Here is a 40843-nt window from a genome sequence, read left to right as displayed (position 1 = left end):
TAGCGTTTGAAAGGTGTAAAAACTAATTCCTACTGGTAAAATAATATGTAAGGTATTAGGTTGTATTTCACTTCCAAAAAAGGAAAAAGCAGCCGTGAAATTATCTACAAAAAAATTATAGTATTTAAAAAATCCTAAAAGCCCGATATTAACAAAAATACTAGTGTATAACAACAGTTTTCTTTTGGTAACATTTGTAGTCTTTTTTAAATAATTACCTATCCAAAAATCAACAAGGGTACTAAATACAATAAGTGCCAAAAAGCGATAATCCCACCAGCCGTAAAATACGTAACTAGCAACTACAATTAATAAATTCTGAAACTTAACTGCTTGTTTATTTAATACCCAATAGAGCATAAAAACTATTGGTAAAAAAATCGCAAAATCTATGGAGTTGAATAGCATATGTTTGGCCTAATTTTTAAACCATTTAGAATAAACTTCTTTTTTCAGAATATTATCCAAATCTTTAAATTCTGCTTTAAAAAAATCATCTAATAATGTTACAGTAGCCTTGGATGCTTTAAATTTAATAGTACTTTTTAAGGGATTTAGTTTTTTATGTAACCTATCTATTATACGATATTGCAATGGTATTTTACTTTGAAAAACGGGAGATACCGGTATAAAACTAGAATATCTATAATTACCGCTTTTACGTAACAACCGATTTCTAAGAAGCTGTAATTTTATATGCTTTGGTGTTTTTGTTTTATTAGAATGTGTATTTAATACACCGGTATCAAACTTAGAAAAATCTACCTCTAAAAAATCACATACTTCTTGTATGCATTTTTCTTTATTTTCTAATAAATCTTCAAACAAAACCACTTTAATCCTTTCCATGGGAATATGTTTATAATAGGCCTCTAACTGCTCCATATACATACTTCGTCTAATAATACTATTTGGATTAAAACGTAGTGTATCTTCAAGCGTATAAATAGCTCTTCCCGATTTTAAAAGGTGCAAATAATTTGAAATCGTTCTTTTGGTAGGATGTCTTAATATAAACAGAAGCTTAATAGGTTTGTCTTGTAAAGCAATTCGCTTTGCTGCAATTTCAGAAGTTAAATAGGTTGTAGAATCTTCGCCAATACAGCTTGCTTTTTTTTCAATACTTTTAAATTGCTTGGTATACCAATCCCATAATGCTTCTGGATTTTCTTGCATGTTCTGACTGGTCCATACTTCTTTTTTAGCATCATAAAAATGATAATCTGGATGCTGTAAAATGCTATCGATATCAAAAAAACCCAATTCGTTATGCGCTATGGCAATATCTGGATGCGCGTGCAAAATAGCATGCAATGTAGTTGTTCCAGATTTCATAGCACCTCCAATAATAAAATCGGGTAGATGTTCTGGGGTTTTAGATTTCCATAAGTTTGCATCTTGCTTTGTCATTCCTTTTTATTTAACAATACTTAAATATAATGCTTCATGATTATTTAGAAACTCTTCTATTGAAAATTCTTTGATCACTTGTTCTCGCATTGCCATAGCTAAAGAACTTCTTTCGGTTTCTTGCATATTTTTTACTGCCAGTAATTTTTCTGCTAAAGCATCTACATTACTTGCTTCAAACAAGTATTCGGGAAATTCCTTTAATATATCTTTTACTCCAGAAACATTAGAGCCAACCACTACACAACCGGATGCCATGGCTTCTAATGGTGCATTGGGTATGCCTTCTCGCCTACCTTCATCTTTTGTAGGAATAACAAATACATCTGCTAAAGCTAAATAAGGGCGTACTTCCAGCTGTTTTCCAGCAAATACAATATTTTTATTAGTACTATAATGCGCTTTCAATTCTTGCCCATACGTATTGGTATCGTTTCCTACTATTAATACTTTTATACTAGGATCATTAAGTTGTTGTACGGCTTCAAAAAGAACTTCTACTCCTTTTACAGGAACAAGATTTGCAATAGATAATATAATAAAATCCTCTTTTTGAAAAGCGTATTTTTCTAATAATGAGGTGTTAATTGCTTCTGGCTGGTATTTTTGAGTATCTATAGCTAAAGGAAATTTTGCCACTTTAGGAAGCATTTTAGAAAAATACTGTGTTATCATATCTTCATTAACCACAATAACTTTGGTACTTAGTTTCGAGCGCCAAGTCCAATACCTATTTCCCCAACCCATTGCTTTTTTTGTATACACATAGGGTATACCTGCAAATCTGGCTGCTAAAGGTTCTGAAATATCTGAACTCCAATGCCAAGAATGAATCAAATCAAACTGGTTTTCTTTAAAAAATTTTCTAATTTTTAAAACTCTAGAAAGAAAAGTAATTCTAGGTCTATAACTTGTTGTAAAAGGAAAAAGATGCATCTTAACCCCTAGTTTTTCTACTTCTTTATAATAGGCTCCTTTGTTGTGAAAACAACATATTTCAGGTTCAAAAACATCTCGATCTAGTCGTTTAACCAAATCATAAACAGACCTACCACTACCTGCGGTATTAAAATTGGGTATGGTATATAAAACTCTTATTTTTTTAGACATATAAAGCCTTGCTTTATTTAATTATTTTAGCAGGATTCCCAGCTATTACACAATTAGAGGGCACGTCTTTTACCACTACAGCCCCTGCACCTATAACCACATCATTACCAATAGTAATATTTCCAATAATAACCACATTGGCGCCTACCGTTACATTATCTCCTATAATAGGTACTAAAGTGTTATCATTATTTTTATTCCCTATGGTTAAACCATTACGAAACTGAAAATTCTTACCAATAGATTTTGCGTTTATCACCGTTGCAAACGGATGATAACACATTAATCCTCCTGCTATTTTAGTGCTTCTAAATATTTTACAAGGCACCTCATTAGTAAAGCTTTTTTTCCATCGGTAATTATTGCGTTTTATTCGCCAGAAGAAAATAAAAGCAAAATCTGGATAATAAATCATCAAGTGCGTAAACTTTTTCTTCAATGTATCTGGTTGCACGCTACAACCTCTTACTTTTATAGTCTGATTAATATCTTCTTGAATCGTTTTATTATTCAACACGTAGTTAGTAAACAACCTTGCTATAAGGAGTTTTTTTAATACGTGTTTTATTAGAAAAAAGAAACGTTTCATGATTAGTATTAAAGGTTTTTTATAAAATGTTTCATATAAAAAGGAACAAGGTAATAAACATAAAATTTAAGTATATATGAAAAAGGAAATAAAATAAGAAACCAAAGATAACTTTGTAAATAAAAAGGAATCTCTAATGGTTTAATATCTAACATTATCTCTTTATATTTCGCTTTCCTTTTCGAATAACCTTTTGTATAAAAAATCAACTTACCCATACTGCTACATATCTGGCCTACAAGTATTTTATCAAACGCTTTAGGAGTCTTGTGCTTTGCATAAAATGGTAAATGTTCCTTTACTAAACGAACCCATGTATAGAATATCATGTTTTCATTTTTTTTAGTTTGCTGAATTGTTGAGGCATGATGCTTAAAGTACAAATATACATACGTATCTAAAAATGCTACATTGCTTGTCATCCCTAATTTAATATCTAAAGCAGTATCTTGGCCTATACGCAACTCTTCATTATAGAGACCAATTTCTTTAAATATTTTCTTTCTATATAAAAAAGCTGGAGGTCCAACTACATTTTTTAAACTAGTAAACCAATGAACACCCCAAAATGGTTTTTCTTTAAAAATAACATTATGTGTTTCATCTTCAGGCTTAATTGTTTCCACTATACCTTTGTATGATTTCACCATTTTACCAAATACAGCATCCACCTGTGGATTAGCATCTAAAACGGCAATCATTTTATGTAATGCTTCCGGATAAATTTCATCATCTACATCAAAGACATACACATAAGTTCCTTTGGCTTTTTCAATTCCTAAATTTCTAGCTGGTGCAGCGCCTTGTTTCGGTTGCTTAAAAAGCTTTACTCTAGTGTCTGTTTCTATTAGTTTTTGTATGTTTTGTACGGAAGCATCTGTAGAGTTATTATCTACATATATAATCTCAAAATCGTTTACTTCTTGATTTAATATAGAACCATAGGATTTCGCAATAAAATCGGCGCCATTATAAACAGGAATAACTACAGATAATTTCATAAATTAGATATTGTAAAAGTGTTTTTTCCAAAGCGAAAAAGTTAATAACATACTAACAGGTGTCGAATAAAATACTGCATTTTCATTTTTAAACTTGTTATAAAATTCGCTAACCACTTCTTTGGGTATAAATTCTAAAAACGAAGGATCAAATAAGTGTTTTTGCAATTGAGCATCATTTGCTGCACCATAAAACTGTAGTTCAAAATTACGCTGTATATAAGGTTTCCCCATAGCAGCAGCAAACTCGCGTTTTAATTTATGAAATATACGATAAGGTAAATTATATGGCGTTTTATTATAGTGGTAATTATTAAGGTTAAATGGTTTTTGTTCGTGCCAGGTAATATTTGCTAAAGCTTTGTCTTGTTGCAAGTGTGCTATTTGCATGCGTCTATCGGCTAAATACGCCTCTGGAATAGTACAAATAAACTGCAGCATTCTATCGTCATAATACGGCAAGCTAATTGGGTGTGCTTTGGCAAATATGCTCAAATTTGTAGTGGTCCAACGATGTGCCCATTGCGACGTTTTAAAAGCGCGAACTCGTGCGCTTATATTTTCAATTTTAATGGTAGACAAGCTCTTTTCTATTCTAGAAATTAAATAAGATTTAAAAGTGCCTTCTAAATTCCACGACTTCCAAAGTGCTTCTGCAAATTCTAATCCGCCAGGCTTTAGCATTTTCTTTAATAACAAAGGCACAACATCTTTTTCTTCCAATCCTTCTGGCGCACCCCTATCAAAAAGCACATCGCCCCAATGCCCCAGTGAAAAAACACCTTCTTTCTGTTGCAATGCTGGCAATACTGCCATTTGTCTTGCATGGGTAAACTCCGAATAACATCCATTCATTTGCGCTAGCGTATCTATATCCTTCCATAAATACCCTTTAGGAATACTATAAGCATCAAATGCAAATCCGCAAACTTTGGCTATCTGTGCACTTATTTTATGCTCTGGATACCCACCTGGAAAAGAATAACTATAGGCCTGTACTTTATTTTTTAGTCCTTTAAAAATAAGTGCTTGACTCCTACTATCTAAACCTCCAGACAATGGTAAAATCACTGGGCTATCGCCTACTTGCTCTTTGGTTATAGTAGTTAACAAATCTACATATTCATCTAAAGCTTGATCAAAAGAGATGTCTCTTGGTGTATAATGCCAATGAAACCAAGGTTCGCTATTTACAAGAAATCCTTCCGCATCTAGGGTATGCTCATGTGCAGGTAATAAACAAACAGCATTTTTATAATAGGTATCTCCATCCATAAAAAAACCAGTAGCTGCATATATGCAAATAGCCTCTTTATATAATTCATGAGGTACATTTCGTTTTGCAAATGCTTGTTTAGTAGGTAATATAGGGGTTTTAATATTCATAAAATTCTTATTGGCATAAAAATATTATAAATCTATCTGTTTAACAGTAGGTTTATTGTAATAAATATTTAAATTTTCTAAAATCTTAAACAAGTATCTTTCCTTATAAGAAACATAATTCAATGCTTTTTCTGTCCATAAATCATTTACATCAGTTGTTTGATACTTGGCTTTATTTAATTTTTTAGAATTATTCACAATTTCTACTTCATCTTCAGAAAAGCCTTGTTCTTTTAGAAACTTGATTAAGTCTTGATTTAAATTTTCCTGCTTTAAAAATTTTACATTAGCCATATCATTTTGGTAATCTTTTGTTTGAATATATTCATCACTAATTAAATTCAATACCGTTACTGGTTCTTTAAAAAACATTTGAACGAACTGAATAGTCTGAGTTCCCAGATCTTTCAAGTTAGAAATATCCCTAACTCCAATTTGATTTAACCTTGTCTTTTCTGCATAAATATTCAAATCTACAAATTCATCAATAGTCAAATTTGGAAAATTTGGAAAATACTTTTCGATTATATCTTTTGAAACTTCCATATATTTAGGATTTGCCCAAGCTTTAAATTTATAACTAGATAAAAACCTACTATACGGATTTCTAATAATCGATATTATTTCTTTACCGCTATGTTTATCTGGTATTTGAGCATATGTACCATGTTTATCAGGAAAGCGGTTAGGCATTTTTATGTTCGGTAATATTAACTCTTCCATTTTGGGAGAAATAACACCCAACTTATATAATACTTTTACAATCCATGTTTTATTGTTGTACTGATATAGTTCCTTTAATATGCTAACTGTAAATGTCGTTCCTGTTTTTGGTAGGTTTAACATTACAAATTTTTTTGTTATAATCATTTTTTACCTAGTATTTAATTTCATATTATAGAAAAACAATAAACAATATTAATTTCTTTCGTATATAAATAAGTGATTCATTATTTTTAATAAAATAAAATCCAACCCTTTCCATAAAGTTATAAAAGGTATAGAAATTAAAAAAAAGCTAACCCAGATTTTTAAATGTAATGCAAAAGTAAATGCACTACTATTACTTCTATACGCTTTATACACTTTTTTCCTATTAACATTAAAAAGGTTGCTATTTAAATAACGTAAAGCGATAAGTGATTTAAATATTTTCCCATAATATTTAGAAAATAAATCTTGAGGTATTAATTGCAACGAAATGATTTGTGTTTGAAGCGCATGTGCTTTTTTAGCAGCATCACTTTTAGCACTATACACACCACCTTCATGTAAACGATAGGCAGCGGTTACTTCATTTATCAATTTAATTTTCCCAAATCTAGATTGCCATAACAACATAACGCTATCTAAACCTGGTGCAGAAGGCAAACTACTAAAATCTCTATTTTTAAATACGCGTGTTAGTGTTGGTGCCCAATTAGGTAAGTTATTTATAGTAAAAACATCGGTTAGGCTTGGTTTAAAAAGTGCTTCTTTGGTTACCTGACTTAAGTTATCTACTATTTTAATATTGGTAAAACACACTTCGTAGTCTGGATTGGCTTCTAAAAAATCTACTTGCTTTTGCAGTTTTAATGGGTCTACCCAATAATCATCCCCTTCACATAACGCTATATATTTAGCTTTACATGCATCTAATACAAACATAAAATTAGCATACATCCCTTTGTTTTTGCTATGCGAATAATAGGTAATAAGATTCCCTTTTTCATGATTTTTTATTAGATTTTCTACCACAGTATCTGTAGCATCAGGAGAGCAATCGTTAGTTATTATTACTTCAAAATCGAAGGAAGTTTGCTGCATTAAAACACTTTCTATAGTCTGCTGAATAAATTTTTCATGACCATAAGTAATCATACAAATACTTACTAGTGCTTTAGCCATACTAAAATATCAAAGGTTCTAATTGTTTTTTTACTACTGCGGGTACTCCTGCAACCATACAATTATCTGGAACATCTTTAGTTACCACTGCTCCTGCTGCAACAATTACATTTTGTCCTATATGTATATTTGGTAATATAACGGCATTAGTACCAATAGTCGTGTAATTCCCAATAGTACAATTTCCAGAAACATTAACATCTGGAGATAATTCTACAAAATCACCAAGCACACAATCATGACCAATAGTACAACTAAGATTAATTAAACTACCTTTTCCAATAGTTACATCATTCGTTATTATCACTCCTGTCATTATATTACAACCTTCATGGATGGTATTTCCATAATGGCCAATTTCTGCTTTTGGACTTATTACAGATTCCAACTCCCCTCCTAATTGCAAGAATTTAGTATATAGAACCTGTCTTAATCTTGGGGTACCAATACCAATTGTAAATTTTTTATTCTTTTTAAAATACGTTTTTACTTCATCATCCTTTTTAAGGACTTTAAATTTTTGGTAGAGATGATTTGTAATATCAGGATTTACATTATCAAAAAAAACAACATCTTCTAATTGCTCTAATTGGTACAATATTTCTAAAACTTCTTTAGCAAAACCTTTAGCTCCAACAATTAGCATAGATTCGTTTTTATTATATTAATAATTCTTTCTACATCTTTAGCTGCAAGACCTACATATAGTGGCAAACATAAAACGGATGCTGCTATTTTTCGGGATATTACACAAGCTTCAGCCTTTACATAAGGTAAGGTGTCTAAACTAGGGTGAAAATAGCGTCTTGGGTATATATTTTCTGTTTCTAAAGCTTGTTTTACTTTTAATAATTGGGCTTCATTTTTAAAAATCACAGGATAATAGCAAGAATTCCATTGCGTGTGTTCTCTAATTTTTAACACTTGCAAATCGCTTTTAGCAAATGCATCATTATAGGTATCTACTACTTTTTTTCTTTCCTTTAATATGGTTTCAAAATAAGGAAAAACAGCTAAACCCATAGCGGCCTGCGGCTCACTCATCTTTGCATTAATACCTATACCTTGAAAAGCCTCTGGCCCATCATGCCCAAAGTTATGGTGGTAAAATAATTTATCATGTACTGCCTTATTATTCGCAAACATAGCACCACCTTCTCCAGTATGAAAAAGCTTCGTAGCATGAAAACTGCAGGTACTTACATCGCCATAGTTAAACATACTTTTCCCTTTATATTCTACACCAAAGGAATGGGCTGCATCATAGATTACTTTTAAATTGTGCTTTATTGCAATAGCTTCAATAGCTTCCACATGACAAGGGTTTCCAAAAACGTGTGTTGCTAAAATTGCGGATGTATTTGGAGTTATTGCAGCTTCTATTTTGGTTTCATCTATGGTTAAATATTTATCATGTATATCAACAAAAACGGGTATACAACCTTCCCAAACAATACTACTTGTAGTGGCTACATAGCTAAAAGGTGTAGTAATAATTTCTCCAGATAAAGCTAACCCTTTAATGGCTATTTGTATAGGTAAAGTACCATTGGTAGTTGCTATTATATTTTTCACCCCCAAATAGGATATTAATGTTGCTTCTAATTCCTGTACTAAAACCCCTCTATTTGTCATCCATCCAGTTTCCCAAGCACGTTGTAAAACAGCTTGATACGCTTCTTGTGGAGGCAAAAAGGTTTTGGTTACGTTAATCATCTTAATAGTACTTAGGTCTTATTTTCCCAAGGAAAATTATTTCCCTTAGGGGTTTGATTTAAAAATGTACACAATTTAATATAATCATCTGCTTTCGCAACATTTATAACTAACAATTTTTCTGGCCTACTTTTAAAATATTCTTTTACGGTTTGGTTATAATTTATGTAATGTGCTTTTAATATAATCTCGTTATAGATATCTGCTTCTGGCGTGCTATACAAATAGGTATTAAATCGATAGGCATACCCTAAGCCTCTATATTTAGCAGCTTTTAAATCTGTTGCAGTAGGAATACGTTTTCCATCTGCCCATAATTTAGAATGAAACTTAGTGATAGATTGATACCACTGCTCTGCAGAATCTCGTTCTGTTAAAATAAATCTTGCATTTGGGAAAGCTACGTCTAGGTGTTGATACGTATACGATAATGAAAATGGTATATCTTGAAAAGCTTCTGCGGTTTTACAAAACTTAATAATTTGTTTAAAATCTCTGGCATGCCAAGCTTCTAAAAGTAATTCTCCTTGTACTTGGTTTCCTAAACGGTAACCAAATCCTTTTAAAACAGCTTCAATAGTAGTCGTTCCTGTTTTATTTTGGCCAATACAGAATACTTTTGGTTTTTGTTTTAGAAATTGCATACTAAGGTTTTAAATGTATTAGAATTTAATGAGAACAATATAGCGAAACATATTGTGAAGTTTCGTTTTCTTGTGTTTGTAATACGGTTTCCATGGCATTTTTTTGAAGCATTAATCTTAGGTCCGCATTGTCAATAACACTTTTTGTTTTTTCTGCCAATGCATTAAAATCATACGCCGAAAACAACAAACCATTATGTCTATCTTTCACTATTTCTGGAATACCGTCTGTATTGCAAGCTATAACCGGAAAGCCACACTTTAAAGCTAAATATAAGGTATTAGGTATTCCTTCGTTAATAGAAGGCAACCAAAAAATATACATATCTAATAATATCCTTTTGTACTCCGATTCGTTTAAATAACCATGTATATATACATTTTTAGTTAATCCTAACTTTTTTATTAAGTATACTATTTTGTCATACTCACCTTGCTTTGGAAATCCTCCTATTATATGATAACGGACATTGTATCCAGAATTTACGAGGTTTTTAACAGCTATTAGCGACTCTGGTATACATTTTTTCCAATGTACTCTTGAAATCGTTACAATATTTATTTCTTTTTTAATTATAGTTACCTCCTTACTTTGTATAACATCTTTTAAATTTGGTGTTCTGTAAATAACATGTATTTTTTCTGCTTCAATTCCTGCCAAATCAATAGCCTCATCTTTTAAACTTTGACAAACCGAATGTATTCTCCAAGCATGTTTTAATACCATTATAGCATGTGCTTTTATCGCTTCGCTTAACAATGGTTTGATAGCGATATCATTACCACGTAACGACACTACATATTTTATTTTTTTCTGTATTAAGATTGGCAACAATACTTGATCTATAGCATGCAAATCGTGAAAATGAAACACAGCATCTTTGTTCTTAAAGATAAAAGCATATTTACCATATAACTTAGCCGATTTACTTATTTTAGAGAATAAAAAAGTAAACTTTTCATTTTTAAGATATAAAAGAACACCTATAAAAAAGGCTTTTAATTTTTGTGTTTTTGTGTCTTGTTTTAGACAAATAACATCCTTTTTTGGACTAGCAGAAATGGCTTCATTTAACGAAACAACAAAAACCTCTAATTCTTTACATTGCTCTAAACTAGATATTAACCGTTTATTATAAGGCTGATACTTATTGGAAAAAGTAGGAAATATGTGAAAAATCTTCATGAATACATTTAACTATTAGAATACATTTTTTTTATTCTTTGTTCATAAGAAAACAAACCTTTATTGAACATAAAATGGAATACATATAATGTAGTTAGATACAAATAGTCATACCATTTTATATAGGTAAACTTTAATAGATATGTGTTAAAAATACCTGTACGTTTATTTACAAAAGCTATTTTTAATTTATCTAAAAAATGAAACTTGAGTTTCTCTAAAACTTCTACAGGTTGATTTTCAGGAAACTCATCTACCAAAAGAAGTTTGACATCTAAAATAGATTTTAAAGTTTCTAATGTGTAGCTAGTTGTAATCGAGCTACCATGTCTTCTTATTTTCACTAACGCTTTATTTAACAAGTAAATATCAGCTTCCTGCTCTCTAAATATACGCTGTAAAAATTCTACTTCTTGACTTTTTTTTAAATGCTCATTAAAAGTATAATTGGTTAAAACATCACGTTTAAAAAAAGTGTTGGGTAAATGTGCTTTAAGAGTTCTTAATACAAAATCACAATAAATAGAATGTTTTATAGCATGCTTTTTAGCAGGTTTTAATAATTTAGAAAAATCTTCATTATAACGATCTAATAAACAAATAGAAATACTTTTATTATTAGCTAATAAATGATGTATCTGTGTTGCAATTAAAGTTGGACACATAATATCATCACTATCAAACCACTGTACAAAATCTCCTTTTGAAACCTTAAACCCATAATTTCTTGCGCCATTACCTCCCGGTAAATGTGCATCTGGGCGTTTATAAAATAAAAATCTAGCATCTTTTTTTTGGTAAGTATCCATTAATGCTGCTGTACCATCGGTAGAGCCATCGTCTACTACAATACACTCCCAATTGGTATAGGTTTGCGACAATACACTATCTAAGGTCTCCCCTATTAAATGTGCTCGGTTAAAAATAGGTATTATTATAGAAACTAATGGTTGGTCTGGCATGGTTAGTATTTACTCGACTAATATACAAAGTACGAAGAAAATTAGCACTAAAAACGAGAAAAAGGAGCCTTTTATAAAGAAGATCATAACTTAAAATGACCGATTAAAAACGAAACATAATTAATATCAATAAGAAATTAAAGATTTTATATATTAGCAATCATATCCTTATTCCAATAAAACTATAATTTGACGAGAGTAAATGCTTTTTAATTCTTTAGATTTTGCTTTTTTCTTACCTGTAGTATTCCTTTTATACTGGTTTTTAACAAACAGGAATTTAAAGCTTCAAAACTTCCTTATTCTAATTTCAAGCTATATCTTTTACGGATGGTGGGATTGGCGGTTTTTATCATTAATACTGTTTAGCACAATAATTGATTATACTATTGGTATAGCGTTATCAAAACAAAAAAACGAAACCAACCGAAAAATTCTATTATGGACTAGCGTATTAGTGAACATTGGCTTTCTAGGCTTTTTTAAATACTATAACTTTTTCTTAGACAACTTTAAAACTGCATTTTCATTTTTTGGAAGTGAAATAAATACAAATTCGCTTAACATTATATTACCTGTAGGGATAAGTTTTTACACATTCCAAACCTTAAGCTACACCATTGATGTTTATAAACAGAAGCTAAAACCAACTACCAACTTTATTGCTTTTTCTGCCTTTATAAGTTTCTTTCCACAACTGGTTGCCGGCCCTATTGAGCGCGCTTCTAATTTATTACCACAATTCTATTCTAAACGCCATTTTGAATATTCAAAAGCGGTAGATGGCATGCGACAAATACTTTGGGGTTTATTTAAAAAAATAGTTATAGCCGACAATTGTGCTCACTACGCTAATTTAATTTTTAATAATTCTGAGGAATACACAGGAAGCACATTAGTATTGGGAGCAGTTTTTTTTACATTTCAAATTTATGGCGATTTTTCTGGATATTCTGATATAGCCATTGGAACCTCTCGCCTTTTTGGTTTTAATTTAAAACAAAACTTTGCTTTCCCTTACTTTTCAAGAGATATAGCCGAATTTTGGAGACGTTGGCATATATCACTTTCTACTTGGTTTAGAGACTACCTATACATTCCTTTAGGTGGTAGTCGCGGTAGCACTTGGTTAAAAGTAAGAAATGTATTTATAATTTTTCTTGTAAGCGGATTTTGGCATGGTGCTAATTGGACCTTTATAATTTGGGGAGCCTTAAATGCCTTGTTTTTTCTACCCATTCTCTTAACTAAAAACAATAGAAAGTACTTAAATACTGTTGCCGAAGGAAAGCACTTACCAAGTATTAAAGAATTATTGTTAATGCTACTAACATTTGGGTTAACCGTTTTTGCTTGGATATTTTTTAGAGCGGAAAGTGTAACACATGCAATTAGTTATATTTCTGAAATACTATCCCCTTCACTTTTTTCTATTCCTAAAACGCGACCTACTTACTTATTTATTTTAATTATTGTTTTTATGATTTTGGAATGGCTAGGAAGAAATGACCAGTTTGCAATAGAAAAAATCCATAAAAAATACCCTAAACCAATTAGGTACTTTATATATATATCATTGGCTACCACTATACTATTATTAAGCGGTGGTAAATCACAAGAATTTATTTATTTTCAATTTTAATTACTAATGAAAAAATTTATATTCAAAACATTTATATTTTCTTTTATCGTATTAACGATATTTGTTTTGGTGTGCTCAAAAGCAGACGGATATACAGATCCTTTTTATGTTAGATTTACAACTCCAAAACAAAATTCATTAATTATAGGAACCTCAAGAGCTGCACAAGGATTACAACCCGAAGTAATTAATGGCATTTTAAAAAAAGATGTTTTTAATTATGCTTTTACTGTTGCCCATAGCCCATTTGGTGAAACATATTTAAACAGCATTCAAAAGAAATTAAATTCAAAATCAAAGCATGGCATCTTCATAGTTACCGTAGACCCTTGGAGTTTATCAAGTCTTTCAGATTCTCCTGATGATTCACTTTCATTTAGGGAAAGGAAATTAGCTTTAGCAAACACATCCTATGTTAATTTAAATCCTAATATTTTTTATATACTCAACAACTATAGCACAAAATATTATAAGTTATTAAATACTAAAAAAACAAAAATGTTTTTACATAAAGATGGATGGTTGGAAGTTAATATAGATTTAGACTCTATTGATGTAACGAGTAAAATTGAACAAAAAGCAAAAACTTACAAAGAAAAACATTTACCACGAGCTCAGTTTTCAAAAAACAGATTTGAATATTTAAAGAAAACTATCTCTTTTTTAAAAAATCATGGTGAAGTATATTTGGTAAGATTACCTATACACCCCATATTAATGGAAATAGAGAACGAGTTAATGCCTAGATTTGATAATGATATAGAAGAAGCGTTAGATTTAAGCGATGGATATTTAGATTTAACCGAAAAAAACAGCGACTTTAGTTATACAGATGGTAATCATTTGCATAAATCATCTGGAAAAATAGTTTCAAAAATTGTTGCAACCTGGATCGATACAAAAAAATCACTCATAGAGTTTAAAAAAAATGGAAGCCAATACATCCATTGAAAAATTATTTGAAGCAAACTTTTTAGAAGAATTACTCATTTTAGCATATAAACTGGGGTTGTCTAACAATTTTATTATGCCATCGGCATAACCTGTAACATCTTTTTCTAACACCAAAAAACCTGTTTCGTTATCTAAAATAGTATAAGGCACACCACCACTATTAAAAGCTACTACTGGTAACCCCATGGCTTGGGCTTCGGCAGTTACAACACCTTGAGCTTCTGCTCTATTTGTTTGATCTGTAATAGAGCTCATTAAAAAAATATGACTTTCTTCTAATATACTTTTAATTTCTATTTGATTTTTAACACCTAATAAAAAAACATGATCCATCAATTTCAATTCTTGAATTAATTGTTTTAAATTATCCATTTCAGTTCCTTCACCAATAATAGTATAATTCACATTATAGCCTTTATCTACAATTATTTTCACACTTTTAATAGCATATGCAAAACCTTTAAGTGCAATTAACCTTCCTATTGATATTAAACTAACAACGGTATTTTTTGTGATTATTTTTTCTTTTTCTGGTTTAAAAAGAGAAAGATCTATTCCCATAGAAATAACCTTTATTTTATTAATAGGAGCACCAAGTGCTACTATTTTTTTAGCGAGATAAACCGTATTAACGGTTAAATATCGCGACTCCTTAAACAACAAATTATATTGCAGTTTTAACGCTTTTAATTCTTCCTGATTTTTATAATGTGCATCATACCCATGAAACGTAGTAATAATGTCACCTTTAAGTAAGCCAATCGATTTCATTTTCATCAATGTACTACCAGCTGTAGCAAACTGTATATGAAATATAGATACATCTTTAAACTGACTATAAAATGCAAGTTGAAAAGGTAAAGCTGTAAAACGCTTTCTAAAAGGCAAATCTTTAATTTGAAGCCAATATTTTAGATATCTAATAATATAAACTAAAGCCTTAATTCGTCTTTGTATTGTAGCGCTTGGTATTTTATAATTAGTAGTATAAACATGTTTTAAAAGGTCATGCTTTATTATAAGTTCTTTTTGTGAAGATTCTGCTAATGGTAATTTCTTTTTTACCAACAATAGTACTCCATAGCCTTTAAGCTTAGCATGTATAATATGATTAGTAATAAAAGTTTCTGAGACTCTTGGAAAACTAGAAACTACAAAACAGACTGTTTTCATTATTCTAATTCATTGTTATTTTCAACATCAGTTGTTCATCTCCCAATTTTTTGGTAATATGACCTAGTTCTTTTAAAGTAGAAATAACCTCTACTTTTAGACCATATTTGTTTGCTACTTGATTATAAAATTCTAAAGAGCGAAAAACAACAGGAAAGCCTTGCCAATTTCCTTCTTCATTTTTTAAAACATTAACATTAGCGTAAAAAACTCCTTTATTCGATAAATTTTTAGAAACAAATTGCATACATTCTTCTAAAATATTATCACTTAAATGTATTAATACCGCAAAAGCAAAAATAACATCAAATTTAACATCAAAATTTAATTCAGAAAAGTTAGAAAAATTTATAAGTTTTGGCTTTTTCAATTCTACACCTTCTTGTTTCAACTCTTTTCTAGCTTCTTCAATAACTTCACTTCTTACATCAACACCAACATATTTAGCCTCATTTAGATATTTTATTATAGGAATGCCTCCACGTAGCGTTCCACACCCAATATCTAAAAAAGTATCTTGCTTTTTCAAACCCATTTTTACTAAAAAATCTATTTGAAATTGTTGCTTCATTTTCCATAAATGAGATTTACCAACCAAACTATGTCTTTTTTCTTTTTCTGAAAGCTTATTAGTTTTGAAAAATTTTTTCTTTATTTTTTTTAAAATTCTTTTCATTTACTCAAATTTAATTTCATTAGTTATTAATTTACTTTTTATAGCATTAAAGTAACTATTATCATCTGCATCAAAAAAGTTTTTCCAAGTATCTGCTTTTGCCTTATTTGGTAATAAACCTACTGGTTTTTTAATTACATTTATTTTGTTTTGGCTTAGTTTCTTTTTAGTAGTAAAAAACTTTTCATGTATTTTTAAATATTGCTGGTATGGTGTTTCTATTAAATCTTCATATCTAATAATTAAAACATTATTATTTTGTTCTGCTAACGCATACCAACTAGTAACATGTAATGCCCAATGTTCTAATATGGTTAAATTGGTATCACTTTTTTTAGATGGCGTACCATACCAATCTATTGGTGTTCTTAAAAACGCTTTAAAGGAAAGATTACTAATGTCTTTATGTAAAAAATTAGGTGTTTTCCATACAGAATAAGCAACTGCTCTACCATCTCTTACTATATATATTTTTGGTGCATTGTTATTGTTTTTGTCTGCAAAATAATGATTACCAAATAGTTTTCCATAAGGATTGCCTTCTTGTTTCACCTTTCTGTTAGACCAATGTCCCCAGGTAATTTTATCTAGAGACAAGTCTTTATTTTTATAAAAATTATTAGCTAAAAAAGCTTCTAAAAAATGTGTTCCAGATCTAGGGTGCGAATATACCTGAAGTAATGTAGGTTCTTTACGCACTAGTAATTTCTTAATACGGGATCTCCATTTTTTCATACTATTAAAATGTATATCCCATTAATTCACGTTCTCTTGCCCAAATAATATCTATTAAGTGTTTTTCACTTTTAGTTAACACCTCTGCGTAAGGTCTTTTATCTTTTCTAAATTGCGATTTGGCTTTAATTTTAGATAATACTATAGGAGACTTTAAATTTAATTTTTCTGATATAATTTTTAAAGCGTTATCCATATTTTCAAATTTAAAAACATCATCTACTGCAACTATATTATTTATACTGTATTGGTCGTACCCTTTAATTATTTTAAGTCCACCATCTTTAATAAAATTTTCTATAGAATTCCACTTTTTAAAACCTCCTTGATGATAAAATAATGATATTGCTTTATCATAAGGGTTTCTTTCAAAACAAAACTTGTAATAACTATCATATATTTTGCTTCCTAATCGTAATTTTAATTCATCACAAGAAATATGGTTATAAAAGGAATTCTTTGTTCTATATAAAACATAATCTAACAATTCTTTTTTTGAATATCTAGAAAATGGAATATTATAATTAACAGGAGACTGATACCCTAGCTCTTGACGTAACAACTCATCATTAGTAGAAATTGGTGTAACTATATCTTCTTCACCACATAAGCTACTTAATGCAATCTCTAAAGATGTACTTGCTGTTTTTTGTGTTTTTACAAAAATAAATTTATGCTCGTGATTGACTATCATTAATCTTTAGTTAATAGTGAATGAATGCTCTACTAGAACGCCTTCTTTTGAAACTTGCTCTCTACCACTTTTAAAAAAGTCTCCTCCAATTACATTAAAACTTAATACACTTTCAATATCGTCTTGTACACCATCTGCAGTAAAACATGTTAATTGTATAGTATACACTCCATTTGGTAATGGTAATTTAGGAATTACACAATCGGCTGATGCATTTTCTAAAACATCTAAATTTAACATTCTAGCGTCTACAAAATAATTGTTACATAAAAATCGGATAACGTCTTTATTATCAATAATTCTTATTCTAATACTTACATTACTCAACTTACTTAAGGTTTTAAAATGCAACCTAATTTTATAAGGTTCCCCTGCAAGTAAATTTGTTTGTTCTTCATTTAAACTGTTTAAAATAGATATTCCTGTAAACGATAAATTTCCCTTACCACTTCTATCAACACGATCTATTAATGGCAAACCTGCCTGATATGAACCTTTGCTTAAATAAAAATCTACAGCTTCATCCGTTCCTCCTTCAAAAACCGAAGTACCATGTTCTAAAACAACAGCCCGAGTACATAAACTCTTTACTGCTGCCATATTATGACTTACAAATAAAACGGTTCTACCATCCCCTTTGCTTATGTCTTGCATTTTACCAATGGCTTTTTTTTGAAACTCTGCATCCCCAACGGCCAAAACCTCATCAATCACTAAAATATCGGGTTCTAAAAAGGCAGCAACAGCAAATGCCAAGCGTACGCGCATACCAGAGCTGTATCTTTTTACTGGTGTATCAACATAACGTGCACAGCCAGAAAAATCAATAATTTCGTCTTCTTTGGCTTTAATTTCGGCTTTACTCATTCCTAAAATAGCACCATTTAGGTAAATATTTTCACGTCCGGTAAGTTCTGGATGAAAACCGGTTCCTACTTCTAATAAAGAGGCTATTCTTCCTTTGGTTTTTATTTCGCCTGTAGTTGGTGTGGTAACTCGAGAAAGTATTTTTAATAAGGTAGATTTTCCTGCACCATTTTTACCAATAATACCAAGAACTTCTCCTTTTTGCACTTCAAAATTGATATCTTTTAATGCCCACACATACGCACTATCTGCTTTGGTGCTTCTATCGTTAACAGCTCCTACTTTTAAATACGGATCTTCTTTCCCTCTAATACTTGCCCACCATCTATTTAAATCATGACTGATAGTGCCTGTACCTACAAGACCAAGTCGGTATTGTTTGCTTATATTTTCAGCTTTTAAAATGACACTCATTGTTTATTTTTTTTTGAGATGTGAGGTGTGAGTTGTGAGTTGTGAGTTGTGAGTTGTGAAACTACTATTCACTATTCACTTTTCACTTTTCACTATTCACTTTTCACTATTCACCATTCACTATTCACTATTCACTATTCTTTCTTCTTTAAATAATTTCTAAATCCTAAAATCAATTTTTTCACATCTATTAAAGCATGAGCAACAACCTCATTTCTTTCTATTATATTAATACGAATAGCTAATAAGTATTGTGTTTCTAATTCAGACAAGGAACCTAAAGCAATACTTAAAAATTGTAAAAACTCCTTATCACTTTTTCTTGCGGCACCTTCTGCAATATTAGATGGAATAGAAACTGCTGCACGTCGCATTTGACTTGTTAATCCAAAACGTTCGTCATTTGGAAAGGCATTTGTTACGTCATAGATTATGAACTGCTAAATCCATACTTTTTTTCCAAACGTTTAAATCCTTATGATTCATATATAACAATCTACTATTCACTTCTCACATCTCACAACTCACATCTCACTATTTACTTCTCACTACTCCACTATTCACTACTTCACTATTCACTACTCCACTATTCACTTTTCACTACTCACTATTCGCTATTCACTACTCACTACTCACTATTCACTTTTCACTACTCACTATTCACTAACTAAACCGTATCAATAAACGTCTTCTCGGTTCTATTAAAAATAATAATACCAAACAAAAGCACTATTAGAGTAACTAATAGAGTATACGATATACCTAACCAACTAAAGCTTCCTGTATTTAATAACATAAAACGAGCCGTTTCTATTATATAAGCTAGTGGATTATACTCTACAATCCATGCTATTTGTGGCAGTTTTTCTCGCATTAAAGCCAAAGGGTACATTACTGCAGAGACATACATAAGCAACTGCACACCAAAGCCTACTAAAAATTTTAAATCGCGATATTTTGTTACTAAACTAGAAATAATCATTCCTATACCTAAGCCTAGCAATCCCATTAGCAAAACTAATACAGGAAAAAATACTACACCACCGTTTAGTGATATAGCCGCACCATTAAAATAATAATAAATATAAAAAGCAATAAAAATGAGTAATTGAATACCAAATTTCATCAAATTAGATAAGATGATAGATAAGGGTACAATAATACGTGGAAAGTACACTTTTCCAAAAACAGCGGCATTACTTTTAAAGGTATCACTAGTAGCATTTAAACAAGTGCTAAAATAGTTCCAAATGGAAATACCTGCTAAGTTGAATAAAAAAGGAGGCACGGTTCCCGTTTCTATATTAGCAACTTTATTAAAAATCAAGGTAAAGGTAAGTGCTGTAAACAAAGGCTGAATAAGATACCATAAAGGACCTAATATGGTTTGCTTATATACAGTAACAACATCTCGTTTTACAAATAGAAGTAACAAATCTCTATAGCGCCAAATTTCTTTAAAATTAAAATCGATTAATTTGCGCTTAGACGAAATGGTATAAAGCCATGTATCCTCTTTAGGAGTATTCAATGGTAGTTAGGTTTTTATTTAGGGCTAATATAATAAAACGCAATGTTTTATTTAAAAAGATTCGTGTATTTTAATATAGAATATCTATTCTCCTTTAAACGCGCTCCAAGTAATCTCTAAACCTTCACTAACCGTATATTCTGGTGCATACCCCAAGAGTTTTTCAGCTTTAGAAATATCTGCTAAAGAATCTCTAACATCGCCTTGACGTGTTGGTCCATGAATAGCTTCTAGTTTCATATTTGCAGCTTGGTTTAGGGAATTCCATAAGTAATTAACACTTATACGATCGCCACAAGCAATATTAAATACCTGATTAGCTGCTTCCTTTGAAGCAAACATACCTTTTACATTGGCTTGTACTGCGTTATCTACAAAAGTAAAATCTCTGGTTTGTTCACCATCGCCATGAATATTTGGAGCTTTATTATCTTTAAGGGCTTGCATAAATAATGGTATTACTGCTGCATAAGCGCCATTTGGACTTTGTTTTGGTCCGAAAATATTAAAATAGCGAAAACCAATAACATCGGTATTATAGGTTTTACCAAAAACATCGGCATACAGCTCATTAACGTACTTAGTTACCGCATAAGGGGATAGTGGACTGCCAATATTTTCTTCTACTTTTGGTAATGCTTTACTATCTCCATAGGTAGAACTAGATGCTGCATACACCATTCGCTTAACGGTTTTGCTTTCTTTTACAGCGATAAGCATGTTTAAAAACCCACTAATATTAACAGCGTTGGTTGTTGCTGGGTCGTTTATAGAACGCGGTACAGAACCTAATGCAGCTTGATGCGAAACATAGTCTATATTCAACATCGCCTTTTTACAGGTTTCTAAATCTCGAATATCCCCTTCTAGTAATTCGAAAGCAGGATTATCTTCAAATTCACTTAAATTTTCTCTATATCCATTGGAAAAATTATCCAGTACTCGAACTTTTTTTGCTCCAAACTTCAACAAATATTCAACAAGGTTAGAGCCTATAAAGCCGGCCCCTCCTGTTACTAGAAAACTGAAATTAGCTAAATCTTGTTTGTGATATGGTTTTGTATACATAATTTTTAAATTTATAGGCCATTGCGAGGACTGCAGCGTTCCAGCAATCTGTTAATTATTTATTGGGATGCTTCATGAGATTGCTTCACTGCGTTCGCCATGCCCCAATATTATAGCTTTTGTTTGCTGTACTTTGATTTTCGAAACTCGGCATCTAAAAAACGTTAAAGCCTACCATTTACTATTTCCTTAGGTAATAAGGACTTCACATCAAAAATAACACCTATAGGCGATTTTAATTTTTCGATATCTATTTTAAGAAATTCGTTATGACTTACTGCTAAAATAATAGCATCATAATTATCACTTATTTCTGTTTTAGAACATAATAAATCAAAACCGTATTCATGCTTTACTTCTTCTGAAGAAGCCCAAGGATCAAACACATCTACATCTACGTGATAGGTTTCTAATTCTTTAATAATGTCTATTACTCTAGAGTTTCTAATGTCTGGACAGTTTTCTTTAAAGGTAATTCCTAAAACCAATGCTTTAGCACCTTTAATGGTAGCACCTTTATTAATCATTAACTTTACCGTTTCTTGCGCTACATAGCTTCCCATGCTATCATTCATTTTACGTCCTGCTAAAATAATTTCAGGGTTGTAACCAGACTCTATTGCTTTTTGAGCTAAGTAATACGGATCTACTCCTATACAGTGCCCTCCAACTAATCCTGGCGTAAAATTAATGAAGTTCCATTTGGTTCCTGCAGCTTCTAAAACTGCTTTAGTATCTATATCTAATATTCTAAAAATTTTAGATAATTCATTAACAAAAGCAATATTAATATCGCGTTGTGAGTTTTCTATAACTTTTGCAGCTTCAGCAACTTTTATTGATGAAGCTTTGTGTGTTCCTGCCGTTATAATGGACTTATACAAATCGTCTATAACAGTTGCTATTTCTGGTGTAGAACCAGAAGTAACTTTTAATATTTTGGTTACGGTATGTTTTTTATCTCCAGGGTTAATTCGTTCTGGCGAATAACCAGCAAAAAAATCTGTATTAAATTTTAATCCAGATTGCTCCTCTAAAATAGGGACACAAATATCTTCGGTAACACCAGGGTAAACTGTAGATTCATAAATAACGATATCGCCTTTTTTTAAAACTTTCGCAACCGTTTCACTGGCTTTTATTAAAGGAGTAAAAACGGGTTTATTTAAACTATCTGTTGGTGTAGGAACAGTGATAATAAACACATTAGAGGCAGCTAAGTCTTCTGGCGTATTGGTTATATACAGCCCTTTTTGAGTAGTGTTAGTGTCTACCAGCACTTTTTGTAACTCTTCGGATTCGACCTCTAACGTTTTATCTATTCCTTGTTGTAGTTCTGTTACACGAAGCGTATTAATATCAAATCCAATTACAGGATATTTTTTTGCAAATTCGGAAGCTAATGGCAAGCCAACATAGCCTAAACCAATAACGGTTATCTTATGCATTTTCATTATGTATTTTATTGATTAATAGCGGTAACGAATATATTAAATACTTTTAATAAATGCTTTAACTTTTTTAAATAATGACTTTTTAGAGTCTTCATGGTAGGCATTTCCGTAAACCCCGTAACCATAGCCGTAACCATAGCCATAACCATATCCATAATTATGGTTGGTTTTATGTTTGTAAAAGTTAAGTACAATACTAATATTCTTCACTTCTCCTGCTCTATATTTTGCATTAATTAATTGCAACATACCTTTTTTAGTATAGTCTAAACGTACCATAAAAATAGAAGCATCTGCATATTGTACCAATTCTAAAGCATCGGTTACTAAACCTAAAGGAGGTGTATCGAGTACAATCATATCATACTTCTTTCTTAGTTCTTGAATCAATGGCGCCATTTTATCACTCATTAAAAGCTCTGAAGGATTTGGCGGTATTGGCCCTGAGGTAACTACATCTAAATTTTCGATGTTGGTATTGTTAACCACTTCATCAAAAGTACTATCCCCTATAAAATAATTTACTATTCCGACTTCATTAGTCAAATTAAAATCATCAAATATTTTTGGTTTCCGTAAATCTAATCCTAATAGAATGGTTTTCTTTCCTGACAATGCATATACTGTAGCAATATTTATAGAAGTAAATGTTTTTCCTTCCCCACTCACCGAAGAAGTTACTAAAATAGTCTTACCTCCTTCTGTACTACCTTTCAACTTATTTTTATAGAAAAACTGCAAACTAGAACGTATAGATCGAAAAGATTCTGCCACTGCAGACTTAGGCTTTTCAAAAACCACCAAATTATTATGATATCTGTACTTGCCAATAAGACCTAAAATTGGAATACTAGTAAGCTGCTGTACCTCATCAGATCCGTGAATGGTATTATCTAAAAGAAATATAACAAAAATTAAAAACAATGGTATAAAGAAACCAAGCATAAGTCCCATCATATAATTTAAAGACTTATTAGGACCTATTTTACCTCCTCCAATATCTTTAGCTTCATCTACTATTGTGATATCCGAAATATTAGCCGCTTTAACAATAGCGGCTTCACTTCGCTTGTTCATGTACACATTATAAGCTTCTTGACTAATATCTAATTTTCGTTGAATTTTTAAGTACTCTTGTTGATTTTCAGGAAGCCCACTCAACTTTGCGTCCATATTAGCAATATTCCTATTGATAGTGCCTAATTGTAAATTAATGGTGCTAATGGTAGACTTTATAGTTTCTAATAATACATTTTTTTCGGCATCAATTTGTCTATCAATATTTTTAAATATTTCCGACTCCTCACGAGTGGTATACTCTAAACTCCTTCTTTCTATTGCTAAATTGGTTATTTTACTAACACTACTTAAAATATTCCCTTCAGTAATTCCTACCGAAGTAGGAGCAGCTATATTGGTATAATCTGTTTTGGTTCTTAAATAAGTATCTAGTCTATTTAAATAATTGAGTTTTGTTTGCTCTTCTTCTTTTTGTGCTTCAAAGTCCTTTAATCGAGACGAAAGATCTGTCATTTCAGCACTCACATCAAAGACTTTATTTTTTTTTCTAAAGGAATTCATTTCATCGGTTACATCCTTTAAACTCGTATTAACCGCTGCTAAACTACTATCAATAAACTTGATGGTATTGGTAGCATATAAATTTTTACGCTCCAACTCCGTTCTACTTAAAATGGCTGCTGTAGTATTTAAAAAATCTACAATTTTTGCTTTATTGGTTCCTGCTAAAGAAAGCTTTAATACTGGAGAATTGGTTTTATTAAAAGACCCAACAATAACTCCATTTTTATAATTATTTACAACACCATCAAAACTTTTAAACAATACAAAGAACTCAGATTGAGGTTTAATTACTTTTTCACTTCTAAGTTGAACTCTTCCATTAAAAAAAGGCAATTCTATTTTTTCACCAATAACATAACTTTTGTTAAAATTTCCAAGAGGAACGTCAACCGAACCAACCTCCTTATTATCATAACGTTGACCTCTTCCTTTAACATTTTCATTTTTCATGAAAATTTCAAATTGGGTATCTGTAATAAATCGAATACCAATAGGCTTTCCTAGCACTTGGTATTTATTCATATCTAACTCCACGATAAATGGCGCCTGTTTGTAAATATCAATTTTTCGATACTTCCCTTCTACTAAGTAATCCATATAAAACTGAAGGGAATCTACTACCTTTTCATTATGTGTCCTAGTTTGCAATGTCGTAATCGTTTTCCCCATCTTACCAGAAACTCCTCCCCAGTTAAAAGAAATACTAGTATTGGCAGTAAAAAAAGGGTTTTGATCATTCTCTACACTAATCAAAGAATCTAATTTATAAACGTTTTGCTTTCTTACATTTATTAAATACGCTATAATTAGTGCTGCTCCAATACATAGAAGAACAAACTTCCATAGATTAAGTACTTTAAACAGGAAGCCCTTAAAATCAAAAGCAACATGATTAGATTCTAAATTTTCTATATCATCAAATTCATTATATGCCATAACTTAAAAACGATTTAATAATAAAACGGTGGTAGTAATTAAAGATAAAACAGTGGCAACTGCTCCTATATTTTGCAATACATTGGTTCCAGTACCCCAAGCTTTCTGTTTTAATGGTTTTACATAAATCATATCATTGGGTTGAATATAATAATAGGGAGAATCCATAACGTTTATATCTGTTAAATCTAAATGATGAATTTTTTGTCCTTGCGGATATTGCCTAATTATTAAAACATCTTTCTTGTCTCCGGTTACAGGTATATCACCAGAATTAGCTATAGCCTCTAATATATTAACACGTTCTTGAAATAACACTTTAGTACCAGTAGCCCCAATTTCTCCTGTAGTTACATATTTTAAACCGGTAAGTTTTACGGTCACAAAAATATTAGCGGTTTCTTTAAATTCTTCTGCTAATAACTTCTCTTCAATCATTTGCTCAATCTCTTCTGTAGTATACCCTAAAACATTCATTTTACCTAAAGTAGGAATTCGTATATTACCATGTACATCTACAGTAAAACCATCAAAATAAGAGCGTTCAACACTACCAGCATTTAAATCGGCTTCCCCTATTGGGTTAAAGATCTGTACGTTTTCTTGATCTAAAGCTTTTACTCGAATATTTAGTATGTCGTTAATTTGAATACGATATGGTTTTTGCTTTTCTACTATAGTTTGTAATGAATCTACGGTAGATTCCTTTTCTTGTATGTATAACGTATCTTTATGAGGAATACAAGAGCTAGCAAATACAGTAAGAATAAAAGAAAGAGCGAAAAATAATTTCTTCATTTTTGAAGTTTAATGTTACGTAACAAATATAAGTTTTCAATAGGAATATAAAAACTTATAGAACTTTTTTTGGTTTTTTGTACGTTATTTGTAAAAAACACAAAATTTGAATTACCTAAACGTAGAAAACATATCGAAATCGTATGGAGAATTAACACTCTTCCAAGACATTTCATTTAGTATTCATAAAGATCAAAAAGTAGCATTTGTAGCTAAAAACGGTACCGGAAAAACGTCCATTCTAAATATTTTAGCGAAACTGGACGAGCCAGATGCTGGTCAAGTAATTTTCAGAAAAGATATTGTCGTTTCCTTTTTACCTCAAGAACCTAATTTAGACCAAAACCTTAGCATTGAAGAAACTATTTTTAGTTCGGATAATGAAATTTTAAAAGTCATTAAAGCTTATGAAGAAGCGCTATTAAATCCAGAAGATACCGAAGCATATCAAAAAGCTTTTGAAAACATGGACAGGCATAATGCTTGGGATTTTGAAACGCAATACAAACAAATACTTTTTAAACTAAATCTAGAAGACCTAAACCAAAAAGTAAACGCGCTTTCTGGTGGACAAAAAAAACGGCTTTCTTTAGCCAATGCATTAATTAACAAACCCGATTTACTTATTTTAGATGAGCCTACCAACCATTTAGATTTAGAAATGATTGAGTGGCTAGAAACCTTTTTTGCTAAAGAAAACATCACCCTTTTTATGGTGACGCACGATCGTTATTTTTTAGAACGTGTTTGCAATGAAATTATAGAATTAGATCAAGGCGAATTATTTTCATACAAAGGAAACTATTCGTACTATCTTGAAAAAAAAGAGGAACGTATAAACATAGAAACCGTAGAGACGGGGAAAGCAAAACAACTCTATAAAAAAGAACTTACCTGGATGCGAAGACAGCCAAAGGCAAGAACTACAAAATCGAAATCTAGAATAGACGATTTTACCGAAATAAAACACAGAGCGCACCAACGCAGAAACGACCATGAAATGCAGCTAGAGCTAAATATGGAACGGCTTGGAAGTAAAATTATTGAGCTTCACAAAATATCAAAATCCTTTAAAAACAAAACTATTCTCAATCAATTTGAATACAACTTTCAAAAAGGAGAGCGTGCAGGAATTATTGGTAAAAACGGAACAGGAAAATCTACATTCCTGAACATACTAACACAAACAATACAACCAGATTCTGGTAAAATTACCATCGGTGAAACCGTGAAATTTGGCTATTACACCCAAAGCGGAATAGATGTAAAACCAGACCAAAAAGTTATTGATGTAGTTCGCGAATTTGGAGATTATATTCCTCTTAAAAAAGGAAGACAAATAAGTGCACAACAACTTTTAGAACGTTTTCTATTCGACAGAAAAAAACAATATGATTTTGTCGAAAAATTAAGCGGTGGCGAACGTAAAAGACTATACTTATGCACTGTACTAATTCAAAATCCAAACTTTTTAATTTTAGATGAACCTACTAACGATTTAGACATTGTAACGCTTAATGTTCTTGAAAGTTTTTTATTAGATTTCCCTGGTTGCTTAATTGTGGTTTCGCACGACAGATATTTTATGGATAAAATTGTAGACCACCTTTTTGTTTTTAGAGGAGAAGGTGTTGTAGAAGATTTCCCAGGAAACTATAGCGATTATAGAGCGTACGAAGACAGTCAACCAGCAATAACAGAAAATACAGAAGATAAAAAAGAAAAGAAATCTTGGAAAAAAGATAGTAACACAAAACTATCGTACAACGAACAAAAAGAATATAAAAACATTGAAAGCAAATTAAAATCTTTAGAATTCGATAAAAAAGAATTAGAAGCTAAATTTTTAGACGAAACACTTACACAAGAAAAGATTACAGAGCTTTCCGATAAACTACAAAATATTATTACAGAAATGGAAACCAAAGAAGAACGATGGTTTGAACTTATGGAAAAAATGGAAGAATAACTTTTTTGTAATTTATTAACTTAGTACCAAGTAATCCTAAATCAATGAAGAATGAAAGTTACAACTGAAAAAAACGAAAAAGTTGCTCATATGATATTTACAACCATTTATCCGCTTTACTTAAATAGGTTAGAGAAAAATGGTAGAACAAAAGAAGAATTAAATCAAGTAATAGAATGGCTTACTGGATTTAACAATAAAGAGTTAGAAACACTTTTAGAAGAGAACGTAACTTTTAGAACTTTTTTTCAAAAAGCGACAATTCATCCTAACGCCCACCTGATTAAAGGAGTGGTTTGTGGCTATCGTATTGAAGAAATTGAAGATGAATTTTACACTTACAAACAATGCCGTCGTATGGAAAAGCTTATCGACGAGCTAGCTAAAGGCCGTAAAATGGAGAAAATTTTAAGAGAAGAAAAGAAATAACTTAAACCAACATAGTCGAAAGCAAAATCCTTTTCTTAAAAACATAATCCTTTCGAGCCTGCCTAAAAATCATATAAAAAAATACAAGCACACCTTAAACTTTTCACCCAACAACTCACCGCTAACAAACTACTCACTAGGAACAACAAACCAATTACCCAAAATAACTTTTGCCACATAACTTTCACCTCACTACTTTTGCCTTTTGTCTTATTACCTTTTCATCTAAACAATGCTATACCAAGCCAAACAATACCTAAAATTCTTAAAAAAATCCACCAACCAACATGGTGTACATTCTCCTTTTGTGTATAATTTGGTAACCAAATGCTTGTATAACAAAGCAAAATTAGAAGATTACAGAACTTTAAGCCAACACAGAGAAAAACTCTATCAAAACAACACTACAATATCTATAACCGATTTTGGTGCAGGAAGTCGCATCTTTAAAACCAACCAAAGGCAAGTTTCAAAAATCGCAAAAACGGCAGGTATAACAAAAAAAAGAGCACAGTTACTCTACCGAATCGCAAATTATTTTCAAACAAAAAACAGCCTTGAATTAGGCACTTCTTTAGGTTTAGCAACCACTGCTTTAAGTTTAGGAAATAAAAACGGAAACATTATAACTATAGAGGGTTGCCCAGAAACAGGTAAAATAGCAAAACAACAATTTGAAGCATTTCATATTAAAAACATAGATTTAAAAATCAATGATTTTAAAACCGAATTAACCGCTATAAAAAATCAAAAATTCGATCTTATCTATATAGATGGAAATCATCAAGAAGAAGCCACTTTAAATTACTTTAAAACCTTACTTCATAACGTTCATAATGATTCGGTCATTATTTTTGATGATATTCATTGGTCCAAACAAATGACAAAAGCTTGGAGCCTAATCCAAAAGCATCCTAAAGTAACTGTAACTATTGATACCTTTTTTTGGGGATTTGTATTTTTCCGAAAAGAACAAGAAAAAGAACATTTTACAATTAGATTGTAACATCGTAAGCTATTTAGCGTCTTACTTTATATTAGAAATATGTACCTTGCAATACCTTTACAAACTAAGGCACTTATAACTTAAAATTTTACACCTTAAATTTATGAGTAACGTTATAGAAATAAAAAATATTATTCGAGATTTTAAACTAGGAACAGAAATAGTTCACGTTTTAAAAGGAATAGATTTAAACATAGAACGTGGAGATTATGTAGCAATCATGGGACCTTCAGGTTCTGGTAAATCTACACTCATGAATCTTTTAGGATGCCTAGACACACCAACAGCAGGGAACTATTTACTAAACGGTCAAGACGTTAGTAAAATGAGTGATGATGAACTTGCCGATATTAGAAATAAAGAAATAGGCTTCGTATTTCAAACCTTCAACCTTTTACCTCGTACTACAGCACTAGACAACGTTGCGCTTCCTATGGTATATGCAGGAGCATCTAAATCTGTGCGTCATGCACGTGCTGCCGAAGTTCTTGACAATGTTGGTCTTGCAGATAGAATGGACCATAGACCAAACCAACTTTCTGGTGGACAACGCCAACGTGTAGCAGTTGGTAGAGCATTAGTAAATAAGCCTTCCATTATTCTTGCCGATGAGCCTACAGGAAATCTAGACTCTAAAACTGGAGAAGAAATTATGGGCTTATTTGACGAAATCCACAAAGCTGGAAACACTGTAATCATGGTTACGCACGAAGAAGAAATTGCAGATCATGCACATCGAGTAATTCGTTTACGTGACGGACTTATAGAAAGCGATACTAGAAATAGATAGTTTTAGCTTTTAGAATATTGTTTTTTAGCGCTTGTCATTTTTTTTTATTGGGGTAATTTGCTTTTGGTAAAAAACCAAAAGCAACCACTACAATCCTTATCACACACCAACTTACAGTTATTTTTTAATAGCAAATAAATAGACCATATTTTTGCTTGATGTTATCGTTTAAAATTCACGATGCCTCAAAAGTATTAACTTTATAACTTTTTAACCACATAACTTTTGCCTTCTCCTTTTTAACTTTTAACTTTCAACTTTCAAACTTTTACAATTATAAAAATGAAAGTATATACAAAAACAGGAGATAAAGGCACCACAGCGCTTTTTGGGGGCACAAGAGTCCCAAAACACCATATTCGTATAGAAAGCTATGGCACTGTAGACGAGCTTAACTCGCATATTGGATTAATTAGAGACCAAGAAATAAACACCAAATACAAAGAAGTGCTTATACATATACAAGATCGCCTTTTTACAGTTGGAGCAGTTTTAGCAACAGATCCAGAAAAGGCCATCCTTAAAAATGGAAAAGAACGACTTAATATTCCTAAAATCTCTTCTCAAAACATCGAACTTCTAGAAAAAGAAATGGATAGCATGAATGAAGCATTACCACAAATGACGCACTTTGTGCTTCCAGGTGGTCACCAAACCGTGTCATTCTGTCACATAGCACGATGTGTTTGTAGACGTGCAGAGCGTTTAGCAACGGCTTTAAACGATATAGAAACCATAGAACCTACTACTTTAATGTACTTAAACAGGTTATCCGACTATCTTTTTGTCTTGGCACGAAAGTTGTCTTATGATTTACAGGCAGACGAAGTAAAATGGATTCCTGAAAAGCAATAATTTTACAACCTGCAATTAGTAACACTGCAAAATACTTTAGTATCAAGTAGTTTCAGTAAAGTAGACGTTCTTTTAATTATTGAAAAAATAATCCACTTTTTTCTTGACTATTTAAACTAAAAATTTATTTTTGCAAAAATAAAATTATTTAGAAATGTATTGGACATTAGAATTAGCATCCTATTTAAGTGATGCACCTTGGCCAGCAACAAAGGACGAACTTATAGATTACGCAATCAGAACAGGAGCGCCTTTAGAAGTTGTTGAAAACTTACAAGCAATTGAAGATGAAGGAGATTCATACGACTCCATCGAAGAAATCTGGCCTGACTATCCAACAGATGAAGATTACCTCTGGAATGAGGACGAGTATTAATATCAAAAAATTACCAATAAAAAAGTCTCTTATCGAGGCTTTTTTTATTGGCTATAATTAAAATAAAATAACAACATAACGTATCTTTGAATATTAATTAAAGATTCCTAAAGGCTTTGCTTTTAGGCAACAATCAAAAATTGTAATCCTCGTAAAACGAGAAGCTTTTTTATTTCTTTAATTTTTTTCAAAAAAATACACATTAACAATCAAAAACTTATTGTTACCTCAAGTACAATCGAGAGGTCGCTTAAGTAAAAAACATACCACACATGAGTTTTTTAAATTCTGTATTAAAAGTGTTTGTTGGCGACAAGTCTAAACAAGACGTAAAAGCCATAACACCTTTAGTAAATAAAATTAAAACCTTCGAAACAGCTTTAGAAGCTTTATCTCACAATGAACTTAGAGCAAAAACTACTTTCTTTAAAGAAAAAATAGCCGAAGCACGTAAACCACTTCAAGACAAGATAGACGCACTTATAGAAGCAGCCGAAAAAGAAGAAGATATTGACAAACGTGAAGATATCTACCTAGAAGTCGATGCTATAAAAGATGATGTCTATAAAATTACTGAAGACGTTTTAAACGATATCTTACCAGAAGCTTTTGCTGTAGTAAAAGAAACTGCAAAACGTTTTACAAACAATACTTCTATAACAGTTACCGCTAATGAGTTTGACAGACTAATTTCGGGAGAGCATGATTATGTAACTTTAGAAGGAGATAATGCAACTTGGGCAAACTCTTGGGACGCTGCAGGTAAACCTATTACTTGGGACATGATTCATTATGATGTGCAATTAATTGGAGGTATTGCAATGCACCAAGGTAAAATTGCCGAAATGCATACAGGAGAAGGTAAAACACTAGTAGCAACACTACCTGTATATCTTAATGCTTTAGCTGGTCGTGGTGTACATTTAGTAACAGTAAACGATTATCTAGCAAAAAGGGATAGCGCATGGATGGCTCCAATATTCGAGTTCCATGGTATGAGTGTAGACTGTGTAGATTATCACAAACCTAATTCTGCAGCGCGTAAAAAAGCATACAATGCAGACATTACCTATGGAACAAACAATGAGTTTGGTTTCGATTACTTACGTGATAATATGGCACACAATCCAGATGATTTAGTGCAACGTCCACATCATTATGCCATTGTCGATGAGGTCGATTCGGTTTTAGTAGATGATGCAAGAACACCATTAATTATTTCTGGTCCAATACCAAAAGGAGATCAACATGAGTTTGATGCCTTAAAACCTAAAGTAGATGACATTGTTTCGGTACAACGAAAATATTTAACAGGCGTTTTAGCCGAAGCAAAAAAACTAATCGCTTCTGGTGATGAAAAAGAAGGAGGCTTTCAATTACTTCGAGTGTATAGAGGTATTCCCAAAAATAAAGCATTAATTAAGTTTTTAAGTGAAGAAGGAGTAAAACAACTACTTCAAAAAACAGAAAACTTTTACATGCAAGACAACAATCGCGAAATGCCTAAAATTGATGCGGAATTGTACTATGTAATTGAAGAAAAAAACAATCAAATAGAACTTACAGATAAAGGTATTGAATACCTTTCTGGAAAAGATAATCCAGACTTTTTTGTAATGCCAGAAATTGGTATTGAAATTGCAAAAATTGAAGCAAAAGGATTAAGTAAAGAAGCGGAAGCAGAAGAAAAAGAAGAACTATTTCGCGATTTCGGAATCAAATCCGAACGTATACATACCCTAAACCAATTACTTAAAGCATATGCGCTTTTTGAAAAAGATGTGCAATATGTAGTAATGGATAATAAAGTAATGATTGTAGACGAGCAAACTGGTCGTATTATGGATGGTCGTCGTTATTCTGACGGTTTACACCAAGCAATCGAAGCTAAAGAAAATGTAAAAATTGAAGATGCTACACAAACCTTTGCTACAGTAACACTACAAAATTACTTTAGAATGTACCGAAAACTTTCTGGTATGACAGGTACTGCTGTAACAGAAGCTGGAGAGTTCTGGGAAATTTACAAATTAGATGTTGTAGAAATTCCGACAAACAAACCAATAGCACGTGATGATAGACAAGATTTAGTATTCAAAACGAAACGTGAAAAATACAATTCTGTAATCGATGAAGTAACCAAACTATCCGAAGCTGGAAGACCTGTTTTAATTGGTACTACTAACGTAGAAATTTCGGAACTTTTAGGAAAAATGCTTTCTATTAGAAAAGTGCCTCATAACGTATTAAATGCAAAACAGCATAAAAAAGAAGCAGAAATAGTAGACGAAGCTGGAAGATCTGGTCAAGTAACCATTGCTACTAACATGGCTGGTCGTGGGACAGATATTAAATTAAGTGACGAAGTTAAAGCTGCTGGCGGTTTAGCTATTATTGGTACAGAACGTCATGATTCTCGTCGTGTAGACAGACAATTACGTGGTCGTGCTGGTCGTCAAGGAGATGTTGGTAGCTCTCAATTTTATGTTTCGTTAGAAGATAATTTGATGCGTCTTTTTGGTAGTGAACGTATTGCTAAAATGATGGATAGAATGGGATTACAAGAAGGGGAAGTGATTCAGCATTCTATGATTTCTAAATCTATTGAAAGAGCACAGAAAAAAGTAGAAGAAAATAACTTTGGGGTTCGTAAGCGTTTATTAGAATATGATGATGTCATGAATTCCCAACGTGAGGTAGTATACAAACGTAGACATCACGCATTATTTGGCGAACGTCTACGTGTAGATTTAGCCAATATGGTTTACGATACTTCTGAAAACATCACAGAAACAAACAAAGCTGCTAGTGATTTTAAGAATTTTGAATTTGAATTAATTCGTTACTTCTCTATGAGCTCTCCAATTACCGAAGCTGAATTTACAAAACTTCCTGTTCAAGAAATTGCGCAAAGAGTTTACAAAGCTGCTTTCGAACATTATAGAGCAAAAATGGAACGCAATGCAGAAATTGCTTTCCCTATTATTAAAAATGTATACGAAACGCAACGCGATAAATTTAAAAGAATAGTAGTACCATTTACAGATGGTGTGAAATCTTTACAAGTAGTTACAGATCTTGAAAAAGCCTATGAAACAAAAGGGAAACAATTAATAACAGATTTCGAAAAAAACATTACTCTAGCAATTATTGATGATGCTTGGAAAACGCATTTACGTAAAATGGATGAGTTAAAGCAATCGGTTCAATTAGCGGTACATGAACAAAAAGATCCATTATTAATTTATAAGTTTGAAGCTTTCGAATTATTTAAAACGACTATCGATCAAGTAAATAAAGATGTGATTTCTTTCTTATTTAAAGGAGAATTGCCAACCCAAGAATCTAACATTCAAGAAGCAAAAGAAACACGTAAAAAGGAAAACTTACAAACACAAAAAGAAGAAATTCCTAACCTAGATGAACGTTCTGCTCAAAATAGAGCAGCTAGTAACACACAACGTCAACCAGAAGTTGTTGAAACTATTGTACGCGACAAACCAAAAATTGGACGTAACGACAAGGTTACTATTAAACACGTTATGAGTGGTGAAAATAAAACCGTAAAATACAAACAAGCAGAACCTTTAATAGCTAAAGGCGAATGGGTTTTAATTGAAGAATAAATAATGTTTTAAAAACAGAAACCAAATACATGACTATTATTAGTCTATAGATTTTTAAATGCACACAAAAAATCCTGATATTAACCTATCAGGATTTTTTATATTAAATAGTGTGTATTGGACTTTATATTATCCTTTAAAAAAACTATGAAATCCATAAAAGCAAAATGTTAACAGAGAAATAGAATTCAATAATGCCATATAGTAAATAACATAAAACAAAAAGTAAGTAAGTAAGTAAGTAAGTAAGTAAGTAAGTAAGTAAGTAAGTAAGTAAGTAAGTAAGTAAGTAAGTAAGTAAGTAAGTAAGTAGTATACTTTACTTTTTCCGAAATTGAAGTTATTAACTTTAAAATAGAAGTTGTTATTTTGTATGGCGGTTTCATTCGTGATACTATCATTTGATACAATCATTAATCTGAATTATCTTCTGAAACTGAATTTTTTAATTAGGTACAACTAGTGATAAAAAGCACACACACCAATCACCAACTTATAAATCTTTAATTTTTTAACAAATATTTTTTTGTATCTTTAAAAATACCTAACCAAAATTGAAGATATGAGAAATTTGTTTGCCATAGCAGTAGGTCTAGTTGTTTCTGGATTAGTAGTGTTTTTATTGTATATTTTAGGACCACAATTTTTCACCTTTCCACAAGGAGCAAATCCTATGGATCCGGAATCCATTAAGCAAAATATGCACTTGATCCCAACTGGAGCAATGGTTTTAGTGATAATTGCTCACTTTTTTGGTATTATTGGAGGTATGATCGCTTCCACTGCTGTTTCAGAAACCTCACTAATTCCTGCATATATTGTTTCTGCAATTATTATTATAGGTTCAATAGGAGGTTCTTTTGCTATGTCGCACCCAACTTGGTCTGTTGTTACAGGAATGATCACTGTAATAGCAGCTTTTTTTGTTGGAAGAATAGCTGCTATTAACAAGTTAAATGAAGAATAATTAATTCTTTATAATTGACATTTTTTCCCATAAACAAAACAACCGATTTTATTCCTTTTCAACGAATATACTTCAGGATGTAACGTAGTCTATTCAATATTTCATAAATTTATTTCGTTGTTAGAAATAACAAAAAACTCTTATATTTTTTTCGATTAATAGCACTTAATAAAAAACGAAAAAAAATTATGAAGCTTTATCTTGCATTAAAGCGAAATTTTGTGCTATTTATCTTAATTTCCGCAGTCCTTTTTTCTTCAAAAACACTAGCTCAAACAATTAGTTTTGGAGCTTCTGGATTAGTTGGAGAATCTGTACTTAATCCAACTTCACTAGAGTTTGGTCCAGACAATAGACTGTATATTGCACAACAAGATGGTAAAATTTGGGCATATACTATTATTAGAGATGCTGCTACATCTGGAAACGGGACTTACACTATTACAAATACAGAAGAAATTACAACAATACAAACAGGTATTGTTAATCATGATGATTCTGGAATTTCAAACACAACCCAGCAACGCTTAATCACAGGAATAGCAACTGCTGGAACTGCAACAAATCCTATTCTTTATGTTACCTCTTCCGATTTTTTATTTGGAGGTGGAGGTGCTGGTAGTGACACCAATTTAGATACTAATTCTGGAATACTCTCAAAATTAGAATGGAATGGTACCTCGTGGGATAAAGTAGATTTAATTAGAGGTTTGCCGCGTTGTGAAGAAAATCACGCCATAAATGGATTAGATATTTTTGAGCGTTCTGGAAACACTTATCTATTAATAGTACAAGGGGGAAATACGAATAAAGGCGCACCAAGTAATAATTTTGCTGGTACTCCAGAATACTTTTTATCTGCTTCCATGCTAATTGTTAATCTTACACAATTAGATGCCATGCCAACCTATACAGACCCAAGAAACAATACCGATTATGTATATGATTTACCAACATTAAACGATCCTACAAGATTAGATATAGATAAGACACATGCAAACTTCCCGTATCCTGTTGGTCATCCATTACGAGATGCAACCATAGATATAAACGACCCTTTTGGCGGAAACAATAGTTTAAATCAAGCTTTTCCTGAAACAGGAGGCCCAATTCAACTGTTTGCACCAGGTTTCAGAAATGCCTATGATGTTGTTGTCACCGAAAATGGAAGAATTTACACTTCAGATAATGGCCCAAACTCGCTTTGGGGTGGTATTCCAAAAATATACGACAGTGCTACAAACAATTTTCTTGGAGACGAAAGCACTATTACTTTCGACCCTCTAAATCATTATATAAAAAATGAAATGAATGAGTCTGGGAGTAGCTTAATTGGAGACCCATTACATTATGTAGGTACTACTAATGATGCCAATAAAACTTATTATGGAGGCCATCCAATACCTATTAATGCATTTCCTTCTAGAGCAGAAGTAATTGCCTATGAAAAAATAAATGGTTCCTGGGTTGCTACTAGTACAAATACATTACAATCTTTACTTTCTGGAACTTCAGGATATTTTAATTCTTCTTTTACTATTGGTGACTTTCCAGATGACCCTCGTTTAGCTGAATATCTAGTAGATGAACCTATTGCAAGTACTAAAAATAATATTTTAGATGTTAGACCATCATCTACTAATGGTATATTAGAATATACAGCAACAAACTTTAATGGTGTCATGCAAGGAAATATACTAACAGCTTCTTTTAATGGCGATATTAACAGGTATGTACTAAATGCTGCAGGAGATAATGTAATAGAACAAGAAGTTATTTTTAGTGGCTTTGGAGCTTTACCACTAGACATTACAGCGCAAAATGATAGTGATATTTTTCCAGGTACAGTTTGGGCTGCAACTTATGGAGCAAATAACATTACTGTTTTTGAACCATCTGACTTAGATTGTACACAACCCGGAGAACCAGGATACGATGCACTTGCAGACAATGATGGGGATGGCTTTTCGAATCAAGATGAAATTGATAACGGAACCAATATTTGTTCACAAGGAAGTAAACCAAATGATAATGATGGCGACTTCATTTCCGATTTAAACGATCCCGATGATGACAATGATACTATTTTAGATGTCAATGATGTATTTGCACTAGATGCTAATAACGGCTTAACAACAAGTCTGCCTATAGATTATCCATTTTGGAATAATGATCCAGGAACTGGCTTTTTTGGTTTAGGTTTTACAGGTTTAATACTAGACCCTTCTGGAACAACAGATTACTTATCACAATACATAGAAGACAACTTGTCTTTTGGAGGTGCTGCGGGTAAAGCCACGGTGGATTTAGTTACCGGTGGAGATGCTACAACAAATAATCAGAAAAATGGTTTTCAGTTTGGCGTAAATGTAGATACAAACTCTACTCCTTTTACTATTCATTCTAAAATTGAATCGCCTTTTTTTGGTATTAATGGCTCACAAACACAGCCTATAGATTCTCAATCTTATGGTATTAGTTTTGGAAATGGAGACCAAGACAACTATTTAAAACTTGTTTTAATGAATGGAACAAGTAATGCCGATACAGTACATGGATTACAAGTATTATTAGAAGACAATGGTGTCGTTACAACTAACAATACTTATGATGTTCCTGGAATATTAAATGCTGGATCTGTTGGTTTATACTTTAGTATAGATCCTGCAGCAAATACAGCACAACCTTTTTATTCTATAGATGATGGACAAACATTACTTGTTTTAGGAAGCCCAATATCTTTACCTACCAACTTTTTAGATCCCTTAGACAACAAAGGATTAGCCATTGGAATGATTTCAACCGCTAGAGATGCTACAAGTAGTTCTTCAAACCCATTTACTGCAACTTGGGATTATATAGAAGTTTACGAAAACCAAAACGGAATATTATCCTCCAATCCGACCCCTTTAGATTTCGGATTAACTCCTACAATAAATTCTTTAAGAACGAAACCTCTTAATGTTAGTAATGAAGGAGGCCCTACAGATGATCCTATAACCATTACAGCCCTTAACTTTTCTGGTACAGATGCAGCTATGTTTTCAACCGATGTTTCGTTACCATTAACTATTAACGCAGGAACCAATGAAGACTTGCCAATTCATTTTATATCAAACAGTCTTTTAGGTGTAAAAAATGCGACTTTACAAATTGTACATTCTGGGAACAACTCTCCTATTCAAGTTAATCTTACAGGAGAAATTACAGATACATTTTCGCCAATAGTACGAATTAATGCTGGAGGTCCTTTAGTCACTGCAAGCGATTCTGGTCCAGATTGGGAGGCTAACAATACTAATGGCACTTTTACAGGCACATCTTATGCTGTTTCTTCAGGATCTAGATATGCTATTTCAACACTAGATTATACGTATAAAGACACATCTATTCCATCATATATAGACCAAACTACTTATGAAACAGTTATGAACTCGCAACGTAGTATTAGTGCTAGCTCAAACCCTATGGTGTTTTCTATTCCAGTACCTAATGGGGATTATATTGTTAATTTTTATGTTGCTAATTTATATAATGGAACTTCTAATCCTGAGGAACGCTTTTTTAGCGTAGATATTGAAAACCAACGCTTTTTAGAAAACATTGATGTTTCCTCAAGATTTGGTCATAGAATTGCTGGAATGATTCAACACAATGTACTCGTATTAGATGGGATTCTAGAAATTGAGTTTTTTAGAAATTTAGAAAATCCAATGGTGAATGCTATTGAAATTCTAGCTTTACAAGCTTCCGATATTATTATCGATCCTATTGCAGATATTACTAGCTGTGCCTTAGAAATTTCAGACTTTTCTGCAATTGCAAATGGAGGAAGCACTTCTGAAAACTTTACTTATGCCATTAGCGGACAACCAAGTGGATTGCAAATAGAACCAACCAATGGGCTAATTTTTGGAACCATTGATGCTAGTGCTACAACTGGAGGATTAAATAGTGATGGCATACATCAAGTGACGGTTACGGTATCGAAACCTGGAAGTATGGATGCTATTGAAACTTTTCTTTGGACAGTTCTTGAGGACACTGAAGCTCCAATGATTACTTGCCCAGAAAACATGGAAGAAATTGTAGCAAATGGGACTACAGAAATATCATTAACCATTATAGAACCTACTGCAACAGATAATTGCTCGGCAGCAATTACATATTCTGGAATTAGAAGTGATGCCTTATTATTAACAGACCCTTTTCCTTTAGGAGATACAACTATTACATGGACTGCAACAGATGCAGCAGGCAATGATTCCCTAACTTGCCAACAAACCGTAAGTGTCACTTCAACATATAGCCTATTTTTAAATGTTTCCCTTCAAGGAAGAACAGATTATTCTGGAAACTATTCGGTTATTATTTATGATATTAATGATTTAGTTACTCCTATACA

General features: G+C 31.8%; 34 protein-coding genes and 1 pseudogene (1 of these 35 running past the window's edge). 11 read left to right on the top strand and 24 right to left on the bottom strand.

From position 1 onward, the window contains the following. The 13 genes and pseudogenes from ACVC3Y_RS01460 to ACVC3Y_RS01400 form a co-directional block, all read right to left on the bottom strand. Nucleotides 1–408: pseudogene (locus tag ACVC3Y_RS01460) on the bottom strand (MBOAT family O-acyltransferase); the annotation flags it as partial. Between the two features lie 9 nt (nt 409–417). Next, nucleotides 418–1410 carry a sulfotransferase family protein gene (locus ACVC3Y_RS01455; protein ID WP_452225909.1) on the bottom strand — a complete coding sequence of 331 codons (993 nt, stop codon included), beginning with the start codon at nt 1408–1410 and terminating at the stop codon, nt 418–420. 6 nt (nt 1411–1416) lie between these two features. Then, on the bottom strand, nt 1417–2520 hold the full coding sequence (locus tag ACVC3Y_RS01450) for a glycosyltransferase (protein ID WP_452225908.1): 1104 nt from the start codon (nt 2518–2520) through the stop codon (nt 1417–1419). Between the two features lie 13 nt (nt 2521–2533). Beyond that, nucleotides 2534–3109: a hypothetical protein gene (locus ACVC3Y_RS01445; RefSeq protein ID WP_452225907.1), complete on the bottom strand. Its 576-nt coding sequence runs from the start codon at nt 3107–3109 to the stop codon at nt 2534–2536. Nucleotides 3110–3117: 8 nt separating this feature from the next. Beyond that, on the bottom strand, nt 3118–4110 hold the full coding sequence (locus ACVC3Y_RS01440) for a glycosyltransferase family 2 protein (RefSeq protein WP_452225906.1): 993 nt from the start codon (nt 4108–4110) through the stop codon (nt 3118–3120). 3 nt (nt 4111–4113) lie between these two features. Then, nucleotides 4114–5496: an asparagine synthase-related protein gene (locus ACVC3Y_RS01435; protein WP_452225905.1), complete on the bottom strand. Its 1383-nt coding sequence runs from the start codon at nt 5494–5496 to the stop codon at nt 4114–4116. A 24-nt stretch (nt 5497–5520) separates the two neighbouring features. After that, complete coding sequence (locus ACVC3Y_RS01430; protein WP_452225904.1) at nt 5521–6366, bottom strand: sulfotransferase family 2 domain-containing protein; 846 nt, start codon at nt 6364–6366, stop codon at nt 5521–5523. 48 nt (nt 6367–6414) lie between these two features. Beyond that, nucleotides 6415–7386 carry a glycosyltransferase gene (locus ACVC3Y_RS01425; protein WP_452225903.1) on the bottom strand — a complete coding sequence of 324 codons (972 nt, stop codon included), beginning with the start codon at nt 7384–7386 and terminating at the stop codon, nt 6415–6417. 1 nt (nt 7387) lies between these two features. Beyond that, nucleotides 7388–8032, bottom strand: coding sequence for an acetyltransferase (locus ACVC3Y_RS01420; RefSeq protein ID WP_452225902.1), 645 nt, complete (start codon nt 8030–8032; stop codon nt 7388–7390). Next, nucleotides 8026–9102 carry a DegT/DnrJ/EryC1/StrS family aminotransferase gene (locus ACVC3Y_RS01415; protein ID WP_452225901.1) on the bottom strand — a complete coding sequence of 359 codons (1077 nt, stop codon included), beginning with the start codon at nt 9100–9102 and terminating at the stop codon, nt 8026–8028. Before ACVC3Y_RS01415 ends, ACVC3Y_RS01420 begins: the two co-directional genes overlap by 7 nt. A gap of 11 nt (nt 9103–9113) precedes the next feature. Beyond that, complete coding sequence (locus tag ACVC3Y_RS01410; RefSeq protein ID WP_452225900.1) at nt 9114–9746, bottom strand: sulfotransferase; 633 nt, start codon at nt 9744–9746, stop codon at nt 9114–9116. A 25-nt stretch (nt 9747–9771) separates the two neighbouring features. Then, the gene (locus ACVC3Y_RS01405; protein WP_452225899.1) at nt 9772–10932 is read right to left on the bottom strand and encodes a glycosyltransferase family 4 protein; all 1161 of its coding nucleotides are present in this window, start codon (nt 10930–10932) and stop codon (nt 9772–9774) included. 8 nt (nt 10933–10940) lie between these two features. Further along, complete coding sequence (locus tag ACVC3Y_RS01400) at nt 10941–11894, bottom strand: glycosyltransferase family 2 protein (protein WP_452225898.1); 954 nt, start codon at nt 11892–11894, stop codon at nt 10941–10943. 202 nt (nt 11895–12096) lie between these two features. On the opposite strand from ACVC3Y_RS01400, the gene ACVC3Y_RS01395 reads away from it, so the two are divergent. Both ACVC3Y_RS01395 and ACVC3Y_RS01390 read left to right on the top strand, forming a co-directional pair. Then, on the top strand, nt 12097–13536 hold the full coding sequence (locus ACVC3Y_RS01395) for an MBOAT family O-acyltransferase (protein WP_452225897.1): 1440 nt from the start codon (nt 12097–12099) through the stop codon (nt 13534–13536). A gap of 6 nt (nt 13537–13542) precedes the next feature. Next, on the top strand, nt 13543–14487 hold the full coding sequence (locus ACVC3Y_RS01390) for a hypothetical protein (RefSeq protein WP_452225896.1): 945 nt from the start codon (nt 13543–13545) through the stop codon (nt 14485–14487). On the opposite strand, the gene ACVC3Y_RS01385 is transcribed toward ACVC3Y_RS01390, so the two are convergent. From ACVC3Y_RS01385 to ACVC3Y_RS01335, 11 genes are all read right to left on the bottom strand, one after another. After that, nucleotides 14443–15663, bottom strand: a complete 1221-nt coding sequence (locus ACVC3Y_RS01385) for a glycosyltransferase (RefSeq protein WP_452225895.1) — start codon at nt 15661–15663, stop codon at nt 14443–14445. The two genes, ACVC3Y_RS01390 and ACVC3Y_RS01385, sit on opposite strands and share 45 nt — an antisense overlap. Before the next feature lie 4 nt (nt 15664–15667). Continuing rightward, nucleotides 15668–16339: a class I SAM-dependent methyltransferase gene (locus tag ACVC3Y_RS01380; protein WP_452225894.1), complete on the bottom strand. Its 672-nt coding sequence runs from the start codon at nt 16337–16339 to the stop codon at nt 15668–15670. Next, nucleotides 16340–17074: a sulfotransferase domain-containing protein gene (locus ACVC3Y_RS01375; RefSeq protein ID WP_452225893.1), complete on the bottom strand. Its 735-nt coding sequence runs from the start codon at nt 17072–17074 to the stop codon at nt 16340–16342. Nucleotides 17075–17078: 4 nt separating this feature from the next. Further along, nucleotides 17079–17768, bottom strand: coding sequence for a sulfotransferase family 2 domain-containing protein (locus tag ACVC3Y_RS01370; protein WP_452225892.1), 690 nt, complete (start codon nt 17766–17768; stop codon nt 17079–17081). 6 nt (nt 17769–17774) lie between these two features. After that, nucleotides 17775–19049, bottom strand: coding sequence for an ABC transporter ATP-binding protein (locus ACVC3Y_RS01365; protein ID WP_452225891.1), 1275 nt, complete (start codon nt 19047–19049; stop codon nt 17775–17777). A 134-nt stretch (nt 19050–19183) separates the two neighbouring features. Beyond that, nucleotides 19184–19423 (bottom strand): four helix bundle protein, encoded by a 240-nt coding sequence (locus tag ACVC3Y_RS01360; RefSeq protein ID WP_452225890.1) that lies wholly within the window; start codon nt 19421–19423, stop codon nt 19184–19186. 293 nt (nt 19424–19716) lie between these two features. After that, entirely contained in the window at nt 19717–20580 is an 864-nt protein-coding gene (locus ACVC3Y_RS01355) for an ABC transporter permease (RefSeq protein WP_452225889.1), read from the bottom strand. 84 nt (nt 20581–20664) lie between these two features. Continuing rightward, nucleotides 20665–21648, bottom strand: coding sequence for an SDR family oxidoreductase (locus tag ACVC3Y_RS01350; RefSeq protein WP_452225888.1), 984 nt, complete (start codon nt 21646–21648; stop codon nt 20665–20667). A 164-nt stretch (nt 21649–21812) separates the two neighbouring features. Then, the gene (locus ACVC3Y_RS01345; protein ID WP_452225887.1) at nt 21813–23102 is read right to left on the bottom strand and encodes a nucleotide sugar dehydrogenase; all 1290 of its coding nucleotides are present in this window, start codon (nt 23100–23102) and stop codon (nt 21813–21815) included. A 36-nt stretch (nt 23103–23138) separates the two neighbouring features. Continuing rightward, nucleotides 23139–25622, bottom strand: a complete 2484-nt coding sequence (locus tag ACVC3Y_RS01340; protein WP_452225886.1) for a GumC family protein — start codon at nt 25620–25622, stop codon at nt 23139–23141. Between the two features lie 3 nt (nt 25623–25625). Further along, on the bottom strand, nt 25626–26420 hold the full coding sequence (locus tag ACVC3Y_RS01335; protein ID WP_452225885.1) for a polysaccharide biosynthesis/export family protein: 795 nt from the start codon (nt 26418–26420) through the stop codon (nt 25626–25628). A 106-nt stretch (nt 26421–26526) separates the two neighbouring features. Between ACVC3Y_RS01335 and ACVC3Y_RS01330 the strand changes: the two genes are divergently transcribed. From ACVC3Y_RS01330 to ACVC3Y_RS01290, 9 genes are all read left to right on the top strand, one after another. After that, the gene (locus ACVC3Y_RS01330; RefSeq protein ID WP_452225884.1) at nt 26527–28389 is read left to right on the top strand and encodes an ABC-F family ATP-binding cassette domain-containing protein; all 1863 of its coding nucleotides are present in this window, start codon (nt 26527–26529) and stop codon (nt 28387–28389) included. A 51-nt stretch (nt 28390–28440) separates the two neighbouring features. Next, on the top strand, nt 28441–28818 hold the full coding sequence (locus ACVC3Y_RS01325; protein WP_452225883.1) for a DUF2200 domain-containing protein: 378 nt from the start codon (nt 28441–28443) through the stop codon (nt 28816–28818). 232 nt (nt 28819–29050) lie between these two features. Next, the gene (locus ACVC3Y_RS01320) at nt 29051–29824 is read left to right on the top strand and encodes an O-methyltransferase (RefSeq protein ID WP_452225882.1); all 774 of its coding nucleotides are present in this window, start codon (nt 29051–29053) and stop codon (nt 29822–29824) included. 103 nt (nt 29825–29927) lie between these two features. Then, nucleotides 29928–30614, top strand: coding sequence for an ABC transporter ATP-binding protein (locus tag ACVC3Y_RS01315; protein ID WP_303425020.1), 687 nt, complete (start codon nt 29928–29930; stop codon nt 30612–30614). A gap of 282 nt (nt 30615–30896) precedes the next feature. After that, the gene (locus ACVC3Y_RS01310; RefSeq protein ID WP_303425016.1) at nt 30897–31469 is read left to right on the top strand and encodes a cob(I)yrinic acid a,c-diamide adenosyltransferase; all 573 of its coding nucleotides are present in this window, start codon (nt 30897–30899) and stop codon (nt 31467–31469) included. Nucleotides 31470–31623: 154 nt separating this feature from the next. Further along, complete coding sequence (locus tag ACVC3Y_RS01305) at nt 31624–31845, top strand: DUF2795 domain-containing protein (protein WP_008272287.1); 222 nt, start codon at nt 31624–31626, stop codon at nt 31843–31845. 272 nt (nt 31846–32117) lie between these two features. Continuing rightward, nucleotides 32118–35471: a preprotein translocase subunit SecA gene (gene secA, locus ACVC3Y_RS01300; protein WP_452225881.1), complete on the top strand. Its 3354-nt coding sequence runs from the start codon at nt 32118–32120 to the stop codon at nt 35469–35471. Between the two features lie 562 nt (nt 35472–36033). Continuing rightward, a complete protein-coding gene (locus ACVC3Y_RS01295) occupies nt 36034–36438 on the top strand; it encodes a hypothetical protein (protein WP_452225880.1) in 405 nt (134 codons plus the stop codon). Nucleotides 36439–36626: 188 nt separating this feature from the next. Further along, on the top strand, nt 36627–40843 hold the 5' portion of the coding sequence (locus tag ACVC3Y_RS01290) for a malectin domain-containing carbohydrate-binding protein (RefSeq protein WP_452225879.1). 355 nt of this gene lie beyond the right edge of the window; 4217 of the gene's 4572 nt are visible here — the first part of the coding sequence; the start codon lies at nt 36627–36629; its stop codon lies beyond the right edge, outside the window.

Source organism: Lacinutrix cladophorae, from assembly GCF_053604645.1.
Note: the sequence above shows the minus strand (reverse complement) of the source record. Positions and strands in the feature narration are given on the sequence as shown.

Bases quoted from the DNA above. Each gene is read 5' to 3' on its own strand.
- ACVC3Y_RS01360 (WP_452225890.1), bottom strand. From the start codon at position 19,423: ATGCGACGTGCAGCAGTTTCTATTCCATCTAATATTGCAGAAGGTGCC.
- ACVC3Y_RS01380 (WP_452225894.1), bottom strand. From the start codon at position 16,339: ATGAAAAGAATTTTAAAAAAAATAAAGAAAAAATTTTTCAAAACTAAT.
- ACVC3Y_RS01390 (WP_452225896.1), top strand. From the start codon at position 13,543: ATGAAAAAATTTATATTCAAAACATTTATATTTTCTTTTATCGTATTA.
- ACVC3Y_RS01325 (WP_452225883.1), top strand. From the start codon at position 28,441: ATGAAAGTTACAACTGAAAAAAACGAAAAAGTTGCTCATATGATATTT.
- ACVC3Y_RS01415 (WP_452225901.1), bottom strand. From the start codon at position 9,102: ATGATTAACGTAACCAAAACCTTTTTGCCTCCACAAGAAGCGTATCAA.
- ACVC3Y_RS01450 (WP_452225908.1), bottom strand. From the start codon at position 2,520: ATGTCTAAAAAAATAAGAGTTTTATATACCATACCCAATTTTAATACC.
- ACVC3Y_RS01350 (WP_452225888.1), bottom strand. From the start codon at position 21,648: ATGTATACAAAACCATATCACAAACAAGATTTAGCTAATTTCAGTTTT.
- ACVC3Y_RS01315 (WP_303425020.1), top strand. From the start codon at position 29,928: ATGAGTAACGTTATAGAAATAAAAAATATTATTCGAGATTTTAAACTA.
- ACVC3Y_RS01370 (WP_452225892.1), bottom strand. From the start codon at position 17,768: ATGATAGTCAATCACGAGCATAAATTTATTTTTGTAAAAACACAAAAA.
- ACVC3Y_RS01305 (WP_008272287.1), top strand. From the start codon at position 31,624: ATGTATTGGACATTAGAATTAGCATCCTATTTAAGTGATGCACCTTGG.
- ACVC3Y_RS01420 (WP_452225902.1), bottom strand. From the start codon at position 8,032: ATGCTAATTGTTGGAGCTAAAGGTTTTGCTAAAGAAGTTTTAGAAATA.
- ACVC3Y_RS01400 (WP_452225898.1), bottom strand. From the start codon at position 11,894: ATGCCAGACCAACCATTAGTTTCTATAATAATACCTATTTTTAACCGA.
- ACVC3Y_RS01375 (WP_452225893.1), bottom strand. From the start codon at position 17,074: ATGAAAAAATGGAGATCCCGTATTAAGAAATTACTAGTGCGTAAAGAA.
- ACVC3Y_RS01425 (WP_452225903.1), bottom strand. From the start codon at position 7,386: ATGGCTAAAGCACTAGTAAGTATTTGTATGATTACTTATGGTCATGAA.
- ACVC3Y_RS01405 (WP_452225899.1), bottom strand. From the start codon at position 10,932: ATGAAGATTTTTCACATATTTCCTACTTTTTCCAATAAGTATCAGCCT.
- ACVC3Y_RS01295 (WP_452225880.1), top strand. From the start codon at position 36,034: ATGAGAAATTTGTTTGCCATAGCAGTAGGTCTAGTTGTTTCTGGATTA.
- ACVC3Y_RS01385 (WP_452225895.1), bottom strand. From the start codon at position 15,663: ATGAAAACAGTCTGTTTTGTAGTTTCTAGTTTTCCAAGAGTCTCAGAA.
- ACVC3Y_RS01365 (WP_452225891.1), bottom strand. From the start codon at position 19,049: ATGAGTGTCATTTTAAAAGCTGAAAATATAAGCAAACAATACCGACTT.
- ACVC3Y_RS01335 (WP_452225885.1), bottom strand. From the start codon at position 26,420: ATGAAGAAATTATTTTTCGCTCTTTCTTTTATTCTTACTGTATTTGCT.
- ACVC3Y_RS01345 (WP_452225887.1), bottom strand. From the start codon at position 23,102: ATGAAAATGCATAAGATAACCGTTATTGGTTTAGGCTATGTTGGCTTG.
- ACVC3Y_RS01340 (WP_452225886.1), bottom strand. From the start codon at position 25,622: ATGGCATATAATGAATTTGATGATATAGAAAATTTAGAATCTAATCAT.
- ACVC3Y_RS01410 (WP_452225900.1), bottom strand. From the start codon at position 9,746: ATGCAATTTCTAAAACAAAAACCAAAAGTATTCTGTATTGGCCAAAAT.
- ACVC3Y_RS01435 (WP_452225905.1), bottom strand. From the start codon at position 5,496: ATGAATATTAAAACCCCTATATTACCTACTAAACAAGCATTTGCAAAA.
- ACVC3Y_RS01395 (WP_452225897.1), top strand. From the start codon at position 12,097: ATGCTTTTTAATTCTTTAGATTTTGCTTTTTTCTTACCTGTAGTATTC.
- secA (WP_452225881.1), top strand. From the start codon at position 32,118: ATGAGTTTTTTAAATTCTGTATTAAAAGTGTTTGTTGGCGACAAGTCT.
- ACVC3Y_RS01430 (WP_452225904.1), bottom strand. From the start codon at position 6,366: ATGATTATAACAAAAAAATTTGTAATGTTAAACCTACCAAAAACAGGA.
- ACVC3Y_RS01310 (WP_303425016.1), top strand. From the start codon at position 30,897: ATGAAAGTATATACAAAAACAGGAGATAAAGGCACCACAGCGCTTTTT.
- ACVC3Y_RS01445 (WP_452225907.1), bottom strand. From the start codon at position 3,109: ATGAAACGTTTCTTTTTTCTAATAAAACACGTATTAAAAAAACTCCTT.
- ACVC3Y_RS01320 (WP_452225882.1), top strand. From the start codon at position 29,051: ATGCTATACCAAGCCAAACAATACCTAAAATTCTTAAAAAAATCCACC.
- ACVC3Y_RS01455 (WP_452225909.1), bottom strand. From the start codon at position 1,410: ATGACAAAGCAAGATGCAAACTTATGGAAATCTAAAACCCCAGAACAT.
- ACVC3Y_RS01440 (WP_452225906.1), bottom strand. From the start codon at position 4,110: ATGAAATTATCTGTAGTTATTCCTGTTTATAATGGCGCCGATTTTATT.